The following is a 57,671-nucleotide window of genomic DNA, read 5'->3' as shown; positions in this document are numbered from 1 at the left end:
GGACGCGAACGCCCCAGTCGGTATTCACGGTGCGCATCATCGGGCTAGCATCCATGACCTGCCGCACTTGCTCAGCCATCCCACGCAAGACCATGGGGTCCGGGCCGGAAACGCGGTAGGCGACCGGGAAAGGCGAATACGGACCGAACACCAGGTTGGTGACGCGAACCCGCGCTTCCGAGGCCAAGCCATCAGCCACGGCCTGCCGCAGGCGCAGCTTGAGGGCTTCGCGTTCGTTCTGGTTGTCGGTGCGCACCACGATCTTGGCGAAGGAGGGGTCGGGCAATTCCGGCCCCATGGCGAAGTAGAAGCGCGGCGCGCCCTGGCCAATGTAAGCAGTCACGATCTTTGATTCGGCCTGGCGGGCGAGCCAGGCCTCCACCTTGGCGGTGGCTGCGCTGGTCTGGGTGATGGAGGTGCCATAAGGCATCTGCACTTCAACCAGGACTTCCGGACGATCAGAAATTGGGAAGAACTGCTTCTTGACCATTCCCATCCCCACAACGGCGAGAACGAACAAGCTCACCACCGATACGGCGACGATCCACTTGCGCGCGATCACCCGGGTCAGCAACTGGCGGAAGCGGTTATAGCGCGGCGTATCGTAGATGGCCTCATGGCCGCCCTCCACCTTCTTGAAATCGGGAAGCATCTTCACACCCAGGTAGGGGGTGAAGACCACTGCCACGATCCACGAGGCGGTCAGTGCGATGCCGACGATCCAGAACATGTTGCTGGTGTATTCACCTGCGGTAGAGCGCGCGAAGCCGTTGGGCATGAAGCCCACGGCCGTGACCAGCGTGCCCGACAGCATGGGTGCTGCGGTATGGCTCCAGGCGTATGCCGATGCGGCAATCCGGCTGTAGCCCTCCTCCATCTTCACCACCATCATCTCGATGGCGATGATGGCATCATCCACCAGCAGACCCAGCGCCAGAATCAGCGAGCCCAGCGTGATGCGGTCGAAGTTCTTGCCGGTGGCGAGCATCACTACGAACACCACCGCCAGCGTCAGCGGCACGGCTGCAGCGACCACTAGGCCGACCCGCCAGCCCATGCTCAGGAAACTGACCAGCATCACCACCAGCACGGCCGAGAAGAACTTGATCATGAATTCATCGACGGCCGAGCTGATGTTGACAGCCTGGTCGGTGACCTTGGCCAGGATCATCCCCAACGGCTGCTCCGCATTAATGTGGCTGACCTCGGCATCCAGCGCGCGGCCCAGTTCCAGGCCATTCCAGCCATCGCTCATGACCACGCCAAGCAGCAGCGCTGGCTCACCGCCGTTACGAACCAGGAAAGTCGCGGGATCCTCGTAGCCGCGCTTGACCACGGCGATGTCGGAGAGCTTCAGCGTGCGGCCCAGCGATACGACGGGCGTGTTGCGGATATTGTCGAGCTGATCGAAGGCACCATCGAGGCGGACAAAGACTTCAGGGCCACTGGTCTCAATCGAGCCGGCCGGTGTCAGCGCGTTCTGGGTTCCCAAGGCGGTGAAGATATCCTGTGGGCTGACGCCTAGCGTGGCCAGCCGTTCATGGGAAAATTCGATATAGATACGCTCGGATTGCTCGCCGACGATGTTGACTTTCTTCACGCCCGGTACATGCAGCAGACGCTGGCGCAATTGCTCCGCATCGCGCACCAAAAGCCGCTGTGGCTCGCCCTTCGCCTTGAGCGCATAAAGGGCGAAGGTGACGTCGGAATATTCATCATTGACGAACGGCCCCATCACGCCGGCCGGCAGGTTGCGAATCTCGTCGCCGACCTTCTTGCGCGCCTGGTAGAACTCCTCCTGGACTGCCAAGGGCGGCGTCTTGTCCTTCAGTGTCACGGTGGTAAAGGCAAGACCGGGGCGCGTGTAGGTTTCGGTACGGTCGTACCAGCTCAGCTCCTGCATCCGCTTCTCGATCTTCTCTGCGACCTGGTCCTGCATTTCCTGGGCGGTAGCCCCCGGCCATGCAGTGACAATGGTCATGACCTTGATGGTGAAGGAAGGATCCTCCGCCCGTCCCAGCTTGACGAACGCCATGATGCCGGCGACCGAAATGAGCAGGATCAGAAACAGGGTAATGGCGCGTTCGCGTACCGCCAGCGCCGAAAGGTTGAATCTGCCTTCGTTCACGGACGTGCTCCCTCGGCAGTAGCGGCGGCGACCCGCACCGGTTGACCTTCGCGCAACAGATGCGCACCGAGGGCTACGATGCGGTCGCCCCGCTTGAGCGGACCAGAGACGCTGGCGCTGTCCTCATTGAGACGGAGCACCGAGACCGGCCGCCAGGAGACCTTTCCGGATTCGCCCTGCACCACCCACACACCGGCGCCCTTGCCCTGATCGAACAGGGCGCCGATCGGCACCTGTATGCCAGCCTGCTGTTCTTCCCGCTCAGGAATGCGCACGGTCACCGTCGCCCCAAGCGGCAAGCTGGCCTGCCCGGCATCAAGCAGATAGCGCGCCTCGAACGTGCGCGTCATGCGGTCCGCGGTGTTCGAGAGTTGCCGCAGGTGCGCTCTCATCGTGACCTGATCGGCCCCGAAAAGAGTAGCCGAAGCGGCCGAGTCTATCTTCGGCCGTATCGTCTCGGGCAACTGGATCACTGCTTCCCTGCTGCCATTGCGGGCAAGGCGGACCACCACCTGGCCGGCACCGACGACCTGACCGGGCTCGACCACGGTCTCCATGACGATGCCATCGCTGTCGGCCACGAGCTCGGCATAGCGGCTGGCGTTACGGGCGACATCGGCCTGCGCCTCGGCGGCGGCGAGTTGTGCTCTGACGGCATCGGAGGCGGCTTTTATCTGGTCATAGGAAGACTCGGAAATCGCACCGGTGCCGCGCAGGTCTCGGTAGCGCGCTTCATCGTCGGCCGCTTGCCGGGCCCGGGCGCGCGCAGCCACCACGGCTTCGCGTTGAGCGCTAGCGCTCAGGTTCAGGTCGACCGGATCAATGCGCATGAGAACCTGCCCGCGCCTGACGGCCTGGCCCGCGTCCACCAGTCGCTCGACCACCTTACCAGGAACACGGAAGCCAAGATCGCTCTGCACGCGCGCGGCGACGACTCCCGTGAAGTCCCGCTCCGGCAACGAGGCCTCCCCCACTACGGCGACGCGTACGCGAGGGATTTCCGTGCGTGGATCATTGGTTTTCTTGTCTGCACACGCGGCCAGCGCCAGTGGCAGCGTACACAGGACGAATGAAGTTGCGAGTCGGCGCCGAAGCATGGGAGCCCCTTCCAGTAAATGATCAGGGCTCTCATTCTGGTACTTGTGACCAATTTAGTCAATAGTCACAATTGCTTTGATTAGCTTCTCACGGTGCGAGACTGCGCAACACCAAGCTCGACAAGAGTGCCGGAGCCTCGTCGATGGAATCGAAACTGTATTGCAATAACAACGGATTCATGTATGGACGCATGACCAGATAGGTGGCCATCGCCGCTTCATCGAGGGGGGTCTTGCGTTCGAAGTCGCCGGATTTGCGCCCTTCTTGGAGGACGTCGACAAGCAGTTTCTTGGTGCGCTCTTCGTAGTCGATCACGGCCTGCCAGCGCTCGCTGGCTGCGGAGGCGGCAATTTCATAGAGCTTCCGGTCACGGAAGAATAACCGCAAACTAGCCTCCGTACTGGCTTTGAAGAGGCGACGCAGCTTATCGGCCGGATGCTCGGCCTCAGCAACGGCGCGGCAAACCTCGTCTTCTATTTCACGCAGGCAGTTGGCACAGATCATTTCGCCGATGGCCTGCTTGGACTCGAAGAACTTGTAGATGTACGCCTTTGAGAAGCCAATGGCCCTGGCCAGATCGGACACGGTGGTCTTTTCATAGCCATAGCGGCTAAAGTGCTCGGTGGCTGCGGTAATGATTTGGTCCCGGACTTCATGATCCGCGGGCCCCCGGGAGGAAACCGGGTAAGTGCTGGGCTTGTTCATAAATGATAGCTTACGCCAAGATTCGTGATTGAACAAATCGTGACCAATTGGTATTATAGTCACTAAAATCACTTCCACGGATACTGGATCATGTTGCTCAGACGCTCTCTTTTGGCACTCCTGGTCGCAGGCACGATGTCAGCCTGCTCTGTCGGCCCGGATTATGTCCGCCCCACCACCGCGATACCGGATCAATACCAGGGACAGACACTGTTACAGAGCCGCGTGCGCAACGGGCTGGCCACAGCGGACCTGAGCCAGTGGTGGACTGGCTTCGGCGATTCGCAGTTGACCCGCTTGGTGGCGCTGGCCCTGCAGCAGAATCTCGATCTGGCGCAGGCCAAGGCGCGCCTGCAACAGGCACAAGCCGCCGTGGGCGCAGCTAACGCCGCCCTGCTGCCTTCGGCCAGCGTAAGCGGCCAGGCCGCGCGCGCTTACCAGTCCGTCGAGACGCCGCTGGGACAAGTCCTCAATTCCCGGCCCGGTTTTGACCGTGACGGCCATGCCTATGCCACGGACCTGAACGCCAGTTGGGAACTGGACATCTTCGGAGGACTTCGCCGTGGAAGAGAGGCCGCCCTAGCCGATTACCAGACCTCCGAAGCAGGCGTCGCCGCCGTCCAGTTGGCCGTAGCAGCTCAGGTGGCCGACACCTACATCAGCATCCGCGGACTGCAGGGGCGTCTGCGCAATGCGTGCGAGCAGGTGCAGAACCAGCAGGCCCTGCTGGATCTGAGCAGGCGGCTGCTGGAGCGCGGCCTGCTGGCGCAAATGCAGGTGAAGCAGATGGAAGCCAGCCTGGCCCAGTTCAATGCCGCCATCCCGGCCCTGAGCACCGCGCTGGAGGTCGCGATGAACGCCATGGATGTAATGCTGGCTGCGCCGCCCGGCACCTATGCCGCCGAACTGAAAGGAGCCCAGGCCATTCCTCAGCCGCCGCAGTTCACCGATATCGGCGCCCCCGCGCAACTGCTGCGGCGCAGACCGGACGTCATTGCCGCCGAGCGCCGCCTGGCCTCCGCAAATGCCCGCATCGGCGTTGCCGTCGCCGAGTATTACCCCAAGCTGTCACTGTCGGGCCTGATCGGCAGCGCCACCTCGGTCTCCAGCGCCAATCTCTTCAGCTCCGGGGCCAACCAGGCCAGCGGCGCCCTGGGCTTGCGCTGGCGCCTGTTCGACTTCGGCCGAATCAATGCGCAGATCGAACAGGCAAAAGGACAAGAGGCCGAAATGTTGGCGGCCTATCGGCTGGCCGCGCTGAAGGCGACAGAAGACGTGGAGAACGCCCTCTCGGCCCTGACCCGCAGAGAGCAGCAGGCCGCCTTCCTGTCGCAAGGCGTGCAATCGCTGAGCCAGGCGCGCGCCTCCACGTTTGCCGCCTACCGCAGGGGCACGGCGAGCATGATCGATGTGCTGCAGGCCGACGAGAATGTGCTGCGTTCCACAGATGCGCAAATCCAGGCCCGCGCCGAAGCCGCGCGCGCGGCCGTATTGACTTTCAAGGCGCTGGGCGGCGGCTGGCAGCCCCCCTCCCGCTCCGAGGGAGCCTGAATCCCTCGCCACCGGCTTATTTCGCTGGCACATACCAGTCAGTTACAGTGTCTGCGACTCCCCCCGCGTCTGCGGACATTTTTCCCTCCAATACTTCCACCTTTGGAGGGGATTTTTTTACATAGATGATCGGAGGCATCCTGGTCCCCGAATAGGAAAGCGAAATGCGCTTCAAACGAATGACACGTAGTGAAAAACAGGAGCAGACCCGCGCGCTATTGCTAGAGGCAGGCAATTCGAAGATCGCCCAAAGAGGCTTTGGCGCGATCACAATAGAAGAAATCACCCAGCTATCTGGCCTCACGCGCGGTGCGTTTTATTCCAATTTCTCTAGCAAGAATGAACTGTTTATTCATCTACTTCGCCGCAAGCTGGGAGAAACGTCTCAGCTACTTCAAAGGATGGATGAATCAGAGAAACGCACCCACTGCTTTCCATCCCCATCAAGTCCAGACTCTCTAGATCTGTGGTGCGACGCGGAGTCCGCAATTGTATGGATAGAGGCGATGTTGCATGCGTGGCGGGACCCTACCTTTCTCGATAGCTTTGCCACTCCTTTCTTGTCAAGGGGGGCTGAAAGCGAAGTCCTCCGGGATCGAAACAAAAACCATGCAAGAGTAGAAGTGGTTGCCCTTGCAAGAGAGATTGCAACTGCTGTCAGCTCTTTAAGGGGTAGTGCCCTGCATCTAACTATTGACTTTTCGGCGAACCTCGATTCGAAGCAAGGCGATGGGAAACTCTCGATGTTATTCACTTTGCCTTTATCAAAGGAAGACACTTACCGAAAGTGAACAATGGCGTTTCGACATTAGCCGACATTATTCGAGAAGTCTCCATTCGCAGAGCGATCAACATCGCCTAAGGTTCTAAAGTTGCTGTCCATCTCATGTATCGAGCGCTGGAAGCATAGAAAATGCTTCGGCGATGAAGTCCATGAACACGATTTCCCGGCGGGGAAGCAGCCTATTTGCAGCGTACACTATCTGCACAGGAACCGGCTCAGCGCCCGTCATTAAGCCCATTTTCGTACAGCCATTTCGGCCCTTGCCCTATCCCCAAGCCCTCGATCACGGATTCGCGTGCCGCTTCCGGCGAGTTAACCCTAAGTCTTCCTGAGACTTGAATCTCACGTCCCTTGAAGTTCCATGTCACGCCAGAAGATAGCAGGGTGTAAATCACACACTCGTGATCAAGCAAGTCATCGGGAGTCTTGGGGATTCCGCATTTGGCTAGATATTCTTTGCTGGCAACGAATTTGGTTGGGACACGCTCCGGATTCGCGGAGAATGGACCTTCATCCCGGTCGACGACAGTCACGCCCTTTTTTCTTGTACTGCGACGGGTGTTACCTCCCAATCAAAGCTGCCGTTCAAGCAGGCATTCTTTGCACGCAGCGTCGAGCGGATTGCATAGGCGGCTTGGGCGCCTGAAGGAAGTGATGCCAGCCTACACGCTGCCGTCTGCTAACTTGTATGTCTACTATCTCAGCCGGCGAAATTTACCTGCCAAGGTTTGAAGTTTCGTTGATTTTCTTGTGGCTGAATTCAAAGAGTCTTAAAGCGTCTAAATTTTGATAGTGATGCTCAACGCTTTCGTCCGACATGTCGTGCTGCTAAAAGCAATCACGTCTTCTGGCCGCATCTGAAAACACCCGGGTAGTGGGTGGGATATAGCACGACAAACGGATCATTTTGCTGTTACTACGCCACGCAGCTTACGTCTCATTTCCGCCCATTCGATAAGCGCCTCCATGGACGGTCCGAGTGCGATGCCTAACGCCCCGAGTGTGTACTCAACCCGTGGAGGAACTTCGGCGTACACCTTACGCTCGACGATGCCATCCTTTTCCAATTGTTTGAGTTGCTGGATGAGCATTTTTTGATTGATGCCATCGATCAGCCTCTCTAGTTCGGAGAAACGTAGCTGTGTCTTTGCCGCAAAAAGCTGCGAAATGATGATGATCTTCCACTTCCCCTCAAGAACGCGAAGGGCCTCCGTCGTTGCAGCGGCCCATTCTGACCGCCGCTGAGGGTCCTCACAGTTCCATTCCCGGCCCATACTGAATTCTCCATCTTAGGTATGTTACTTACTTTTTAGTGTGTACTTACTATTTTCGCATAAGCCCCATAAAATGGGATCCGTTTTTACGAATCGGAGCTTGATATCATGAAAGTCGGGATTATCGGGACAGGCAACATCGGCGGCACGCTCGCCCGCAAGCTAAGCGCTGCCGGACACGATGTCCGTGTCGCAAACTCCGGCGGCGTTGAAGGTGTTCGCACATTTGCGGATGAAATCGGTGCCGAGGCGAAGGATGTGTACGGTGCGGTTGCCGGTGCCGACATCATCATCCTGGCGATCCCTTTGCCTGCCATGCGCGAACTTCCTGTCGACTTGTTGGACGGGACACCGTCGGAGGCCACGATCATCGATACAAGCAACTACTACCCTGGACTGCGCGATTCGCGCATTCCTGATATCGACGATGGGATGGCAGAAAGCGTGTGGGTAGCCAGGCAGATTGGGCGGCCTGTAATCAAAGCATTCAATAATGCTTTGGCATACACCCTCGCAGAGCTAGGAAAACCCGAGGGTGCGCCTGACCGCCTCGCTATTGCAGTGGCAGGAAACGATGCGAGATCTAAACAAACAGCGATGGAACTGGTAAATCAGGTCGGGTTCGATCCGATTGACGCAGGTACATTGGAAGACTCCTGGAGACAGCAGCCGTCAACACCCTCGTACTGTTGCGACTACGATGCTGACACCATGCGCAAAGCGCTCGCTGCAGCCATCAAGGGAACAGCTCCCAAGAAGCGCGATCAGCTACCAGAGCTTTTCGGCAAGCTGGGCCCCAATCCCAGCCACGCCGATGTCGTCGCGATGAATCGCAAGACGAATTCCGTTGATGGATAACATATGAAAGGAACAGGCACGGTTACGGCTGACCACATGTTGGACCACCGGCAAGGATCTCGAAAAAGGGATTTTGCGCGCAACAGGAGGAAATTAAGCGTGCCTATTGAACGCGTTTGGTGTTGCGATGAGCCAAAGTCTCGACGCAACAAAAGGGAATCTAAACTAGCGCAACAGCCATTGTTCTATTTATGTAGGATGACTACATATATCTACTAGGGATTCTGGGATTTTTGAATCGCAACAGCGACCTAAAGTACCAAGATTCGTCAGTGGTGGTACAGGTGGAAGGCTGGGTTTTATCATCTTTGGGCGTCCTTTCGGCTTGGGTTTCAAGGCTTCCACGCCACCCTCATGATACAGCCGCTCCCATCGGCTGACCATGCCACAACCCCGAAGATTGAACATCGCTTCAACTTCGCGATACGACAACCGGCCCTTCTTCATCCGCCGCAATACAGACAACTTGAATTCGGCATTGTAATGCTCGTGCTTCTTGCTTAACCCCTTCAGGCCATTATTCATTACGCATGGCCATGTAATTAGGAGGCAAGTGCCGAGCACTCGAAGGAGTTGAAGTGGTTGTTGCGCTGGGCTGCTGCGATGTCACCGGAGCGTCGTGTGGGGCTGCCGGATAAGCTGAAGGTCTGGAAAAACCGGGATCTTCATTGCGCATCTCCATGTAATTGGGAGGCAACCGCCAAGCACTCGAAGGAGTTGAACTGGTTGTTGCGCTGGGCTGCTGCGATGTCACCGGAGCGTCGTGTGGGGCTGCCGGATAAGCTGAAGGTCTGGAAAAACCGGGATCTTCATTGCGCATCTCCATGTAATTGGGAGGCAGCCGCCAAGCACTCGAAGGAGTTGAACTGGTTGTCGCGCTGGGCTGCTGCGATGTCACCGGAGCGTCGTGTGGGGCTGCCGGATAAGCTGAAGGTCTGGAAAAACCTGGGTCTTCATTGCGCATCCCCCAGTAATTAGGAGGCAATCGAGTTTGTGCGCTCGATTCGCTTGAGGCGCCGTTCCGGAAAGGGGGCGCGCCAGAATCATTGTATGGGGACGAGGTAGACGGGGAATTTTGCGAAATGTGATGCATGCGAACAAAACGCCGTGAATCGTTCTGCGAGGAAAAGTGAGATTGAGGCGGAAAACTCTGAGCAGCTTGTTGCCCACCCGACGGATGGGCATTGCGGTCACCAGTAATGTTGGCCACTACGTCCCGCACTGCTTGCTCCGCCCGAGGATCGAACACTCCCGCAATTCCCGCAAACAAATCGGTTTTAAATCCCATCATTCATCCAATGTAAGTTGTTTCAAGCGATCTCTTCCCATGCACGAAACGTGCTTGCAAGGATTCTTGAAAGGTAGGCCTCATATCAATGCAGTAAGAATAGCCTGTCTATGACCTATGCTCGTGAGTAATTGAAAAACTTGGGTAGTTCCGTATGAGAATGTTAAGCTCAAAAAAAAACCGATATGCAATAGTGCAAAAAAATGCCACCGCGAAGTAATTCGGAGTGGCATGTTTCAATGGCTTTACAGCCATATTTATCTTAGCTATTAAAGAATCTATTCACTCTACGCAAATCAGTCTTAGACAAATAACCTGTAGTCAACGTGGTCATGCAATCAGCACCGATGGTTTTCAGGCTTGGCGTACCCTCTTCTTCGCCGCCCTCCCCCCCACACATATTCGTTACGCTCACGATTCTCGGATTCGCCACGCTTCACATGGCCGCATGCTTGATTGCCGGCTACGCAGTGCACGAAGCGCAGGTCTGCCGACCCGGCTGCTACGGCAATCATCGGGCTTCGCCCGACCGCTACATGCGCCGTCGACAAAGCTTCAAGTTGATTGACCTCTCTGGTTCTGCGATGCATTGATGAACATTTGTGAGGATTTGCATGGACAAATTGAAGCGCTATTGCCACTAAAGAACAAGAACAACGTTCTTTCCCTTTGGAGGCCGATATGAATCTGTTTTTTGATTTGTTCAATGACGATCCGCATTTCTTCACTCTGCTATGCATCCTGTTGGGCGCATTTCTGTTCGGCATTTTTTACTTCCATGAGGCAGACAAGGAATACGAACGTCAAGCAGCCAGCGAATGGGAGGAAATTGCGAACACGTTTTCCGATCTGACCAGAATCGCCGATATTCCAACCGTGATGCGCGTCGAACACGCATCAAAGCAAGACAGACTTTAATCATGCATTCCCCCCGAGACATCCTGCATCCGCAGCAATTACCTTTGGCGCAGAATAATCACCAAGCTCAACCACACGACATCCACGTATCGCCCAAAGAAAACCGATACGACGCACAACAACTGTTTGGGATATTTTCCGACCGATACTTTACGAAGAATTCGCCAAAGGGCTCGTAACCGGTTGAGCTGCAGCACTCGCAAGATTTCGCTTCCACTTTTCTGCCCCGTGTCCGATCTCATCCAATCAGGCAAAAATGAGAACCCGACGCGGGCAGAGCTTTCTCTATCCTCGGCAAGTCCGCCAATAATCACAACATCGCCATCAGCGACCGACAAGGACGTATGAACCTTCCGTTTGGTCAACGCGGGCGAGTTGTTGCCCCCGGTTTGCGCCCTATGAAGTGTTTTTCGCGGCAAACAGTCACTTCCATCCGGCTTCTCGTCTTGGCCCACGGAGGAAAAACTGCCGCATGATAACGGCGCCAACAATACCAATACCGATTCTGGACTAGGCCAGTTCTCTGGAACTGATCGATTGTAACCACTCGATGAAGGCTCTCATGTGGGCTGGTTTATCGGCATCCAGCGGCACCAGCGCGTAATAGGTGGAGCCCGGTGCCAGCATGTCGGGAAACGGCTTTTGCAAACGTCCGGCGACGCAGTCGATGTCCAGAGTGGGAAACGGACCGATGCCAAATCCCAGTCCGTCGACGATGGCTTGCAAGGTCACGAAAAAATGATCGCAGCGCAAGCTCCGGCTGGCGCGTAGCTTGCGCTGGGCTGCCGCATCCAGCCAGGCCTCCCAATCGCCGGGTCGGGTTTCGGTCGTCAACCAGGTCTGGTCCGCCAACTCCTCGACAGTCGCTATCCCAGTCTGCATGAGTAAAGCGGGACTCGCGATCACGGTGTTCAATTCTCGAAACAGGGGCCACGCCTGATACTGCCCCCCAGTAGGCACGTCGCGCCGGATGGCGACATCGAAGCTGCCCTTGAACGCAGGTTCCGTGGACAGCACGGTCGAAACGCGCACATCGACGCCCGGGCAAATCTGCGCAAATGAAGGCAGACGAGGAATCAGCCAGCGCATCGCCAGCGTCGCCGACGCGCTGACGCGGATAATTTTCACCAGCCTGTTCTTGCCGTAACGCTCGGCGGCGTCGGCTACGTGATCGAAAGCAAGGCTGATTTCACGCGCCAGCGCTCGCGCATGGGGCGACGCCACCATGCTTTGCCCATCCCGTACAAACAGCGGCTGCCCCAACCAGTCTTCCAGAATCGCAATTTGCCGACTGACCGCACCGTGGGTCAGGTTCAACTCTCGGGCGGCGGCCGAATAACTTCCTGCGCGCGCCGCAACTTCGAAAATACGCAAGGCGTTAAGAGGGGGAAGCTTTTGTCTCATATGTGATTTTTACGCACAGACACAGCTAGTTTTTATCGATTGTGTGAGCAGATTGCAAATCATACACTTCTTGCCAAGCTTGCTCGTCTCCCGGGATCTCTTGACCACGGCATGGTTCGCCCGCGACCCAGCAGCGTTCTTCTCACGTTCCACACTTCAGAAAGGCTCGCCATGACCGAACACATTACTATCAACTCCCGCGCTTACCGACTGCCATCCGTGCCCACTATCATCGTCTGCATCGACGGCTGCGAACAGGAATACATCAACCAGGCGATCCAGGCGGGACAGGCTCCGTTTCTCGCCACCTTGAGTGCAGATGGCGCGGTGCTGGCGGGCGACTGCGTGCTGCCGTCGTTCACCAACCCGAACAACCTGTCCATCGTCACGGGCGTGCCGCCGTCCATCCACGGCATCTGCGGCAACTTCTTCTTCGATCAGGAAGCGAATGAGGAGGTGTTGATGAACGACGCCAAATACTTGCGCGCGCCGACGATCCTGGCCGAACTGGCTCGCGCGGGAAAACACGTCGCGGTGGTGACTGCCAAAGACAAGCTGCGCAGCCTGCTCGGACATCAATTGAGGGGGATCTGCTTCTCGGCCGAGAAAGCCGATCAAGTGACCTTGGCCGAGCATGGCATTGAAAACATCCTGGCCCGGGTCGGCATGCCGGTGCCATCCGTGTATAGTGCGGACCTCTCGGAATTCGTGTTTGCCGCCGGGCTCTCCATCCTCACCACCGAGCGCCCCGACCTGATGTACTTGTCCACCACCGACTACGTCCAGCATAAACACGCACCGGGCACTCCCGAGGCCAATGCCTTCTATGCCATGATGGACGGCTACTTCAAGCGCTACCACGACGCAGGCGCTGTGATCGCGATCACAGCCGACCATGGCATGAACGCTAAGACCGATGCCGCAGGTCGTCCCAACATCGCGTTTCTGCAAGATCGTCTCAACGCCCACTACGGTCCCCAACTGGCGCGCGTAATCCTGCCGATCACTGATCCCTACGTGGTGCATCACGGCGCCCTGGGCTCGTATGCGACGATCTATCTGCGCGATGAAGCACAGATCGGCGAAGTCGCCGATTTCCTCGCCAACATCCAAGGCGTCGAAGCAGTATTGACGCGCGTCCAGGCCGCCCATCGCTTCGAATTGCCGCCCGATCGCATCGGCGACCTGGTGGTGTTGGCGGAAAGACTGACGGTGCTCGGTAGCGCCAGCGACAAACACGACCTATCGGGACTGACCGTACCCCTGCGCTCCCACGGCGGCGCATCCGAGCAACGCGTGCCGCTCATCTTCAACCGCAAGGTAGCCAACATCGCTCCGAGTCGCCACCTGCGCAATTTCGACATTATCGATATCGCCCTCAACCATCTCGTTTAAAAAAAGCGGCAAGCGAGCGGCGACCACGCCGCCAATCAAAGACCGCCCCACCAGGAGACAGACATGCATTCCACTACCCCCGAGGCTGTGCGATCCAACACGCCATCGCACAGCACTGCGTTCGACCGTTACAAGTGGCGCGCCCTCATCGGCGTCACATTTTGTTATTTGTTCTATTACACCGGACGTCAGACGCTAGGCTTTGCAGTGGCCGGCATCGAGCACGACTACGGCTTGTCGAAATACCAGATCGGCTGGATCAGCGCGACGATGTTGTGGTGTTACGCAGGCGGTCAGTTTATCAACGGCAACCTAGGGGACAAGATCGGAGGCAAGACGATGATGATTGCCGGGGCGATCTTGTCGCTGGCGGCGAACTGGGTGTTCAGCTTCGGCCACAGCTTCCTGTTCTTCCTTGTAGTATGGGGCGTCAACGGCTATTTCCAATCGATGGGTTTTGCGCCGGGCAGCCGCCTGCTGTCGAACTGGTGGGATCACAAACACCGCGGCTTCGTGTATGGCGTGTACATCGGCTTTTCCGGTTTCTCTTCGGTACTGGCGTATATTTTTCCGGTACTTATCTTGGGGGCGCTGCACCTGGATTGGATGTGGATTTTTCGATTGGCGCCGCTGTCGATGCTGCTGGGTGCACTGGTCTTGTTGCTGATGGTGTCCGAGCGTCCCGAAGACCGCAAGCTCCATGATGAAGTCCCGGACAATGACGCGGCCGCACCGAGCGAGCAAAGTGATTTCACCAGTGCCCAGCGCTACGCAGTAGTGTTGAAAAACTGGAAGCTTTACGTCACCGGCCTCGCCATCGGATTGCAAAACGCCGCGCGCTACGCGTTAGTGGTCTGGGTGCCTGTGCACTTCCTCGGCATGGACTGGAAAAACTCGTCCGCACTGATCGATCCTAAATGGATCACCGTGGCACTGCCGGTCGGAATGGCGCTGGGCTCGTTATCTAATAGCTGGATTTCGGACATTTTGTTCCAGGGCCGGCGTTACCTGGCGATCATCCTGTACATGACGTTGGCCTCGGCTACAGCGATCATCATGATGTTCGTACCGCATGGCAGTATGCTCGCCATCGGCTTACTCTTCTTGTGCGGCTTCTTCGTCTTTGGTCCGGCGTCGTCGTTCTGGGCACTGTGTCCGGACATCTTCGGCAGACACGTCGCCGGCACTGCGACGGGCGTACTCAACACCATGTCGTACCTGTTTGCGGGCATCGGAGAGCCGGTCATTGGTCACATGATCGACGCCACCGGCAACACCTCCATCATCTTCCCGATTGTCGCGGGGCTATGTGCGGCGAGCGCGGTCATGTCGATGTTGATCAGGCGGTGAACGCTGACTCTGCAGCTCAAAGAAGTCTTAGCGCCGCTTGCCAGGCAAGCTCACGAATCTCGTCGGCCTCTCCTCGGTCAAACTGGTTAGCAGTTCGTTCGCACACATCGGAAGAAGGAAAAATCACCTCTCTCCCTCCGGACAATGCTTTCACTTGCGCCTGACACGCACGTTCGAGAAACAGGATGTTCTGAAAAGCTGCCGGAATGGTCCGTCCGGCAGCCAGCAAGCCGTGATTGCGCAGAATCATTGCGTCATTCTGCCCCAGGTCATTGACCAGACGCTCACGTTCGTCGAGGTCGAGCGCGATACCCTCATAAGTGTGATAACTCAACCGCCCGTAGAATTTCAACGCATGTTGCGTCAGCGGCAATAATCCTTCTTTCTGGCAAGAGACCGCCATGCCATCCGGTGTGTGCGTATGAATCACGCAGGTCAGGTCGTGGCGGGCCATGTGGATCGCCGAATGGATGGTAAAGCCTGCAGCATTCACGCGATTCTTGACTGGATCCGCATCGCCCACGATGCTTCCGTTTGCGTCGATCTTGACCAGGTCTTCAGGGCGCATCTGATCAAACAGCACGCCATAGCGATTGATCAGGAAATGATCCGGAGTACCCGGAATGCGGGCGCTGATATGCGTGTCAATCAGATCCGTCATGCGGAAATGCGCCACGAGCCGGTACAACGCAGCAAGATCGCGTCGCACCTGGGCTTCGGTATTTGTCGTTGTCAAGCTGAACCCCTCAAGAGAATATGGAATAGTGTTCGCCCACGCACCAGCGCGAACCAGCTAACGCAGGATGGGTTCGACACCGCACCAGTTCTGCAAGAACAGCGCCAGTGTGGCGCTGACGCGCTGCATGCTCTCGATGGAGACCGCCTCGTCGATGCCGTGAATATTCCTCGCCTGCGGCCCATAGCAGGTCACCGGCACGTCAAGCATCATTTGAAAATGCCGGGCATCGGTAGTCGCAGTGGTGGCGATGGAAGCGGCCGCATAACCGTTGATCTGTGCATGTGCAACACCAAGCGCCTGCAGTGCCGGAGCGGCAAGGTCGAATTCAACGCCCGGCGCGTGAAAACCTTCATAGCTGATGTCGGCTTTGAGGCCGCCCTTAATGCGCGCGATGGTTGCCTGCACGCGGGCGGCGACGATCGCCTTGGCCTCCGCAATGTCCACGCCGGGAAACACGCCGATGCGCACCCCCAGCTTGCAGGTGCAAGGCACCGAGGACATCCACTCGCCGCCTTCGATGCGACCCAGATTGAAGTTGATGGGGTGAGCATGCTTCTGATAGGCTGGGTGACGATGCTGCGGCAGATTCCACTCGGCTTCCAGCTCGCGCAGATCGGCCATGACAGCGTAGGCTGCGTCAATGGGATTCATGCCCTGCTCCATCATGGCCGCGTGAGCGGGCTTTCCGGCGATATGGACCTGCATCCAGAAAACGCCAACTTGCGCACAGACCATGCCATCCCCCAAGGGTTCGGGAATGATCACGGCGTCGAATTTTTTCAGCCGCTCGGAGCCGATGGCTTTCTGCAGTTCCACCACAGACGCCAGCGCACCGTTGCCGGTGCATTCTTCCTCCAGAACCCAATTGAACCCGACCTGCCCCTTGGGTTGCACCCCCAGCTTGCGCAAGGCCTTCAGCGCAACCAGCGTACAGATGATTCCGGCCTTCATGTCGCCGCTGCCTCGCCCATGCAACCAGCCGTCTTTCAAGACCGGAGAAAACGGCGGATTCGTCCACATCTCCTCGGGCCCGGTCGGCACCACATCCAGATGTCCGTTGAACAGCACCGAGCGCTGCGGCTCGCCCTGCTTGATTGTGCCTTGGTGAAACGCAAGCAGATTGTTGCGGCCCTTGTCCTCGTGGCATTTGGGCGAGTACAGAGGGAGCGCAGAAAGTTTGTCGCTCTGCAATGGCACGTGTTCAACAACCAGTCCGGCTTCACCCATGATCTCTTCCATGAGACTGACCGCCGGGAATTCGTCCCCCGAAGGACTGGCGGCGGCAACGAGATTGCTCAGCGTCTCGATCATGTAGGGTTCGATGGCGCGAACTGATCCAATGATTTCCCCTGGGGTAAACAGGGTTGATGATGATGCTGATGGTGATGAAATTGACGTCATGATGATGAATCCGTGATAGATGTATCAGACAAGCGTTTTCGCGCCGTTCGCACACGAAAAACGCAAAGGAAAAATCGCTTGCTTGCACGCCGATCATTGCGTGCAATGACCGGCGGCAATGAGGCGCACCCGTTTCAGTTCTGCTGTGCGACTGCCATGGAGGTTTTCAATTCAATCTCGACGAACACGAAATCAGTAGCGCCTGGATTGATCACATTGTGTTCTATGCCCACCGGTCTGGAATAAGCGACGCCGCTGGTCAATTGACTGTCGATGACACCCTCTGGAGTCTCCAGTTGCAGCACGCCGGTGGTCTGCGGCACCACCACGTAATACATTCCATGACGGTGCCAACCGGTTTCCCCGCCAGGCGGGAAGCGCCACTCAGTGACCTTCACCTGCTCATTGTCTATCTGGACAGTTCCAATTGCTGCGGGTCGTTTCATGCCACTCTCCTGGTTGAATAGGGATTCCAATGCTGCCCCGGTACGGCAGCGATGAGCTGTTGCGTATAGGCGTGCTGAGGATCATCAAAAATCTGCTGCGGGGTTCCGCGCTCGACAACCTTGCCACGGTGCATGACCAATACCTGATCGCAGACCTGCGCCGCCACGCGCAGATCGTGGGTGATGAAGATCAGTGCGATATTGAGCCGCAGTTGCAGTTCATGCAGCAAGCTGAGCACTTGCGCCTGAACCGACATGTCCAGCGCCGAAACGGATTCGTCGGCAACCAGCACCTGCGGTTCCAACGCAAGCGCGCGGGCGATGCCGACCCGTTGCCGCTGGCCGCCGGAAAACTCATTGGGATAGCGGTCAAAGGCGGATTTTTCCAGGCCTACCAGCTCGAGCAGTTCACGCGCGCGCAGCTCTGCTTCTGCACGCGTCTTTCCATTGGCGACCGGGCCGTCGCTGATGATGCGTCCGACGGTCTGACGCGGATTCAACGACGCGAACGGGTCCTGGAAAATCATCTGGATGTCCTTGCGCAACGGCCGGAACTGCTGCTGCGTCAACGCTACGATGTCCCGGCCGTTAAACAGGATCTTGCCGCTATCGACCTCGATCAGCTTTAACAGACATTTGCCGATGGTGGATTTTCCTGAACCCGATTCGCCGACAATACCAAGGGTTTCGCCCCGACGTACCGCAAAACTGATGCCGTCAACTGCCGGCACCACGCGTTTTTTTCCCAACAAGCCGCCGCCGCTGGAATAGGTCTTGAAAAGATCATGGACTTCCAGGACCGGCCAGCGGTCATCGGGACTGCTACGCACCTCGTCATTGCGCCGTGGTACGGCGGCGATCAGACGTTGGGTGTAGGGATGTTGCGGATGATTGAGCACTTGTTGCGCGGCGCCGACTTCAACCAGCACGCCTTTTTCCATCACGGCGATGCGGTCGGCAATTTCCGCCACCACGCCAAAATCATGGGTAATGAACATCACGCCCATGCCCGACGGATGCACCGGCTGTGCTGCGCCCGAGGCGCCGACGCCCTGACGCTGGCGCTGGATGCGCAGGATCAGCGCCAGTATCTGCGCCTGTGTGGTCACATCCAGCGCGGTGGTCGGTTCGTCTGCGATGAGTATGTCCGGTTCCAACGCCAGCGCCATGGCAATCACCACCCGCTGGCGCTGCCCGCCGGACAACTGGAACGGATAGGCGCGTTGCAACTGCCGGGGCTCGGGCAATCCCACATATTCGATCAGTTCCAGCACGCGATGCTCGACCTTGGCCGCGTCGGTGACGCCATGGACTTGCATCACTTCAGCAATCTGATCGCCAATACGCATGACAGGATTCAATGCAGACAAAGGCTCCTGGAACACCATGCCGATAGACTTTCCACGCAGGCGACGCAACGCTGACTCCGATTCCTGCAGCAAATCCTTCCCATGGAACAGGATGCGTCCTGCCGACGGTTTCATGTAGGACGGCAGCAATCCCATGATGGCGTTGGCGCTCATGGACTTTCCCGACCCTGATTCGCCGACAATGCACAGGATTTCACCGGCATTGAGGGTCAGATTGATATTTTCCACCGCATAGTTGCGGTCGCCACCGGCTGGAATGGGAATCGATAGTCCTTCAATTGCCAGCAGCGGCGCCACGGTTTGTGCATCGACGGGCCTCATGCTTCACCTCGGCTGCGCAGATGCGGATTCAGGGCGTCGTTGAGCCCTTCCCCGATCAGGTTTACCGCCAATACCGTGAGCAAAATGGCGAATCCCGGCATGAAGCTCATCCACCATGCTTCGCGCAGCATGGTTCGGGCCGCGCCGATCATGAAGCCCCAGCTCATGAGATTTCTGTCGCCGAGTCCCAGAAAGGACAGCGCAGATTCAGTCAGAATCGCCGTTGCGATCATGAGCGAACCCGTAACGATGATGGGCGACATGGTGTTGGGTAAGATCTGCGTGAAGATGATGCGGGGAGAACTTTGACCAATCACCACAGCGGCCTGAACGAACTCACGTGAGCGCAACGACAGAAACTCGCCGCGCACCAGCCGGGCAACCGGCGGCCAGGAGACGATCGCAATGGCGCTGATGATGGAGGTGATGCTGGGCTGAAAAATGGCCACCAGAACCACAGCGATGGCCAATGCCGGAATGGTTTGGAAAAATTCCGTCAGCCGCATCAGCAAGTCATCGATGCGCCCGCCATAGTAGCCGGCCACGGCGCCCAGAGAGATGCCAATGAAGGTGGCGACCGCCGTGCTGATGAGCCCCACCAGCAACGATACGCGCGCGCCATAGGCCAGGCAGGCGGCGATGTCGCGGCCGAGCATGTCGGTTCCCAGGGGATGCGCGCTGTCGGTGAACGGATCAAGCAGAGGCTCTGCGATGGAATTCCAGGGATTGTCCGGAAACACCAATCCTGCCAGTGCCGCGACGATGAAAATGCCCAGCACAATCACGGCGCCCACGACAGCTCCCTTGTTGCGCGCATATTGTTTGAGAAAGGAATTCATGATTTCACCTCAATGCGTGGATCGACGAAACGATAAAGAAGATCGGCCAGCAGATTGACCAGCACAACCATGACCGAAGTCACAAAGAACACTCCCAGCAACACCGGGTAGTCGCGCTGCAAGAGCGCATCGAACATCAGCCGGCCGATTCCCGGCCAGGCGAAGACGGTTTCGGTCAGCACCGCCCCGCCAAGAATCTGCCCGGCCTGGATGCTGGCGAAAGTGAATACCGGCAGCAAGGCGTTGCGCAAGATATGGCGGCGTGTGATCTGGCGCTGCGGGACGCCTTTTGCACGGGCCGTCTTGACGAAATCCAGCGATGCCACTTCCAGCATTGCAGCACGGGTCAGACGGGTATAAATCGCCGTGAAGAAAAGTCCCAGCGTGACCACCGGCAGGATCATGTGCTGCACCACATCCCAGACATGCGCGAAGCCCGTCAGGCCGGCGCCGATTGTTTCCATCCCGAATGGCGGCAACCAGTCAAGATAGATCGAAAACACCAGAATCGACATCAACGACACCCAGAACAGCGGCGTCGCGTAGAACAACAGTGCGCCCGACATGATCAGCGAGTCGGCAGCCTTGCCCCGGCGGGCCGATGCCATGACGCCCAGAACGACCCCGAGCACCAGTGAAAAAATGAAAGCTGAAGCAGTCAGCAGCAAGGTCGCCGGCAAGCGATCCCAGATCAGCGCGCTGACTGCAATGTTATTGCGGTAGGAAAAACCGAGATTGAGCGTCAAGACACCTTTCAGATACATCCACAGTTGCACGTACAAGGGTTGATCCAGACCGAACTGCGCCCGCAATTGTGCGAGAAACAAGGCGTCGCCGGCGCCTGACTCTCCTGCCATGACCGACGCCGGATCGCCCGGCGCCAGATGGACCAGCAGGAAATTGAGCACCACAACGCCCAATACGACAAACGCAGCCTTGATCAGGCGTCTGAAGAAAAAATCGAATGTGTTCATGGCGATAGAGGTATTGAGTGTTGTGGTTGCATGGAGCGGACTACTTCGAGATCCAGACGCTGTCCAGCGTTTCGTTCAGGCCGATGCCCGTGGTCACCAGGTTGTGCACCTTCTTGTTATAGAGGGTGGCGTATTGCAGTTCCATCAGATAACCGACCGCCACGTCGTCCACCAGGATGCGTTGCACTTCGGAATACATGCGCTGGCGGGCGTCGGGATTTTTCGCCACAGGCGCAGCCTCGAACAGACGGTCCACTTCAGGATTGCTGTAGCCCTGGTTGTTGCCGAACGGCGTGCCTTTGATGATGTTGCTGCTGACATAGTTGCGCGCCACCCCGATGGCCGGATCACCGTACTGATAAAGGAAGTTGATGGTCACATCAAAGTCCCAGTCGGACAGTTTCTTGGACCAGCCGCCGGCATCGGTGGGATCGATGGCAACCCGGAAACCCAGTTGTTCCAACTGTTGCTTGGTGTATTCCGCCAGCCGGTCCCAGACCGACCCATAGGGAATCGGCAATACCTTGATGCTGTAGTCGCCCGGCTTGATTCCGGCGTCTGCCAGCATCTTCTTGGCCTTGGCCATGTCGTAGGGATATGCCGGGACATTCTTGTCATAGTAGAGCGTGGTCGATGAAATCGGACCGGTCGCCGGCTTGCCGACATTGAAGAAGATGTTCTTGACGATGAAGTTGCGATCCATTGCGTGCATGATGGCTTGACGCACCACCTTGTTGTCGAATGGCGGCTTGCGCAGGTTCATCTGCAGCCATACGTTGGGTGAGAACATTTCCCAGCCGGCGGTCGTCATCACCGTATTGGGAAGTTTCTGCAGACGGCGCACTTCGAAATTTTCCACGTCGCCGCCCCGCAGCACATCCACCGTTCCGCGTTCAAAGGCTACCGCGCGAGAAGCGGCGTCCGGCACTACGCGAAGATAGATATCATCCAGATACGGCAGACCGGGCTTGAAGTACGCTGGATTCTTGACCAGATGGATGTAGGAACCGCGTTTCCATTCCTTGAACATGAAGGGACCGGTCCCGATCGGCGTATTGTTGGCCGGATTGGTCCGATAGTCGGTGCCGTCATAGATGTGTTTTGGGACGATGGGCATCGTCGACACTTCGAACGCATAGATGAACGGGTTGAAAGCCTGCTTCAGTTTAAAGACCACCTTGTTGTCGCCGTCAGCCTTGACAGACTCGACCCGCTGGTTCATCAACGCCCGCATGCGCGGATGCACCTCGCGCAGGAACTTGTCTGCCGAAAACACCACGTCGGCAGCGCTGAAAGGTTTGCCGTCATGCCATTTCACACCTTTTTGGAGCACAAAGGTGTAGGTCAGCCCATCCTTTGACACTTCCCAGGACTGCGCCAATGACGGTAGCGGTTTCAAATCCGGGCCATACGTCAGCAAGGACTGATATATCTTGCTGGCGGCGAATTGCGTGGGCCCCTGCTGGTTGAGCCCCAGCATCAGCGTCGGCGGCTCCGGCTGCATCAACATGTTCAAGGTTCCACCGGATTGCGGCTTTTCAGCGGTCTGCGCAAACGCGGGAACTTGCGCCGCAAGAATACAGGCAGCGATCAACAGCGACTGCATGCCAAACTTTCTTTTTTTGATGTCCATGACCCTTCCTTTCGAGATAAAGACTGCGGAACTGCGATGTAGTACAGATACAGAGATAGGCAAGAAACCTGCCTACTGAATGAATAATCCTCGGCTGGCTTGCGGGTAATCATCGCAGCCTGAAAATTCCACGGCGTGATCGCAGCGCAAACACCGATTGCTTCCTTGGTCGGCACAATCCGGTTCTTCCAGGCCTGCCCGGCGGCGGCAATCGCACGCGGTTGCACGCGCCGTCGTTGGCATCTCACCAGTCGCCGTTGAAATACGCCTGCTGGCGGAACAGAGAGGAGTCCTTGAGTTGCATCATCGTCATGTCTCCGATAGAAAAGCCGACGCCCTGCCAAGGACGTCAGTCGGAGTTTCAGGCAGCGTGCAGCGCAGTGCTCAATATTTGCAATGCCTCGTCCATGACTTGGTCCTGAATCGTCAATGGGAACAGGAAACGAATCACGTTGCCGTAGGTACCGCAGGTAAGCAGCAGCAAGCCGTTCTGCAACGCCAGAGTCTGTACGCGCTTGGTAAAGTCCGCGTCCGGCTCGCTGGTGCCGGGCTTGACGAATTCCACCGCCACCATGGCGCCTGGACCACGCACTTCGCCGATGGCGCCGATGCTGCCGCGCAATCCGTTCAGACAAGCCTTGAGTTTTTCACCCAGATGAGCACCGCGCTCGACCAGTTTTTCATTCTTGATCACATCCAACACTGCCAATGCCGAGGCCACCGCCAGCGGATTGCCGGCATAGGTGCCGCCGAGGCCACCCGGAGCGGGTGCGTCCATGATCTCGGCGCGACCGCAGACAGCCGCCAGCGGCATGCCGCCGGCCAGACTCTTGGCCATGGTGATCAGGTCGGCAGTGATGCTGTAGTGTTCCATCGCGAACATTTTCCCGGTCCGGGCAAAGCCGCTCTGAACTTCATCGGCGATCAGCAAAATGCCATGTTCATCACAGAGGCGGCGCAAGCCGATCATCAACTCTGGCGGGGCCGGATTGAATCCGCCTTCGCCCTGTACCGGTTCGATGATGATGGCGGCCACCCGCTTCGGATCAACGTCGCTCTTGAACAAGGCCTGAATTGCTGCAAGCGAATCCTCGGTGCTCACGCCATGCAGCGGGGCCGGGAACGGTACGTGATAAACCTCGCCGGGGAACGGCCCGAAGCCGATCTTGTAGGGCGCCACTTTTCCGGTCAGGGCCATGCCCATCATGGTGCGGCCATGAAAGCCGCCGGCGAATGCAATCACGGCCGGACGAGCGGTCGCGGCGCGGGCTATCTTGATGGCGTTTTCCACCGCTTCGGCGCCGGTGCTGAACAGCGCCGTCTTCTTGGAAAATGTCCCCGGCGCCAATGCATTGATGCGCTCGGCCAGTTCCACGTAACTGGCGTAGGGAACGATCTGATAGGCGGTATGGGTAAACAGATCCAGTTGTTGTTTGATTGCCGCCACCAGCTTCGGATGACGATGACCGGTGTTGAGCACGGCAATGCCCGCAGCGAAATCGATATAGCGACGGCCTTCGACATCCCATAATTCTGAATTTTCCGCGCGCGCGGCATAAAAGTCGCACATGACGCCAACTCCACGTGGGGTTGCTGCATTCTTGCGTTGCTGTAAATCGGCATTTTTCATTTCTGTTTGCTCCTTGAATTCAATGCTGTTAACTTGGGTCGCTGCCGGGTTGTCACCTGCATGCCATGACAACCGGACAACTCTTGCTGCTGGACTTTGATACAAAATGCAAGACGGCCGCCCTGCTGCTGATTTCTTGCCGCTATGACCCGAGGTTGAACCAGGTGGTCTTCAGATCGCTGTATTTGTCCAATGCATGCAAAGACTTGTCACGACCGAAGCCGGATTGCTTGACGCCGCCGAACGGTACGGTGATGTCTCCGTCCATATAGCAGTTGACCCATACGAGCCCCGCGCGCAGCCGTCGCGAAACGCGATGCGCACGCCCCAGATTGGCCGTCCACAAGCCGGATCCGAGGCCATATTGCGAATCATTGGCCAGCGCAATCGCCTGTTCTTCGGTGGAAAACTTCTGAGCCGCCAGCACCGGTCCGAATATCTCTTCGCGCACAATGCTTAAATCCTGGCTGCTGCAATCAAAGATGGTGGGTTCGATGTAGTAACCGCCGCTGGCGCTGCGCACCTGTTTGCCGCCACTGCGCAAGGCCGCGCCTTCGCGCACGCCGGCATCGATGTAGGCCAGCACCTTGCGCATCTGCGGTTCGTCCACAATGGCGCCCATCGCCACGCGCGGGTCCAGGGGATCGCCGGGCGACATGGCGCCGGCAAAGTGCTGCACGCGCGCCATGAAACTGTCGTAGATGGTGTCCTGCACGTAGAGCCGCGAACCGGCGATGCAGACTTCACCCTGATTGCTGAAAATGCCTGCGGCAGCGGCTTGCGCAGCCTTGTCCAGATCAGGACAGTCATCGAATACGATATGCGGCGATTTGCCGCCGCATTCGAGCCAGACGCGCTTCAGATTGGATTGACTGGAATACTCCATGAAGCGCTTTCCGGTCAGCGTGGAGCCGGTAAACGCAATACAGTCCACGTCCATGTGCAAGCCCAGTGCTTTGCCGGCAGCCGCACCCAATCCTGGCGTCACGTTGAACACGCCAGCCGGAATGCCGGCCTGCTGCGCCAGCTCCGCCAGCTTCAGCGCGCTCAGCGACGATTGCTCCGCCGGTTTGAGAACGACGCTGTTGCCGACCGCCAGCGCCGGGGCGATTTTCCAGGCGGCCATCATCAACGGATAATTCCATGGCACCACGGCGGCGACCACGCCTACCGGTTCGCGCGTAATGGTGGCCAGCGCGTCTTCGCCGGTGGGTGCAATTTCGTCGTATTGCTTGTCGATGGCCTCGGCATACCAGGCAAAGCACTTCACTGTTTCCGGAACATCGTAGAGCACTGCGTCGGCAATCGGCTTGCCCATGTCCAGCGTTTCCAGCAAGGCCAGCTCTTCGCCATGCTGTGCAATCAGTTGCGACAGGCGCAGCAGGCATTGCTTACGTTCGCGCGGATGCAGACGCGACCACACGCCAGCTTCAAATGCCCGGCGTGCGGCAGCCACGGCAAGATCAACATCCTCGCTCTGGCATGCCGCCACATCGGCCAGCTTGCGGCCGTCAATCGGGCTGAAGGCGGCGAAAGTGGCGCCGCTGACAGCGTCGACGAAACGGCCATCAATATAGGCCAGGCGTTGAATCGACAGAGATGCGGCGCGTTCTTGCCAATAAGCCAGATCATTCAGTTTCATGGTGTGCTCCATTGCAGATGGACAGGGATGATGCGCACTTGCAAGCGCTCACGCGAGGCGGCCGGAGCGCGCGAGCATTGCAGCCAGCAAGACATTGCAGCCGGCTTCCAGATCTTCCGGTTTTGCATCTTCAATCTCGTTGTGGCTGACGCCGTCTTTGCACGGAACGAAGATCATGGCGGTCGGCGCAAGCGACGCGATATAGACCGCATCGTGACCGGCGCCGGTGACGATATCCATGTGCGACAGCCCCGCTGCTGCCGCACCTTCGCGGATCATGCCGACCAGTGCTGGATCAAACGGCGTCGGCTTGAAATACTGCACATCGGTCAACTGCACCTTGAGGCCGAATTCTTCTTGCGCATTGACGCAAGCCTGACGCCAGTGCTGATCCATGCGGTCCAGTGTGGCTTCGTCCTGGTGGCGGATATCGACAGTAAAGGTCACCTGACCGGGAATGACATTGCGCGAGCCGGGATGAATCTGCACCGCGCCAACGGTGCCACGTCCATGCGGCTGGTTGTCATTGGCCAGATGTATCACTTCCTGCATCAGATGAGTGGCGGCGAACAAGGCATCCTTGCGAATCGGCATTGGCGTCGGTCCGGCATGCATCTCCATTCCTGTGACGGTGACGTCGTACCAGCGCACGCCCAGCGATCCGGTAACCACGCCGATCACTTTGCCTTCATGTTCGAGTATCGGACCTTGTTCGATATGCGCCTCGAAATAGGCTCCAATCGGACGGCCGCCGACCGGATCGGTACCGGCATAACCGATCCTGCGCAATTCATCGCGCACCGACAGACCAGCCAGATCCCTGGCCTCCAGCGCCGCATCGAGCGTGAATTTGCCGGCAAACACGCCGGAGCCCATCATCACCGGTACGAACCGGGAACCTTCTTCATTGGTCCAGATGGCCAGTTCCAGCGGCGCTTCGGTCTGCACATTGTTTTCTTGCAGACAGCGCATTACTTCCAGTCCGGCCAATACGCCATAGCAACCGTCAAACTTGCCGCCGGTCGGTTGCGTATCGATATGACTGCCGGTCATCACCGGCGCCAGCGCTTCATCGCGCCCGGCGCGGCGGCCGAAGATATTGCCGATCTGATCGACCCGGATGGTGAGGCCGGCCTGTTTCATCCAGCCCACCACCAGATCGCGCCCGGCGCCATCGAGTGCGGTCAACGCCAAACGGCAATTGCCGCCCTTCTCGGTGGCGCCGATTTGCGCCAGTTCCATCAGCGAGTGCCACAGGCGGTCGCCGTTTATCGCCAGTTCGTTGCTTGCCATGCCAATGCTCTCCTAACTGTCTTGCTGCGCAGTACGTCCGCGCAGACCGGTAATGAAGTGTTATGCCTGTTGCTTTTGCAGCGCGGCCCGGCGAATGCCGGACAAGGTATCCCCGGGCGCAATGCCATCCGGGTCGTAACGGATCTCCAGCAACGCCGGCAACTGCTCGCGGTCGGCGAAGGCGCGCGCCCGCTCAAAGGCAGCGGCGAAATCTTCCGTCTTATTGACGATCTCGCCGTAGCCGCGATATGCACGCGCGATGTCGGTAAATTCCGGGTTATCGAAATTGAGCGCGATCGCCCGGGCCGGGAAATCACGTTCCTGGTGTGCCCGTATGGTTCCCCACATGCCGTTGTTGAACACCAGCACGATGATGCCGAGCCGGTATTGCATGGCTACGCCCAACTCTTGCAGATTCATCTGGAAACAGCCGTCGCCGGCGTAGCACACCACGGTGCGGTCGCGCTTTTCCAGCTTGGCTGAAATCGCCGCAGGCAAGCCGTAACCCATCGCCCCCAGCGCCGGCGCCAGACTGCTGCCAACGCCGCAGAATTGCCGGTAGCGATGCGGATACAGCGCGTAATTACCCGCGCCGACAGTGATGCATGCATCCTTGGGCAGCACTGCATTGAGATGCGCTGCCGCTGCATTCAGATTCATCGCCCCCGGCGCATCCAATGGCTGCAGCGTGCGCAGATATTCAGTGTTGGCGGCGCGGGTTGCGGCGGACCATGCGGGCGGCCGGGTCGGCTGCAAACCCGCGATCTGTTCAGAAAAACCGGCCGGATCCGCCACGATGCCCTGGGTCGGCATGAATACCCGGCCCAGCTCTTGCGGGTCCGGATAGACGTGAATCAGCTTTTGTCTTGGCAATGGACTGGTCACCACGGAATAGCCTTCCGTAGTGGCTTCGCCGAGTCGGCTGCAGACCGAAAGGAGCAGATCGGCGTCGGCAATGCGGGTGCGCAACTCGGCACTCATGCCCCAGCCGACATGACCGGCAAAATTCGGATGGCGATGATCGAAGCACTCCAACCGTCGCCATGCCACTCCGACGGGCAAATCGAAACGTTCGGCAAAGCCCTGCAACCGCGCGCTGGCCTGTTGCGTCCAACCGTGGCCGCCGACAATCATGAATGGCCGCTCGGCTGCCTCGATCAGTTCGCGCATATGCGCAATATCAGCCACGCCGGGATTGCTCTGGGCGCGCCGGTAACGCGGCATGTCCGCCACTTGCGCCATGCCCCACAGCGTGTCTTCAGGCAATGCCAGCACTACCGGCCCGGGGCGGCCGCTGGTGGCGACCGCAAACGCGCGTGCGATGAATTCCGGAATGCGTTCGGTGCGATCGATTTGCGCGACCCATTTGGTCATTTGACCAAACATGCGGCGATAGTCGATTTCCTGGAATGCCTCGCGCTCGTAAAAATCGTTGCCGACCTGACCGACGAACAGAATCATCGGCGTCGAATCCTGAAACGCAGTGTGCACGCCAATGCTGGCGTTGGTGGCGCCCGGACCGCGCGTGACGAAGCAGATGCCTGGTTCGCCGGTCAGCTTGCCGTAGGCTTCAGCCATATAGGCGGCACCGCCTTCTTGCCTGCAAACGATGCTTTCCATCACGTCCTGATGCTCATTGAGGGCGTCAATGCACGGCAGATAGCTTTCGCCGGGCACCAGAAATACCCGCTTGACGCCGTGCTCGCGCAATTGCTGCATCAAGATTTGACCGCCGTTGCGCGGAGCGACTGATAATGCTGTCATATTGTTATCACCTGAATAATGAATACAGAGAGTTTTGCCACTCTTACCTCGCATTGCCGTAAAAACAAAACAGCTTGATAGTAAGGTGGTAAGGCCACCTGCGTTAAAAAGATATCAGCAAATTACATGCCAGACCAAAGCAAAAAGATTTGACTAAATCGAGCTAAAAAAAGCCCCGGATGCACAGATCAGGGGCGTGACATACTTGGCCGTCACCGTTTCAGTGCCGACGCACCAGTGCGATCAGAGCGCCTTTCCTGCTACCAGCCGCATCCCTGACAACACCGCATCATCGTTGCTGAAGTCTTTGCGCAGCCGATCCAGAATGCTATTCAAATGCAGGTACATCGCTTGTCGCGCGCCAGCAGCGTCGCCTGCCCGGATCGCTTGCAGCACGCGATCATGTTCAACCTCGGCGAGCTGCCAAACCTGGTGTGTGACGAAGTGCTCTTCCAGCCGGTTCAGCATGGCGCTGCTGTCACGCAGATTCAATAAATGCAATACGGTGCTGGATAAGGCCACATTGCCGCTGGCTTCCGCAATAGCCAGATGAAACGCCCGGTCATGCAAACGCGGATTGGCTGAACCAGGCATGCTGGCGGCCGCGGCAGTCATTGCCGCCAGTTGCTGTTGCGAGGCATTGGCGGCGGCCAGTGCGGCGCATTCCGGCTCGATCAGCAAACGGGTCGCCATCAGATCGAAGGGACCGACATCTTCGTAAGGCACCTGCGCCTCGGAACTGACCGCAGTTTCGTCGCGCTGTTTGGGCAGGGTCACAAATACGCCGGTGCCGACCCGTACTTCCACATAGCCCTCGATTTCCAGAGCGATCAGCGCTTCACGAATGGACGGACGGCTGACCTGCAACTGCTCGACCAGTTCGCGCTCGGACGGCAGCCGCTCGCCGACGCGAAAATCGCCGGCACGGATACGACCGGCGATCTGATCGGCGATCATACGGTAAAGACGGGTAACGCTGACAGGATGAAATGAACTCATGGCTAATCTATAAAAAAGTGGTGCTGATGATCTGGCTATGCGAATACACATGAACTCCAGTTATCAGGTGGTCAGGCCAGCAATATACCTCGAAGCAAAACCGTGTCAAGCTGCGTCGCAGCACTGCCGCCATTGCCGTCAGTTGGAGCGCCACCCATCCATTTCAGCGTGACGCGCCAGCAATCGACGCGCGTTATTGTATAGCGGCGCATCAATCCACAATGCCAGATCGGCGGGCGGCGCGCTCTTTTGCCGCTCAAACGCGCCGCACAATTGTTCTGCCGCACGGACTTGCTCTACTGATGGCGTGAATGCCGCATTGAGCAACGCGACATGCTCCGGAAAGACCACGCACTTGCTCTTGAAGCCAAGTCGGCGCGCCACTTCAAGATCACCAGTCAACGTCGTCGTGTTGCGAAAGGTGCATGGACAATCGATGGCGACAACGCCGGCGGCCACGCATTCGAGCAGGAAACGCGAGCGCGCATAACGCAATTCGATGCCATCGGCGCCGCGCTCGGCACCAAGGCTCGCGGCAAAATCTTCGGCGGCAAGCAGACATGAAGTGACGCGCGGACTGGCGTTGAATATGGCGCTCAACGCCAGCATACCGGCCGCCGACTCGATAGTCGGCGCAATCTCCGTGCTGCCGGGCGCAATACCGTAATCGGCTTCCAGCAAGGAAATTTCCGCAGCCAGCGCGACAATCTGCTCAGCCCGGTCCACATGCGGCAGAAACACGACATCGGGATGGCCAGCCATGACGCCGCGCAAATCGGCATGACCATCGTGCTCCAGCTTATTGACGCGCACTGCGCCGACTACGCCCTGCGCACGACAATCCGCCATCATGGCGGCAATCCGCAAGCGCGCTTCGGGACGGTCGGCGGCAGCGGTAAATTCTTCAAGGTCGGCCACCACCACATCGGCGCCGCCGGCAATAGCGCGTGCGTGCGCCGCCTGATCCATGCCGGCAACAAACATCCAACTGCGCCGCAGCGTCGGTGGACGCCGTGTCGTCGGGGCGGCTGCCTGGCCGGACTGGATTGGCGGCGTTACCATAGGTGAAGTCATTTCAACTCTCTTGCCATTCTTAATTAATGGGTTAACTAAAGGGGGAAACTACCGGCCGGGCATTTGCCCGGCAATGGCTACAGCACCGAGGCTGCGTTCCATTTGCATCGGGTCGCTGCCGAAGTCACGATGCAAGCGGTCCTGAATATCTGTCAGGTGCAACCGGGCCACATGGCGCGCGGCTTGCTCGTCGCCGGTACGGATTGCGCGCGATATCAACTCGTGTTCATCAGCAGCCTGCTGCCATACCTGATTGGTCACGAAATGTTGCTCAAGCCGTTTCAGTACATTACTGCTGTCGCGCAACTGCATCAGATGCATGACCGTACTGACCAGCGCCGGATTGCCGCAACCTTCCGCAATCGCCAGATGAAATGCGCGATCGTGCGCACGCGGCGTGACGGATCCATGCAAATTGCGTGCCGCCAGGTCAATCGCCGCCAACTGCGTCTGGGTTGCATGGCGCGCCGCCAGCGCCGCGCATTCGGGCTCAACCAGCAAACGCGCAGCCAGCAGATCGAAGGGGCCGACTTCGCTGACCGCACATTCCAGTCCCGCAGTTCGGTCCATGCGACGCTGCGTAACGAACACGCCGGTCCCCACCCGCACCTCCACATAGCCCTCGATTTCCAGCGCAATCAAGGCTTCGCGGATGGACGGCCGGCTCACTTGCAGTTGCTCGGCCAGTTCGCGCTCCGAAGGGAGGCGCTCCCCGGGACGAAAATCTTCAGCGCGAATGCGGCAGGCAATCTGATCAGCAATCATGCGATAGAGACGAGTGACGCTGACAGGATGAAATGAACTCATTGAGCAAAGGCAGAGACAGATCAAGCGGCCCTTGAAGCGGCGGGAAGGATCTGATGATTCAAGCAACTGGTAAGGCCATTAATATACCTTAGCAATAGAAGCTGTCAAGCATCTTCCCGAAAATCACATCTTATAGCGTAAAACGGCTGAAAAGACGTGTCGTGCTGCAACGCAGCTTGACTGATGGGCCAGCCAGCGTATATTTCTGGCCTGACCACCTGATCAGTGGTGCTGAATTAAATAAATAGTCAGAAAAAAACGGAGACACGAACTAACAAACCGGCAAATATTCTTTAGCCAGCAGAATCGAAATCCGCACAAAAACAATGCACAAACCGGTCTCTTTTGCCTATACATGGGCATTTTTGGTGCTGCATTACCCGATTTACCTGTAAAAACGGCAGTAAGTTAAAGAAAATACGCTGGCATGGAGATTGCTCATCAACATAGGTAGCAAGGTGGCCTTACCACATGACAATCTACTTGGAAGCACCAAGCTATTGTTTCAGACTCAAGAAAAGAATGCACATGCTCTCACTACAAAATGTTTCCAAATGGTACGGCGCCTTTCAGGTCCTTGACGCTTGTTCGCTCGACATCAACAAGGGCGAAGTGGTGGTCGTCTGCGGCCCGTCCGGGTCCGGGAAATCAACGCTGATCAAGACCATCAATGGTCTGGAGCCGCATCAGCAAGGTCGCATCACGGTCGATGGCGCGCCGGTAGTACAGGATGCGAAGACCCTGTGCAGTCTGCGTGCGCGCGTCGGGATGGTATTCCAGCATTTCGAGCTGTTTCCACACCTGACTGTGCTCGAAAATCTGACACTGGCGCAAATCAAGGTTTTGGGCCGCAATCGCATCGACGCCGCCAGCAATGCGCTGGCTTTGCTGGACCGGGTAAGACTGCGGACTCAGGCAGACAAATATCCGGTGCAGCTTTCCGGCGGTCAGCAACAACGGGTGGCGATCGCGCGGGCCTTGTGCATGAATCCGGTCGTCATGCTGTTTGATGAACCAACCTCCGCGCTCGATCCTGAAATGGTCAACGAAGTGCTGGAAGTCATGACCGAACTGGCCAACGAGCATATGACAATGGTCTGCGTGACGCATGAAATGGGCTTCGCGCGGCGGGTTTCAGACCGTGTCGTATTCATGGATCGCGGCTCCATTGTCGAAGACCGCTCTACTCAGGATTTTTTCAGTGCGCCACAAACCAACCGCGCCCGAAATTTCCTGCAACAGATCCTGCACTGAATTTTGCATCAAGCATCGTCTTAACCGTCGTTCTTATTTCACCTCTCTTATTTGAACAGGACCTCTTATGAAAACCGTATCCAATTCCGCTCGCCGCCGTCTGTTTCTCGCTCGTAGCGCCGCCAGTCTGGCCATGGTCGCTGCCGGAGCCGGTTATTCCTGGACCGCGCAGGCCGACACCTTGCAAGATGTGACTAACAAAGGCGTATTGAAAATCGGCGTGTTCCAGGATTACCCGCCGTTTGGTTCGGTTGGCCCTGACATGAAGCCACGCGGCTTTGACGTCGACTTCGCTGAAGTTCTGGGCAAGGGTCTGGGCGTGAAGGTCGAACTGATTCCGGTTACCGGCGCCAATCGCATCGCTTACCTGACAGATCGCAAGCTCGACATGCTGATGTCGGTTGGGCAGACTCCCGCCCGCGAAAAAATTCTGGACTTCAGCGCTGCCTATGCGCCCTATTACATCGCCGTCTATGGTCCTCCGACATTGGCAGTCAAGGATCCGGCCGGACTGGCCGGCAAACGAATCGCCACCGCAGGAGGCACCAATGAAGACATGAGCCTGGCAAAGGTAGCCCCTCCAGAAGCCGTCATCAAACGCTTTGATGATCAGAGCGGCGCCATTTCCGCCTATTTCGCCGGTCAGGTGGACATGATCTCGCTTGGCGGCGACGTTGCCCGCAAACTGCGCGCGCCAAATCCCAAGGTCGCTCTCGACGAAAAATTCAAACTCATGAACTCACCTATGCACATGGCTTACAACAAAGGCGAAACCCGGTTGAAGGAAAAACTGGATGCGATCGTCGGACAGGCGCTCAAAGACGGCACGCTCAACGGCATTTCTTTGAAATGGCTTGGCGGTCCGCTCCCTGGCTCCCTGTGAGACTGACATGTATGTGATGGATTTTTCCGCGCTGGAAGAGTATGCCAGCCTGTTCTTGCGCGGCGCCGGCATGACTCTCTGGCTCACGGCCGTCTCCAGCGCCTGCGGTATCGCACTGGGGCTGGCCGGCGCCCGTCTGGCAACCAGCGGCGGCAAATGGATACGGGCATTCGTCGCTAGCTATGTCGAGGTGATCCGCAATACGCCGTTTCTGATCCAGATGTTCGTGATTTTTTTCGGTTTCCCGTTGCTGGGAATCCAGATCAGTGAATGGTGGGCGGCATTCTTGGCGATGGCCATCAATATCGCCGCGTATGCCAGCGAGATTCTGCGGGCCGGGGTGATCGCGGTCTCTGCCAATCAAATGCGGGCCGGGCTGGCGCTTGGGTTATCGGGGCGCCAGACCTTTTTGCACGTGGTCCTGCCACAAGCAATCGCCAAGGTCTATCCAGCGCTCAAGAGCCAGATTCTGCTCATGATGCTGGCCTCTGCAGTGATCTCGCAGATTTCGGTGCGAGACCTGACTTATGAAGCGAATTTTATCCAGGGCCGCACTTTTCGGGCTTTTGAAGTTTATATGCTGACTGCAGCAATTTATCTGGCGCTGTCATTCTTGGTTACGCAGATGCTTGATCGCATTGCCAGAAAGTCGTTAAAAGGAAGCAAGGCATGAGTGAGTTTTCATTCTGGGATATCTTCAGCAATCTGCTGCTGGCGGCGCGCTGGACCGTGGTCCTGTCGCTGGTGGCCTTCATCGGCGGCGGTATCGTGGCGGTCGCCTTGCTGCTGGCGCGCCTCAGTTCGCAGCGCTGGCTAAGACTGCTGGTCGATACCTGGATCAAGCTGCTGCAAGGCTCGCCCTTGCTGATCCTGCTATTCATGGGATTTTTTGGCCTGCCGCTATTGGGGATACACGTCACCGCCTGGATCGCCGCAGTAGTGATCCTGATTGCATACACCAGCGCGTTCCTGGCCGATATCTGGTCTGGCAGCATCCAGGCCGTCTCACGCGGCCAATGGGCTGCAGCCGCCAGTCTCGGACTGACCGCACGCCAGCAGTTTCAGCATGTGATCATGCCGCAGGCAGCGCGTATCGCCACGCCGCCGACCGTAGGTTTTCTGGTGCAGGTGGTGAAAAACACGTCGCTCACATCGATCATCGGATTTGTCGAGCTAAGCCGCACTGGCGCCATGCTCAACAACGTCACATTCGAACCGTTTCCGATTTATATGAGCGTGGCGGTAATTTACTTCGCCATTTGTTTTCCGATGACTTACTCCTCGCGGATACTAGAACGTTATCTTGCAAAAGGTATTTAATAGTCAACGCTCTTCTCCTACCAAACAAGACAAGCGGCAGCCAGGGTTTCTGGAATTTTGGCAGGGAACCGGAAAAAATGGTGAGCGAGGCGCCATCCTCTGGCGATGGCCGCCTTGCTTGCATCCGGCTGGCGCGTCAGCTTAACTGCTTCTTGTTTGAATTCTTCCGAAAAAATCCGACGTTGCTTTGACATCAAATACCTCCGATAGGGACATCACACCTATCGAATGTGTCCACGCTGCCGGAGGATACCCAAGATGCCCCCGCGCTTGGCACGTTTATTACCCGTGCATGCCGGACCGATGAAGTGTTCTTCGCGGCAAACGACTACCGCCATCTGGCCGTCAGGAAAAACCACCTTGCGAGCCATATAACGGCCATTCCAAGCGCAGGAATAAAAATCCCAAGTCTCGATAAATCGTTACCGCCCTACGGAGCGAAATCGGGAGATTGTCGAATTCCGCCATTCCTGTCCAAAAGCGCTATCCATTGTTATCGGATTTGGACAGGGTTTTGTCGCAATCGTGATCGCCTGTCCACCTATCATTTACCCATCCAGCGAACCTCGGAATTACCGCGTAGTTAAGCCCCACGATCCTGGAATGCGGTCCATTGGCGATGGCGCAATCACTGCGCCGTCAAGTTATAGGCCACTCCTTTCCACGAAAATCGGACACCGGCATGTACGTGAAGATTTTTCGTCCACGTAAATCGCGGAGATTCTAAATGAGCAATAAACATGCATCCTACATTTCATTGTCGGTTGCATCGTTGATCGTATCGGTCACACTTGCCGCGTGTGGCGGAGGTGGCATGCAAAATCCCGGCGGCACAAGTCCCTCCCCCGTAGGTTTCCTCAATCCAAGCGATCCTGCCAATGCCGCCAACGCACATGCCCGTGGTATCACCGGGGCCGGCGTAACCGTCGGCGTGGTCGACACCGACTTCGATGTATCAGCCCCAGAACTTGCGGGACGCATCACCAAAAGCGTATATACCACGTCCACCACCAGCGGCTTCCTTGGAGGGAACGGCACCGGCGATCCGCACGGCACCGAGGTTGCCGAAGCGCTGGGCGGGACCAATACGGGCGTAGCTCCGGCAGTCCAGATCCAGGGCATTGCCGCAGACACAAACACTGGCTTGATCGCGCTGAATACAAGCATTTACAACCGTCTGTTCAACAACGGAATAAGAATCTTCAACCAATCCCTTCAAACCGGTTCAATTGCAGCCCCTGTCAATGCCGTCACTTATTACAATATTTATCAATCATTCGTCGCAGGCGGCGGCTTATTTATCTGGGCCACCGGCAATCAATCCAGTACACAGCCCTCATTGACAGCCGGCTTGCCGGCGCTTTATCCCGATCTGCAAAAGGGCTGGATCGCCGTGACGGCGGTCAACGCGGCCGGCGGTGCGGAAGGTTATTCCAGTGCGGATACGACACCCGGAGTGATTTCCAGTTACGCCAATCGTTGCGGCGTCGCAGCCAACTGGTGCCTCGCGGCGCCGGGCGACTTTGTCTCGCCGACCGCCGGCCGGCGCGTGTATGGCACATCGTTCGCGGCCCCCGCCGTGACCGGCGCGGTCGCGCTCGTACAGCAAGTCTATCCCTGGATGAATGCCGACCTGCTTCGGCAGACCATACTGTCCACTGCAACCAGCATGAACGATACAGCAACCTACGGTTGGGGTCTGCTCAACGCCAGCAAAGCGGTCAACGGCCCCGCGTTATTTTCGCAAAGCCTGGCGCTCGGCAGTAACGTAAACGTCAACTTCGACACGGTATCGTCCACCTTCAGCAATGCCATCGCCGGCGATGCCGGATTGATCAAGAGCGGAACCGGCACCTTGACCTTGTCCGGTACCAATACTTATACCGGCAGCAGCGAAATCTCCAACGGCACGCTCAATATCACCGGCAGCGTCGCCTCCTCAGTTCAAATCGATTCTGGCGGCAACCTTGCCGGCGGCGGCGGTCGCGTCGGCAGCAACGTCACCAATAACGGACGTCTGAGCAATACCGGCGCGGGCATGACGATCTCTGGCAATTACACGGCATCCTCAAGCGCCGTATTGGCGAACGATATCAACTCGACGCTGACAGTGGGCGGCACGGCAAGCCTGGGCGGCTCGCATCTGGTCGCGACGGTTCCCGCCGGCAATCCCGATGCCACTGCCTATGTCACGGCGCAGTCCAGCAATGTGCCCAAAAAACTGTTAACTGCTGGCGCTGCTGTCGTCAACACCTTCGGCGACCTCAGTTTCCAGACCGTCGGCACAGCGTTCCCTCCCTTGCTCACCGCAAACCTTACTTACTTTGCGAGAGAAGTCGATCTGACGATCGGACGCGTCTCCACCTCGGTGGCGGCGCAAGCATTTTCTTCCGACGCCAGCAGAACCAACAGCGCCGCCAACGTAGAACAGGCCATGATGGCGGCCGATGCGATGGTCGCGACTGGACAAACGGGCAGCGCCAATACAGCGTTCCTGACCAGCGTTGCCGCGCTTCAGCGGGTCCCGACCGTCGCCGCGCTGGGCGATGCACTGGATAGTCTGTCCGGCCAGATTCACGCATCGGCACAAGCAATGAGCTTTCAACAATCGCAGGCGGTCAATCGCGATCTTTCGAATCGCTTGTGGCAGTTTGGGCAACAGAATCAACAAATCAGAACCGGTCTGTGGGCAAGTGCGCTCGGCGCCTCCGGAAAGCTTGCCGAGTCCGGCTACGCCGGCGCCAACACTGCGACGGAGGGAGGACAGTTCGGTGTCGATACCCGGCTCAACGACAAGGCCATCATTGGCGTGGCGCTGTCATATTCGCATGGACAAGCCGACTTCGATCGTTTTGGCGGCACCTTCAAGAGCCGCAATACCGGAATATCGGTCTACGGTCGCTATGATTTTTCGGACGCAGGCACCGATGATTGGCTGAAGCCCGGCGCCTACCTCTCCGGCCGCGCCGGCATTGCAACGGTTTCGTCCACGGTCAGGCGCACTGCGATGGCAGGCGCGGAGATCGAAAATCTTCAGGCAGACCATACGGACAGGATGTTCTCGGCCTACACCGAAGCCGGCTACACGTTGGCATTGCCTGGCCGTGCGGTGGTATTGACGCCATTCGTCCAGATCAGCTACGACGGGCTCAAACGAGGCGGTTTTTCCGAAACGGGCGGCAGCTTCGGCCTGAGGGCCGACAGCCAGTCCTATCACCAAACCGCCGGCTTGCTCGGCGTGCGCGGCAATACCAGTTTCAACTGGTCGGCAGGCAAAAGCATAGTCTCCGCATACGCTTCATGGCAACATGCGGCCAGTCGCGGAAACCTCGATTTTCGAGCTGCTTTTTCCGGCGTGCCGGGTAGCAGTTTTACGGTGCAAGGAGTGGGATTGCCGCGCAATTCCGGCTGGACCGGTATCGGCATTTCCACTGAGATCAATCGCAAGTGGAGCTGGTACGCCAATTACGACGGGCAATTTGCCAATGGCAACCAGGTGAACCATGTGGTGGTGGTGGGCTTGCGCATTTCACTTGATTAGCGCTGCCGCTTCTCCATGTTTTTCTGGACCTGCGCCGTCAGGAAGTTCTCCGTGCAGGTTTTATCCATTCTTGCTCTACCGCTGGGTTTATTCGAGTTATAGTACAAAAACAGTACGGCACGAATACCAGAACTCATTTCATAAATAGGCGTGAGTGCGGGCGAGTCCTGTTTGGGCTGGAGTGCAAGGCGCCCTTTCTGAAGAGAACGCATCTCACGCCTATTTATGAAATGAGTTCCATATAAGATCCGTAGGGAGACCGCGTATGCCAATCTTGACCCGATGTGTCTTGTTCCTTGCACTAGCCCCTTTGATAGCTTTTTCGCAAGAGAAAGAATGCCGAAAAATCGTTATTTCCGCGGACTCAGACTATATGCCATTGCAATGGTACGACGGCAAGCACTTGACCGGCGCCAGTATCGAAATTGCGACGACTGCCTTGAGCGCCCTCGGCGCTCCCTACGAAGTTCGCTATGTCGGCCCTTTCCATCGTGTATTGAGAAGTGCGCAGCAAGGCGAGATAGACATGATCTCATCTCTTAAAGACACACCTGAAAGGCGCGAGTATCTGACCTTCACAAGCATCGCGCTTTTTTCCAATCCTATTGCCGTATTTGTTGCGAAGGATAGAAACTTCAGTTACTCCGGATGGAACGATCTGATCGGAAAAAAGGGCGGCGTCACGCTCGGAAACCAGTTTGGAAACGGATTTGATGAATTCTTGCGAAAGAATTTACAGGTCGAGTCCGAGCAGAAAGCCTATATGAATTTCAAGAAACTTGAATTGCGCCGCATCGATTACCTGATTACGGGGTATTACAGCGGCCTGGCTTATTTAACCGCGTCGGGACAAAATGACAAGTTCATTGCCTTAAAACCTTATGTCTCTGAATCCGACAATTTCATCGCAATGACGAAGTCCAGTCCTTGCACCAAATATCTGAAGAGTTTGAACCTTGAATTGGACAACATGCGTCGGGAGGGAAAGCTGAAGTTGATATTGGAAAAATATATAGCGTCAATGCCAAAGGGAGGAAATTAATTAACAAGAAAACCCATGCCTATGATGCAAGTTCCTGCTGTCTGACAAAAATCAACAAAAGACCGCCATCGTCGGCCTTCAAAGATGCCGTGCCACCGGTAACTCTGCACTCATCGGCGTACCGGCCCGTGGTCAACACCAAATTCCTGCCTTACTCCGCTGTTCCTGCACCACCATTCAAATAGCATCTCACCGCTTGTCGCCTGAAGATCGCGTTGCATTGCGCCATGTAAAACCAAAAAAGTCGGATTTGATGCCCGACTCTTTGAGGTCAGTTCATCTCGCAGCTTTTTTGTTGCCTAACAACAAACCACTGGAACCCCTCAGCGAATCACTGTCACTCAAGATCAAATCATGCATGCGCATGCCTGTATTTTCAAAGAAACGCAGAGCGAAAAATGATCAAGACGACATATTTAAAAATAGAAAAAGATAAATTCTTCGCGCCTGTTAGATTTCCTGAACAAACAAAGCTCCTGACTACGGTGCCCGCTGTCAATCCAGGGGCATGTGCTTCTCTCTATAAAGAAGTTGGCAGGAAACATTATTGGGATATTTATCGGATGGCATGGACATCCAAAGACTGGGATATTTATCTGAAAGACTCCAGAATCGACATTACATTCCTGTGCAACGACAACCGAGCAGTCGGTTACTTAGAGTTAAAAAAACATGACACGAATATCGAAATAGTTAATTTCGGACTGAAGCCTGATTGCATAGGAAAAGGACTTGGAAAGATTGCACTTGAAAAGGCCCTGTCTCACGGATTCTCATTCGGCGCAAATGAAATCTGGCTGCATACCTGCACACTTGATCATCCTGCCGCCCTGAAAGTGTATTACGCGAGAGGCTTCGAATTCACAAAAGAGACCGTGGATAATTTCATTCCGCTTGATCCAAGCCCTGCTTCCGCAATGCTCTTAACATGATATTGACCTTGACCTGACTGAATTTTCGGGCCACGGCATTTTAGAAATCAACGCCTGCGCAAATCAAAAAATAGTCCTTCTGCAACAAAGCTATTTCTAGCAAGAAATTCTGGAATTATTCATCTTTTCGATGACGCGAATGGCAAGCCCGCCAAGTTCATGCGATCGTTTAACTTGCAGCTCTAGCCGATGCACAGTTGCGATGCGCCGCACGATCGACCAGCCGAGTCCACTACCGCTTTCAATGCTGCCGGGCACCCTGAAAAATCGCTCGCCGAGCCGAGCGATGTCGGCATCGGATAGGCCCGGACCGCTATCATCCACGCTCAATACAACACGACCATCCTCTCGCGTCATTCTCACTTTCACCCGGCCCGACGGAGGACTGTATCTCAAGGCATTGTCCACCAGATTGCGAACCAAGACTGCCAATAATGTCTCTTCACCTTGAATCGAATACGCCCCTATTGCTTCAAATTCCAGTGTTTGTTTTTTTTCGATAGCCTTCGGCGCGAGCTCAGCCAACACCCTTTTGGTCAAGACGCCAAAATCGACGTCCGGCATAACAGGCGCTGCGACGGTCTCCAGTCTGGATAGGGTCAATAATTGTTCCACTAGGCGTGTAGCGCGGTCACAGCCGGCCAGCGTGTTTTCCAACGCGCGTCTTCGTAATGCGTCGTCGGCTTCGCCAAGCGCCACTTGCGCCTGGGCGCGGATTGCGGCAATCGGGGTCCGTAATTCGTGGGCCGCATCTGCGGTAAAGCGACGTTCGGCCTCCAATAGCGTGCCTATGCGTTCGAATAGCCCATTCAAGGCATTGATCATCGGCTCCATTTCTGAGCTTGTATCGCGCATTTCCACTGGATGCAATGCTTGCGGTTGGCGCGAAGCCAGTGCCCATCCGAGTTTGCGCATAGGGGCAACACCCCAGTACACTGCCCACCAGATCATCAATGCCAACAGAGGCAATGCGGCAACCGTAGGCCATAATGTGGTGCGTAGCATCGCCAACATGATCGAAGCTCTTGAATCTGTCTGTTCGCCTACATAGACCTGCACGTCTTTCTCCGCGCCATTGGCGGTGAAGACACGCCACATGATGCCGTTGATCTGCGCGGTCTCAAAACCATTTTTATGACGTCGACCGGGTTCGGCCATCGGTTGAAGTGGCGCATTGGCAGAACGCTGAGTCAAGCGACCATCGTGGAAGACTTGGAATGCAACTTTGGGGGCATAGCGATGCAGTATGGGCGCGTCGATGCTGCGGTCGTCGGCGTCGGCCTCTTGCCCTTGTTGCACCACTAATAACGCTGCTGCTTGCGCCAGATGGCTATCCAGGAGCTCATCCAGCTCGCGGCGTGCGTCGAACCAGATTAGCGTCGCGGAGACCAACCATACGCCCGTTACCACCGCCAATACCAAGAGGAGCAGCCGTCCCTGCAATGAACGGGGTGATTTGATCATGGTTTCTGTGATTCCCGCAACAAAATATACCCGACGCCGCGTACCGTATGGATCAGTCCGTTTCCAAGCTTGCGACGTAGATTGTGGATATGCACTTCGACGGCGTTGCTTTCAACCTCTTGCCCCCAACTGTAGAGATGCTGCTCAAGCTGCTCGCGCGATAACACGCGATCGGCGTTAAGCATGAACGCGTAGAGCAGATCGAATTCTCGGGTCGACAGAGCGACGGCTTCCCCATTTTTTGACACCGAATGTGCGGCAGGATCAAGTACGACGTCTTGCGCAGTGAGACTTTCCTGTGACTGACCGTACGCGCGTCGCACGAGCGAGCGCAACCGTGCGGCCAATTCATGCAGGTCGATCGGCTTGATTACATAATCGTCAGCACCTATGTCGAGCGCCTTGATGCGGTCTGGCACGGCGTCACGCGCAGTCATTACCAGCACAGGCACTGACACGCCTGCACGACGAATAGCAGTCAGAACATCGATGCCATCTTTAAGCGGCAGGCCGAGATCGAGTACCGCGGCAGCATAAGACTGCGTGCGCAACTCACTTTCCGCAGCCTGACCATCACGCACCCAGTCAACCCGAAAACCAAGCTGCCGCAAACCGGCTCTCAAGCCGTCGCCCAGTAGGGGATCATCTTCAACAAGCAGGATGTGCATAGGATGGATTGTCGCACGAAGGCGTCATCAATCGTCATCACGATCATGATCTCCGGCCTTGGTTGAAATGGGCCGGTCGGCAAGATCACCTGATTTTGGCGCACTTTGCCACTGAATCCACCAAATCGCCAGGACCGCCGCCAGCAACAGCACCGCTACGCTGCGCCATGCGCTCCGAATACCGTCTTCCGGTTTGCCCCACTTACGCCCAGTGAACATTGCACCGATCAGGTTCTCGCGGTGTAGCCAACTGGCTAGCAGTACGCCTACAATGTGAATGCCGACGATGGCCAGCATTACGTTGGCGATCGCTTCGTGAATATCCTGAACCCAATCACCCGCTATGTCGTTATATGTGGCCCAACCTGACGCGCTGACAGCTAAGGCCAGTGTCAGCAAAGCAACGATAGCTATCGCGCCTGCCGGGTTATGCCCGGTATAGTGTTCAGGATGTCCGCGCAACAACGCGCCGAGATAACGTGCGACGGCCTTGGGGCCACGTACAAAAGCCGAGAAGCGCGCATATCGCGAGCCAATCAATCCCCACATGATGCGAAAACCTATAAGGCACGCCATCGTGTAGCCGAGCGTCACATGTACCAATCGCCAGCTTTCGCTTTCGGCAGTGAGATAAGCCCCGCCGAAACTCAAAACCAACAACCAGTGAAAAACCCGGGTGGGGACATCCCAGACGAGGATTTTCCGCATGTCCGTATTTGATGCCGGGGACTTAACGGGGGATTCGGATATGGCGTTCATTGAAATCTCCTTTGTCGGATTGGGTGTGGCAGGCAATACAGTTAGCTGCGCTTTTAACGGCAGGCAATTTCCAGGTAGCCGCAGATACTTCGTCGTGCTCGCGTATGAACCATGCCGAGCGAGTGATACGATCTTCGGCTGGAGCCTCTTTAACTCGCGTATAGGTGCCGGCGTAATTCGTGAGCCAGGTCGCGAGTTGCTTCACTGTTGCCGGATCAAGCGAGGCATCCGTGCCGTAATGGCGCGGCAGATTGTTCAGAAGCCGCTCCCAGGATGCGGCAGGAAGCATTCCGGGGGGATAGGCGATGTGACAGGCGGCACATTCATGTTGATACTTAGGCAACATTGGAACCTGTTGAGCGCGTCTGTCATTGTCAGCCATGGCCGGGGCCACTATTCCGATGGCGACGAGCAAACTGAATATGAATCGAGAGACGTTAGAAAAGAGAAGACGTGTCATATTTTGTTCTCACCGAGCGTTAAGGGAGGGGCGATCAGGGCTTAAGTGTCAGCAACCAGCTCAATACATCGGCCTTCTCGGCGGCCGTACATTCGCGTCCTATGACGTCGTTGCAGTTGCGACGAAACCATTTCTCGCTCTTGGCCGCGTCGGTAAACCGTTCGGGATTAAAGGCTGGCGCCATTGCATTGATGAGCTTGCCTGTAGACGCATGCTTACCGGTTTGAGTCGGTACGGCGCCGTGACACGATGCGCAACTCCATTCGCGACCGTGGCGGGTGACAAAGAGTTGCTGCCCGGGGGCAGGTACGGCAGGTGATCCTGCTTGTGCGGAATAATTCGAGAGGAGTTCTGCCGGAGTAGCTGCGTAGACGGTAATGGACGCAAGCACAATGGTTGCTGTTATGAGCGAGAACACAATGGGCTGAGTCAAGGACTTTGCGAACGGCGATAGTTTCATGGCAATACCCTCATGAATTGATGATTATTTCTTGGAATTCATGATGCGGCTGTTTTCTTAACGTTTTCTTAGGATTTCTCGTCTTAAGCATTCCTTAATCTGCAGCGGTTAGCATGCAGCATCAGTCATCTCAATAAAGGAAATCTGTCATGCATCCCGCCCTTCAGCTATTCGCCCGCCAGTATCTTGGCGTCATATTCGCCACGCTGTTGCCCGTTCTCGTGGTGACGTTTCTTTCCATACCGCTAAATTTAAATGGTCATCCTGGAGAGGCCAGAATCATCAATGCAACAACATATTTCCATTTGACCTGAATTTGGGTGCGCCAATACGTCGTGTTCTTTGTGCTCTCTGAGGGGCACGGATAGATCCGCGCCTGGTTATAAACTGTCGAGCGACATCTTCGTTGGCTGTTGGTTTACCGCAGAAGCCGATCATGACATTGGAGAAGAAATCGGCATCGCATGCCAAATCCAATGAGGTCACGTGGATACTTGGCGACATCCTGATCTGGGCCATGAAATTATCGAAACATTAGGAATGTCGTACGTGAAGTTCGCCGAAGACCCTAGGCGACTTTTCCAGTCCTCAAGTACGAGTCGCAAGCGGCGGACTGACTCGCAAAGATGACAACGCCAACAATATCGCCAGGATCCTTCAGGATGTCGCCAGCATCGCACCCACTGCAATCGCCATCATCAAGGCCGCCAGCCAGCCCAGAATCCGCAGCCGGCGCTTGATCACGAACCGTCCCATGATGTCCGCACGCGAGGCTATCAGCATCATGACCGTCATGATCGGCACGGAGATCACACCGTTGATGACTGCGCTCCAGTACAGAGCTTTAATCGGATCGATAGCGCTGAACCCCAGGCCTGTACCGACTACTGTTGAAACGATAATGACCGAGTAAAAAGCCTTGGCTGCATTCAGTTTGCTGTCGAGGCTGTTCTTCCAGCCGAAGGTACCTGCCATGGCATAAGCAGATGCCCCGGCCAACACCGGAATGGCAAGCAGGCCCGTGCCGATGATGCCGGCACTGAAGAGAAAGAAGGCAAATTCGCCTGCGATCGGGCGCAACGCCATCGCCGCCTGTGCCGAGGTCTGTATGTTGTCCAGTCCATGCAGATTGAGTGTGACAGCCGCTGTGAGAATGATAAAAAAGGCGACCAGATTCGAAAAACCCATGCCGATATAAGTATCGAGCTTGATGCGTCTCAGGTTGGTTCTTGCCTGCCGCGGCGCCTGGATCAGCGGCAATGCCCCCGGGGTCGCAAGTTGTTCCTCCACTTCCTGAGAAGCCTGCCAAAAAAACAGATAGGGACTGATGGTGGTGCCGAAGACGGCAACGACCGTCGTGATGTATTCCGTCTTCCACGATAAATGCGGTATGAAAGTACGCATGACGACTTCCGTCCACGGCACATGGACCACCAATGCCGTCGCGATATAGGCAAGCAAGCCAAGCGTCAGCCATTTGAGAATGCGGACATAACGTTTATAGGCGACGAACACCTGCAACAACAGAGACAATAGTCCAAATCCGACGGCGTAAAGTTGGCTCGGGCCGCCGACAATCAGATGCAAAGCATCACCCATGGCCGAGACATCGGCCGCGATATTGATCGTATTGGCCAGTAATAACAGAGCGATTACGGTATATAAAAGCCACCCGGGGTAATGCAAACGGATATTGGTGGCGAGACCGTGGCCTGTCACACGGCCGATGCGGGCACTGACGATCTGAATGCCGACCATCAGAGGATAGGTAAACAACACTGTCCACAACATGCTGAAACCGAATTGCGCTCCAGCCTGTGAGTAAGTCGCAATGCCGCTGGGATCATCATCTGCTGCGCCGGTAATCAGACCTGGTCCCAACTTGTTGAGCCAAGAACCATCTTTTTCCTGTTTTTCGTCTGCTGTATTCATGTACCAATCTGTTTGTTTGCCGACTGCGCCGCGCCCGATTAGGGAGGCTCCGGCAAATCGGTATAGGTATGCCGCGGCCTCAAGGCCTGCACGGCCCAACACGAAGTTGGCCGCTCAGTATAAGGGCTCAATAAGCGATATGTCCGGTGTCGCCGATATTATTGTCCGCGGGCAGCCGCTATGACGCCCCTGAATTGGAAGTCGCTGCCAGATAGTCGGATTGAGGGGCGGCTATTGATTTTTTCGCAGAATGGATGATCATCTAGCCTCCCTCCCCTCGGCAGGCGCCGGGCGATAAAGTAACGGTGCGAACCTCACTTTAGCAAGAAAAATGGCAATGTTATTTTGCCGGGATATAGGCCTCTATTCGAACAATTGCTTAATTGCTCAATATCTTGCGGTTGCACCCATTCAAATCAGGAGGATATTCGCAGCTGCAAAACCACGATGGTCAGTTTGTCCTGCCAAATGACTCCACATTTAAATCCGCTGCCGCTGGAGCTGACTGGGACAAGTCGCCAGGCTTTGCGGTGGTTTCAACCGATCAGCCTGGAAAGAATAGCTGGCCTATCACTGGCGCCACCTTCGCGTTGATGCACACAACCCAGGCCGATGCAGCTAAAGCGAAAGAAGTTCTGAAGGTCATTGAAACTGCCTGGAAAAATCAACTGAAGGATGGTTCTGGCAACGCCATTTGGTGATTGAGTTTTATATTTGATTTAAGAAGCCATGTGGACTAATTTCCACATGGCTTTTTTATTTTCCATGCAGAGGTGCTCGCTACGGTAGGAGTGATTGGACGGCCGTACAAACGGCGGCGTCAACTCCATTTTCGGCTATCGTGGCGCATTTTCGTCCGTGCTCCGGGTTTCAGTTGTCGGCGCCGAGAAATCTCCGTCACTCCAACTCATTTCTCCCCTTGCGCCTGTGCCGAGTCAGCCTCCGGCTTCAAAGCCATGACGTTCAAAACACGCCACTTGATCATCGCGACCTTCAGGGCGTCGTTCAAAACCAGGCACGAGACCATGGCATAGACGAAGACCGCGAGAGTCTCCCAGCAGGGCAATGGCATGAGTCCGTTGATCCCCACAAACGTCAGTAAAGTTCCCACGACAGCATCCACAGCGAGGGCCAACATAAACGTCCTGCTGGGGAGGCTAGACCAGAACCAGTTGCGCTCACGCGCGGACACGACAGAGAATACAGCGAAATAGAGCAGCATGAGAAAGCTGAACGTGTAGAGCGCATTGTTGTTAGTCGACAAACCGAATCGTGTCCAGCCGATCCACAATAGGAAAAGCGTCTCTGCAACCATCGCGATCCCAAGCACGACGGACACGGTGATGAAGCCGCCGATGTTCCATGTTTCCGGCTTCCTGGATGACCGAACATTGTCAGTGGCAAGGGAGATTTTCGCGAAGTCCGTCAAGAAGACCAGCAGCAGCATCGCGAAAGCCGAGACAACGAACTTGCCGGTCACCACGAAGGCGATCGACACGAACGCTGCTTTGAGGATCGTCCGGCTGATCTTGTTGATGATCCACGTCAAAATGCGCTGGTAAATCGTCCTCCCCTGTTCGACCAGCGTGACAATGTTAGTTAATCCTGGCGCCGTCAAAACGACGCTCGCGGCGCCCTTGGCCACGTCGGTTGCGGTGCTGACGGCGATTCCCACTTCGGCCTGACGAAGAGCGGGCGCATCGTTGACGCCATCGCCTGTCATACCGGTTACATGTCCTGCGGCTTGCAAATGCTGCACGACAATGTACTTGTCCTCCGGATAAACCTCGGCAAAACCATCTGCGCCCGCCAAGAGGTCAACGGCCTCGCTGCCGGCCACGGAGACTGCCGCTTTTAAATCGCCCACGCGTCGGATGTTGGGTAGCCCAACTCCTTTACCAGTCTCAAGCGCCACCGGCAGTGCATCGCCGGTAAGCATCTTTACCGGAACGCCGAGGTCGAGAAGTGTGGCGATGAGTTGTTTGGCGTCGGGTCGCGGCGGGTCATAGAGCGACACCAGTCCTACCAGGGCGGGAACGCCTTTCTCGGTACCGCGGGCTACCGCCAATGTCCGATAGCCCTTCGCCGCAGCAGCACTGACGCGTTGCTCCAGTGCTTCGACTTCCGGCGGCTTAAGTCCACAAGCTTCGGCGATAGTGCGCACGGCGCCTTTCATCATGCGCAATCGCTGCCCGTTTTGTTCCACCACGGCTTCCGTCCGCCGGCTTTTCGCATCAAAAGGTGCGAAAGATGCCTGTTTCATAACGGGCAGACCGTCGAAGACGTGACGCTCTTTTGCGGCAGCGAGGAAGGCCAGATCGATGGGGTCCTGATTGGCCTCCTGCGACGCAAGAGCGCCTGCCAACAACACATCAGCTTCCGTAGCTTGTTCCAGCGGAATTACGTCGGTCACGACGAGTTGGTTCATCGTGATGGTGCCCGTCTTGTCCACGCAGAGCACGTCCATCGTCGCAGCATCCTCGGCGGCGCTGAGGCGCGTGACCAGCACGCCACGCCGCGCCAGCTCCTTCGATCCAAGGGCCATACTGACCGTGAACATCACAGGGAGAGCGACCGGCACCGCGCTCATGAGCAGAACGAGCATGAGCGGGATCATTTCGATCAATGGCACGCGACGGATCACCGACAGCGCGATGACCACGCCGAGCAGCACGCCGACAATGACAAAGAGCCAGCGAACGATCTTGGTCACGACCGCTTCGATGTGAAGTTTCGGGCGCGCCACCTGCACAAGTTCGGTTGTCCGGCCAAAGTAAGTCTTCGCCCCGGTCAGAATCACCACGCCGTTACCTTCCCCCCGACGGGCGACAGCGCCCGACGACAACACGTCGCCGGGCGCCTTGTCCGCGTCTTGGGATTCGCCTGTGAGTGCAGACTGATCCACGCTCAACGCCCCGGTGAGGAGCTTCACGTCCGCCGGAATAACGTCGCCGGATCGAACGCGGACGATATCGCCGGGGACCAGTTCGCGGGCCGGGATAACTTGCCAGCTTGAATCGCGACGCACGCGTGCGCTGACCTGCAATTGCTTCCGCAGTGCCTCTACAACTCCTTCAGCTCGGTGCTCCTGCATAAAGCCCAGCACGGCGTTGACAACCAGTAACGCCCCGACCACGGCAAGATCGGAATAATTGCCGAGCGCTGCGGACAGCAACATAATCAGTTCAAGCATCCATGCCGAGATGCCCCAGAACTTGCCGAGAAATTTGAGGACCGGGTGCTTCGCTTTTTCCGCGACCTCGTTGTAGCCGTCCTCATTGCGGCGAGTATCCACTTCAGTGCGCGCGAGTCCGGTGTCAGGATTCACCCGGAGCGCGGCCAGCGTGTCGGCAATCGACGCGACGGCGACGTCAGGGATATTGGCTGTTGCCGGCTTCAAGGGAACAGGCTTCGCTTCGGTTTTTTCTGGATTTCTTTGCATATTGAATATTCTCCCTGCAGGTTGTCCAGTCTACGGCGGTTTGGCAGTATCAGTCGCACTAACCGACCGACAGCATCGTGCGCTCGGCGTCGTTCAGTCCATCTACGGGTGCATGGATTTTCATACCAACAATATAAGCGACCGACAGCATTTTGTTGCCCAAAGTTTGGCAACATGGAACTCCGCCTCAGCACTCAACACATAAATGGCATTGGTGTGTGCGACATCATCGCGGACCCGAAGGCAAAAATCGTTTTGGACGGGGGTTCGATTCCCCCCACCTCCACCACATGCCGGCACGTTCATATGCTCGGGATGCGCCGGTATCTGATGGGGGTGATCAGGTTTCGACAGGGCGACCAGTAACCGGAGATACACCACGTCAGGCGCCTGACGTAAATAGCGCAAATCGATAATTGCAAATGAATCGCAATATCTTGCTTTCGGCACCTAAAAACCGATAAGCCGAGGAACCGGCCCCTTCGAAAGAAGGCTTGGGAACAGAACGGCCGGACCAACTCTATCGTTAGCAGCGAGAGGAAAACACCGAGCGCAAGCGAGGATTTCGGACGTTCTCATAGTCGGTAACCGTAGAGGGCGCACCCTGTAGAGTGGGTGCACTTACACAAATGCATTCATCAATTCATATTCATACCCCGTCTTTCCGGGGTACTCATTTTCAATCATGCAACACCCTCGCGACATCCTGCATCCGCAGCAGCTTCTGGAGCCTCAGTTCAATAAACCAGAGCGATCCGGATACGCACAAGAAACGGCAAGCGCATTGTCAAAAGCCCCGAAATACGATGCGCAACAGCTATTCGGGACTTTTCCCGATCAATACTTCAAGAAATCCTCAGGGAAATCAAGCGACTAGCCGTAATACAGCCCCCTATTGACCTGGATCACTCCCGTCCCAGGCCGGACTGTTTTCCCATGCTCCCTGAAGGCGAATTGTCTTGGCGCCCTTGTCTTTTATCAAGGTGCTTTAGGGTTCCAGCACCCGCAATGAAGCATGAACTCCTCCAGCGGTACCGGCTTGCTATACAGATATCCCTGATAAGCATGGCATCCCACCCCGGACAAAAACGCTTCTTGCTCAGACGTTTCGACTCCCTCGGCGATGACATCCAATTGCAAGCCCTCGGCTAATGCCATGATGGTCCGTACGATCGTATTGTCATTGGGGTCGGTCAACACATCGTGCATGAACGAGCGGTCTATCTTGAGCTGGTCCAGCGGCAGCCGTTTCAGATACGCCAGAGACGAATATCCCGTGCCGAAATCGTCCAGGGAAAAACTCACGCCCAAGGCTTTGAGCGTGGACATCTTTGCGACGATATGCGCGATATCGATCATCAATGCGCTTTCCGTCAGTTCCAGCTTCAGGCGCTTCGGATTGACGCCGGTAGCTTCGATGATGGCAATGACGCGGTCGACAAAATCGGGTTGGCGGAATTGATGTGCACTGACGTTCACGGCAAGGCTCAAATGAGCCATATGAGGGATCTCTCCCCATCTGGACAATTGCGCGCACGCCGTTTCCAGCACCCACAAGCCGAGCGGCAGAATCATGCCGGTCTCTTCGGCGACGGGGATGAACTCGGCCGGCGAAACGATTCCCCTGGTTGGATGCATCCATCTCAGCAGCACCTCGGCGCCGGTCAGCTTGCCGTTCTTCATCTGCCCTTGATAGAAGAGAACGAATTGGCTCTCTTTCAAGGCCATGTTGAGATCCGCTTCCAGAGCGGCGCGGCGCTCCATGAGATTTGCCATGGCCGGATCGAAGAATCGGACGGCATTGCGCCCTTCCCCCTTTGCGCAGTACATGGCCAGATCGATCTGCTTCATGATCTCTTCCAGTCCGATCTTGCCATGAGAGAACAGCGTGCAGCCGATGCTCGCGGTGCATTGGTGGATATCGACGCCCAATTCCACGCCGCGATCCAACGACGAACGAACCGCTTCCGCGACGGACAGGATGCGCTCTTCGGCCTCTTTCTTGTCGCTACTGAGCCGTGTCAGAACGATGACGAATTCATCGCCGCCCAGCCGGGCGATGATGTCGTTGCCGCTGATTTCATGCCGGAGGATATCGGCGACCTTGATCAGCAGCATGTCGCCCATGCTGTGTCCGCGCGTATCGTTGATCGTCTTGAAATTGTCGAGATCGATCAGCAGGACGCCGACATGTTCTTCCGCCGGCGCATCCTGGGCAAGAATCTCCAGCAGGCGCTCGCGCAATGACACGCGATTGGGTAAGCCGGTAAGCGGATCGAAAAACGCCAGCTCCCTGATTTTGTCGGTTGCGATCTTGCTGGCGGTGATATCTTCGAGCACCGTCCATACGTATTTTTCTCCTTGCGGACCGCCGATCATGACGCTGTTCAAACGTACACGCACGGGATGTCCTCCCTTATGAAAATATTCCTTTTCATAGGGAGCGTAGCGATGCGTTTTGGTCTCGCTTGTCGAACCAGATGGAGCATCGCTGTCGGGCGCCGCCGGGGTCAGTCTCCAGCACGCCATATCCTTCAGTTCTTGCTCGGAATAGCCGCAAATCACCTGGAACGCGTGATTGCATTCGAGAAAATTTCCTGCCGCATCCGTCAACGCAATTCCCAAAGGCGAGAGTTCATACAGGCTGCGCAGTTTTTCGGAGCTTTGCCGCAATAGTTCTTCGGTGGCCTTGCGTTCCCGGATATCGTGCAACGAGCATGCCACGAATATCCCCGCAGACGTCCTTATCTGGCTCAGTCCAATTTCCACGGCGCATTCCATGCCATTTTTCCTGAGCGCCATGATTTCGCGCCGATGCCCCATGCGCCGGGTGCTTGGCTCGGCGATATAGCGGTTTCTCAACTCCGGATGGCCGGCGCAAAAGCGTTGCGGGATCAGCATTTCCACACTCTGACCGACCAGCTCATCAGGCAAATAACCCAGCAGCGATTCGGTCTGCCGGCTGGCCATGACGATGATTCCGTCGGTATCGCAAATCAACATCGCATCCGGGCTGGCATCGAAGATGGCATTCAAGCTCTCTTCGCTTTCTTGCAGTACTTTCTTTTTCCCCATGTAAACTGATCGTTCGGCAGATGTGACTATCTTCATGACGAAGAACGCTCCTCGAATTCTTGATATATCTAGAACTCATTTCATCAATAGGCGTGAGATGCGTTCTTCCCGGAGGGAGCGGCCTGTTTGAGAGAATTGCTGCGTTACGAAGAGGGGCAAGACGTCCAGTCTTGCCTCCCCTTCGCGCCTTGCACTTCATCCCAAACAGGGCAAGCTCGCACTCACGCCTATTGATGAAATGAGTTCTAATGATCTGAACGAGGACGTCGCTATCGTTTTCTCGTTCCCCCTTTATCCGATGAAACAATAGCAACAGCCGCAAGCGTTTTATTTGATCCTTATCAACGCCGACCGATTCATTTTGTGAAAACAACAAAGAACGCCGCACTCGGCACCACGCCGTGGCAGGCAGCGAATTTGCAGGTCAAGTTGTGGCGCGTGAAGTATCGGTGGCTGGTCCGTTGGACGGAGAGAAGATATTAACCGCTGTCGCAGCCGGCCTCAGCCTGGCCGCCTGAAGGCCTTGCGTTCGACCTCCACCTGCTTGCGGCAGGCGCAGCCGGTCAGGTGGTCGTTGACCAGCCCCATCGCTTGCATGAAGGCATAGATCGTGGTCGGGCCGACGAAGGTCCAGCCGCGTTTCTTGAGCGCTTTGGACAAGGCGGCCGAGGCTTCCGAGGTCGGATTGGCGCGCCAGTAATCAAGCGTAAGCGCCTTGGGCCGATCCTTTGGCGCCGGCTCGAACCGCCAGAACCACGCTGCCAGCGAGCCTGCTTCCTCAGCCAGTTCGATGGCGCGCTGCGCATTGTTGATGACGGAAACGATCTTGGCGCGATTGCGGATAATGCCGGCGTCGCCGAGCAGTCGTTCGACGTCGCGCTCGGTATAGCGCGCCACGCGCTTAAAGTCGAAGCCGTCGAAGGCGGCGCGGAAATTCTCGCGTTTGCGCAGGATCGTGATCCACGCCAGTCCAGCCTGGAAACCTTCCAGGCAAATCTTCTCGAACAGGCGGATATCGTCCGCCACCGGCCTGCCCCATTCGTTGCCGTGATAGTCGGGCATGGCGGCGTGCCAGGCGCAATAGGTATTGCCATCGTCGGCGGCGATCAGGCCGGAGTTTTCGCTTGGGTCGTCTTTTGTCATCGTGGAAATGGATTGTACCTGCTCGCCGGCAAGCCGATATGATGCGTAAAAGCAAGCCGTTCCGCACCTTGGTTCTTGCGGTCGAAAATAATTACACCGGAAGGGAATAAGACTGCCGGCCGTTCGTCTTACTGTGCACAAACGACATTAACCCGCCCTTGCCATGCGTTCCAAAGACTTCACCGACGACGATTTGCGCGAACTGCTGCCGCGGCTGCGGCGTTTCGCCCTGTCGCTGACGCGGCACGACAACAGCGCCGACGACCTGGTGCAGTCCTGCCTTGAGCGCGCCCTCTCACGCGGCGACCGGCGGCGCGACGACGGCGACCTGCGTGCCTGGCTGTTCCAGATCATGTATCGCCAGTTCCTCGACGGCCAGCGACGCGCCAAACGCTATGCAGGCCTGCTGTCGCTGTTTGCCAAAACCGAAGAAGAACTGGCGCCCTCCGCCGAAGAGGTCGCCATGTCGCGCGCCGCCCTGCAGGATTTCGACAAGCTGTCCGCCGAACAACGCGCATTGCTGGTGCTGGTGTCGGTGGAAGGCCTCAGCTACCAGCAGGCCGCCGATGCGCTGGATGTCCCGCTCGGTACCGTGATGTCGCGCCTGTCGCGCGCCCGCAAAGCCTTGCGCGCCCTCAACGAAGGCTTGCCCGCCACTCCTTCCCTACGGATTCTGAAATGAATGCTTTTTCTCCCTCCGAACACGACTTGCATGCCTATGTCGACGGTCAGCTCGACGAGGCGCTGCGTCGGCAGATCGATATCTATCTTGCCGGCCATCCCGACGTCGCACGCGCAGTCGAATTGCTGCGCCAGGAAAACCAGCGCCTGCGCGCCGCGCTGGAAAACATCCCGACCGGACCGGTTCCGCCGCGCCTCGATCCTTTCCGCATCCGCCGCGAGTTGCGCGCGCGATCGCAACGCCGCATGGCAATCGCCGCCTCGCTGGTGCTGACGCTGAGCCTGGGCACCCTGGGCGGCTGGCAACTGCGCGACATGTCCATACGCAAGACCTATTTGCCGATGGCCGACGCCACTCAGGCTTACCGGATGTTCGCCACTAGCGACATGGCTCAGCAGGTCGACATGAAGACGAGCGAACCGGCGCAATTGCAGAACTGGCTCAACCGGCATTTCGTCCAGGCTGCGCCGATGCCCGATTTCAGCGCCTACGGTTTCCGTCCCGTCGGCGGCCGCCTGATGGCCAGCGACAAGGGCGCGGCGGCGATGGTGCTGTACCAGAACAACCAGGGCCAGGCCATCGTGTACTACGTGCGGCCGCCCGGCGAGGTGCTCAGCTTCGGTGCCGGCAACCGCAAGGACGGCAATCTGCTGACGCAGTACTGGCGCCAGGGGCGCTACTTCTATGCCGTGGTCAGCCCGACCGACTCGCCGGCGATGTTGCCGGTTCAACGTGCGGTAGAACCGAGCCGCCCGCAATCCTGACCTGATTTCTTGCTGAAGGAAAACCGCTGATCGGAGCGGATGGAGCCGTGCGCCCTGCGTTTTACGGGGGCCGCGACACGGTTGCATGAATTCGCCGATCTCCCCTGTATTCGCCCTATTCAACCGCTCATCCACCACTGAGGAAACACATCATGCTGAACAAACGCGCATTCCTGAAAACTGCCCTGACCGGCATCGCCGCCCTGCTGCTGACCCACGGCGCCATGGCGCAGGATGCCGCCAAACCGGCTGCGGTCAAGAACGTCGTGCTGGTGCACGGCGCCTACGCCGACGGCTCATGCTGGTCGGAAGTCATCGAGCGCCTGCAAAAGGCCGGCCTGCACGTCACATCCGTGCAGAACCCGCTATCGTCGCTGGCCGACGACGTCGACGCCACGCGTCGCATCCTGGCCCTGCAGGACGGCCCGACCATTCTGGTCGGCCATTCCTGGGCCGGCACCGTGATCAGCGAAGCCGGCGTCGATGCGAAAGTTGCCGGATTGGTTTACGTGGCGGCGCGCGCGCCGGATGCAGGTGAAGATTACGGCGCGTTGGCCGGCAAATTTCCCACGCCGCCGGCCAGCGCCGGACTGGTTAAGGCCGGGGGCTATGCCCAGTTGAGCGAAGAAGCCTTCTTGCGCGATTTCGCCGGCGATATCGATCCGGTCAAGGCCAAGGTGATGTATGCGGAGCAAGGGCGCATTTCCGACTCCCTGTTCGCCTCGCGCACCACGCAGGCCGCATGGCGCAGCAAGCCGACCTGGTACGCCGTATCGACCAACGACCGCACTACCTCGCCGCAGTTGGAGCGTTTCCTTGCTCAACGCATGAAGGCCAAGACCATCGAAATCACCTCCAGCCATCTGTCGATGCTGTCGCATCCCGACGAGATCGCCAGTCTGATCCTGGAAGCGGCGGGACAGGCGCGCTGATCCCTCGTTACTTTGCAAGAACTGCTCGGCAAAGATGCGCCGCTTTACGAGCAGGAGCGCTATCCCCCGGGCCCCAAAAAACCATGCGGGTAATCTAGCCGGCTCGGTTTCTTGGCGACAGCCTGCTCTCTTTTCTTGGCGGCCTCCGCCGTGAGCCTCTTGATGGGGACTATCCTGAGATCGTCGTTGTCGCCATGTTTTTTAGACCAATCCGGGTCGACTATAGCCAGGGCGAACTGAGGGACAATATTATCCGTTTGCATTTCGTGACCTTGCTCTGGCGTATCGGCATTGACGGAGCCTGCCTCAGATGAACAGTAACCCATGAGACATTTCGCAATGTCAATCACCCCCGATGAAGCGGTGAGACCGCCACCCGCTAATCCCCCCTTGCGTACAATGTTGGCGAGAAACCCCTGGAATGAAAGGTGGCGATGAACATATCCGAATTCACTTGCCGACGTCATACCCGCTGTTCCGGCTGCGCATGCCGCCAAGATCCCAGCTTCAGCCAGCCCCTTTGCGAGAGCATCCAGCGCCGTTTTCATTTCCGGTTTGTCAAATGCCTCTTTTGCCGCGTCCCATGCCGAATCTCCAACGAATATAACGAGCGTAGCGCAGCCGCCCACTTCGACAAATAAAGCGGTCCGAAACATCTCTTTCGTCACCTTGAAGTCAAAAGCTTTTCCCACGTTGAGTAACCCTGAGGCAGCAACTACACCGCTCCCTGCCGCGGCGCCCGCCGTTGTCACCGATGGTATAACCATGTAGCCACTCGCCATCCCCAAAACTCTCAATAATCGAGATATCTCGTTCAGTGCCGCTCGCACCTTCTGGGAAGCATAAAGCAAGGCCCCCACGACCAGTCCACCTCCGACGACCTTTGTCACACCGCCCAACCATTTGAAAGTCTCGTAGTCAGAGCTATCCTCACTCTCGTCGTCAGCCTCGTCCAAAGGCTTCCCTTTAGGTTTCTCTACGGGTGTTTCAGCAGGCGTTTTATCAGGTGTTTCAACAGGTTTGGGGGCAAGCGTCGCCACAGAACTTGAAGAAGGCTTCGGTGCAAGCGTCGGTACAGGTTTCTCCTCAGGCGTACCGACAGGTTTCTCCTCAGGCGCACCGACAGGTTTCTCCTCAGGCGCACCGACAGGTTTCTCCTCAGGCGCACCGACAGGTTTCTCCTCAGGCGCACCGACAGGTTTCTCCTCAGGCGCACCGACAGGTTTCTCCTCA

50 protein-coding genes, 1 other RNA gene and 3 pseudogenes (1 of these 54 running past the window's edge) are annotated in these 57,671 nt (G+C 57.0%); 20 read left to right on the top strand and 34 right to left on the bottom strand.

Annotated elements, in window-relative coordinates; all coding sequences use genetic code 11:
- The 3 genes from RV1423_RS23025 to RV1423_RS23015 all read right to left on the bottom strand — a co-directional run.
- Positions 1–2,128, bottom strand: partial view of an efflux RND transporter permease subunit gene (locus RV1423_RS23025; RefSeq protein ID WP_051516875.1) — the 5' portion only. Its footprint begins 935 nt before the window's first position; only the first 2,128 of its 3,063 coding nucleotides appear in the window; the start codon lies at positions 2,126–2,128; its stop codon lies off the left edge, out of view.
- Positions 2,125–3,225, bottom strand: a complete 1,101-nt coding sequence (locus tag RV1423_RS23020; RefSeq protein WP_034301924.1) for an efflux RND transporter periplasmic adaptor subunit — start codon at positions 3,223–3,225, stop codon at positions 2,125–2,127. The genes RV1423_RS23025 and RV1423_RS23020 overlap by 4 nt, the downstream gene beginning before the upstream one ends.
- An 88-nt stretch (positions 3,226–3,313) precedes the next feature.
- Positions 3,314–3,931 (bottom strand): TetR/AcrR family transcriptional regulator, encoded by a 618-nt coding sequence (locus tag RV1423_RS23015; protein WP_034301923.1) that lies wholly within the window; start codon positions 3,929–3,931, stop codon positions 3,314–3,316.
- 90 nt (positions 3,932–4,021) lie between these two features.
- Here RV1423_RS23015 and RV1423_RS23010 point away from each other — a divergent pair, with 90 nt between their 5' ends.
- Both RV1423_RS23010 and RV1423_RS28690 read left to right on the top strand, forming a co-directional pair.
- Positions 4,022–5,482, top strand: a complete 1,461-nt coding sequence (locus tag RV1423_RS23010) for an efflux transporter outer membrane subunit (RefSeq protein ID WP_034301922.1) — start codon at positions 4,022–4,024, stop codon at positions 5,480–5,482.
- Between the two features lie 164 nt (positions 5,483–5,646).
- On the top strand, positions 5,647–6,273 hold the full coding sequence (locus RV1423_RS28690; protein WP_051516874.1) for a TetR/AcrR family transcriptional regulator: 627 nt from the start codon (positions 5,647–5,649) through the stop codon (positions 6,271–6,273).
- A gap of 208 nt (positions 6,274–6,481) precedes the next feature.
- On the opposite strand, the gene RV1423_RS29325 is transcribed toward RV1423_RS28690, so the two are convergent.
- Together RV1423_RS29325 and RV1423_RS22995 are read right to left on the bottom strand one after the other, a co-directional pair.
- A complete protein-coding gene (locus tag RV1423_RS29325; RefSeq protein WP_231502487.1) occupies positions 6,482–6,799 on the bottom strand; it encodes a LysR substrate-binding domain-containing protein in 318 nt (105 codons plus the stop codon).
- A gap of 369 nt (positions 6,800–7,168) precedes the next feature.
- On the bottom strand, positions 7,169–7,540 hold the full coding sequence (locus RV1423_RS22995; protein ID WP_034301921.1) for a helix-turn-helix domain-containing protein: 372 nt from the start codon (positions 7,538–7,540) through the stop codon (positions 7,169–7,171).
- Positions 7,541–7,618: 78 nt separating this feature from the next.
- Between RV1423_RS22995 and RV1423_RS22990 the strand changes: the two genes are divergently transcribed.
- Positions 7,619–8,398, top strand: a complete 780-nt coding sequence (locus RV1423_RS22990) for an NADPH-dependent F420 reductase (RefSeq protein WP_255344232.1) — start codon at positions 7,619–7,621, stop codon at positions 8,396–8,398.
- 189 nt (positions 8,399–8,587) lie between these two features.
- Here RV1423_RS22990 and RV1423_RS30975 read toward each other — a convergent pair whose 3' ends face one another.
- A complete protein-coding gene (locus tag RV1423_RS30975; RefSeq protein ID WP_081768963.1) occupies positions 8,588–8,923 on the bottom strand; it encodes a helix-turn-helix domain-containing protein in 336 nt (111 codons plus the stop codon).
- A gap of 48 nt (positions 8,924–8,971) precedes the next feature.
- Here RV1423_RS30975 and RV1423_RS30050 point away from each other — a divergent pair, with 48 nt between their 5' ends.
- Both RV1423_RS30050 and RV1423_RS22985 read left to right on the top strand, forming a co-directional pair.
- Positions 8,972–9,376 (top strand): hypothetical protein, encoded by a 405-nt coding sequence (locus RV1423_RS30050; protein WP_155835225.1) that lies wholly within the window; start codon positions 8,972–8,974, stop codon positions 9,374–9,376.
- A gap of 991 nt (positions 9,377–10,367) precedes the next feature.
- Complete coding sequence (locus tag RV1423_RS22985) at positions 10,368–10,604, top strand: hypothetical protein (protein ID WP_034301918.1); 237 nt, start codon at positions 10,368–10,370, stop codon at positions 10,602–10,604.
- Between the two features lie 38 nt (positions 10,605–10,642).
- Here the strand turns inward: RV1423_RS22985 and RV1423_RS30045 are convergent, their stop codons facing one another.
- Positions 10,643–11,059 carry a hypothetical protein gene (locus tag RV1423_RS30045; RefSeq protein ID WP_231502486.1) on the bottom strand — a complete coding sequence of 139 codons (417 nt, stop codon included), beginning with the start codon at positions 11,057–11,059 and terminating at the stop codon, positions 10,643–10,645.
- A gap of 55 nt (positions 11,060–11,114) precedes the next feature.
- Positions 11,115–12,008, bottom strand: a complete 894-nt coding sequence (locus RV1423_RS22975) for a LysR substrate-binding domain-containing protein (protein WP_034301913.1) — start codon at positions 12,006–12,008, stop codon at positions 11,115–11,117.
- Positions 12,009–12,179: 171 nt separating this feature from the next.
- Between RV1423_RS22975 and phnA the strand changes: the two genes are divergently transcribed.
- Positions 12,180–13,403: a phosphonoacetate hydrolase gene (gene phnA, locus RV1423_RS22970; RefSeq protein ID WP_034301911.1), complete on the top strand. Its 1,224-nt coding sequence runs from the start codon at positions 12,180–12,182 to the stop codon at positions 13,401–13,403.
- Between the two features lie 63 nt (positions 13,404–13,466).
- Positions 13,467–14,753, top strand: coding sequence for an MFS transporter (locus RV1423_RS22965; protein ID WP_081768962.1), 1,287 nt, complete (start codon positions 13,467–13,469; stop codon positions 14,751–14,753).
- A gap of 16 nt (positions 14,754–14,769) precedes the next feature.
- Here RV1423_RS22965 and RV1423_RS22960 read toward each other — a convergent pair whose 3' ends face one another.
- The 15 genes and pseudogenes from RV1423_RS22960 to RV1423_RS22895 form a co-directional block, all read right to left on the bottom strand.
- Positions 14,770–15,489, bottom strand: coding sequence for a class II aldolase/adducin family protein (locus RV1423_RS22960; protein WP_034301909.1), 720 nt, complete (start codon positions 15,487–15,489; stop codon positions 14,770–14,772).
- Positions 15,490–15,546: 57 nt separating this feature from the next.
- Positions 15,547–16,893 (bottom strand): ArgE/DapE family deacylase, encoded by a 1,347-nt coding sequence (locus RV1423_RS22955; RefSeq protein ID WP_034301907.1) that lies wholly within the window; start codon positions 16,891–16,893, stop codon positions 15,547–15,549.
- Positions 16,894–17,027: 134 nt separating this feature from the next.
- Positions 17,028–17,339 carry a cupin domain-containing protein gene (locus tag RV1423_RS22950; protein WP_034301905.1) on the bottom strand — a complete coding sequence of 104 codons (312 nt, stop codon included), beginning with the start codon at positions 17,337–17,339 and terminating at the stop codon, positions 17,028–17,030.
- Positions 17,336–19,030 (bottom strand): ABC transporter ATP-binding protein, encoded by a 1,695-nt coding sequence (locus RV1423_RS22945; RefSeq protein WP_034301903.1) that lies wholly within the window; start codon positions 19,028–19,030, stop codon positions 17,336–17,338. Before RV1423_RS22945 ends, RV1423_RS22950 begins: the two co-directional genes overlap by 4 nt.
- The gene (locus tag RV1423_RS22940; RefSeq protein ID WP_034301901.1) at positions 19,027–19,869 is read right to left on the bottom strand and encodes an ABC transporter permease; all 843 of its coding nucleotides are present in this window, start codon (positions 19,867–19,869) and stop codon (positions 19,027–19,029) included. Before RV1423_RS22940 ends, RV1423_RS22945 begins: the two co-directional genes overlap by 4 nt.
- Positions 19,866–20,843, bottom strand: a complete 978-nt coding sequence (locus RV1423_RS22935) for an ABC transporter permease (protein WP_034301899.1) — start codon at positions 20,841–20,843, stop codon at positions 19,866–19,868. The genes RV1423_RS22940 and RV1423_RS22935 overlap by 4 nt, the downstream gene beginning before the upstream one ends.
- Positions 20,844–20,883: 40 nt before the next feature.
- Positions 20,884–22,476 carry an ABC transporter substrate-binding protein gene (locus RV1423_RS22930; RefSeq protein WP_197034990.1) on the bottom strand — a complete coding sequence of 531 codons (1,593 nt, stop codon included), beginning with the start codon at positions 22,474–22,476 and terminating at the stop codon, positions 20,884–20,886.
- 98 nt (positions 22,477–22,574) lie between these two features.
- Positions 22,575–22,676 (bottom strand): annotated as a pseudogene (locus tag RV1423_RS30970) (aldehyde dehydrogenase family protein); the annotation flags it as partial.
- Positions 22,677–22,837: 161 nt separating this feature from the next.
- On the bottom strand, positions 22,838–24,106 hold the full coding sequence (gene gabT / locus RV1423_RS22925) for a 4-aminobutyrate--2-oxoglutarate transaminase (RefSeq protein ID WP_034301897.1): 1,269 nt from the start codon (positions 24,104–24,106) through the stop codon (positions 22,838–22,840).
- A gap of 142 nt (positions 24,107–24,248) precedes the next feature.
- Complete coding sequence (locus tag RV1423_RS22920; protein ID WP_034301895.1) at positions 24,249–25,748, bottom strand: aldehyde dehydrogenase; 1,500 nt, start codon at positions 25,746–25,748, stop codon at positions 24,249–24,251.
- 48 nt (positions 25,749–25,796) lie between these two features.
- A complete protein-coding gene (locus RV1423_RS22915; protein WP_034301893.1) occupies positions 25,797–27,041 on the bottom strand; it encodes a Zn-dependent hydrolase in 1,245 nt (414 codons plus the stop codon).
- A 60-nt stretch (positions 27,042–27,101) separates the two neighbouring features.
- Positions 27,102–28,805, bottom strand: a complete 1,704-nt coding sequence (locus RV1423_RS22910; protein WP_034301891.1) for a thiamine pyrophosphate-binding protein — start codon at positions 28,803–28,805, stop codon at positions 27,102–27,104.
- A 243-nt stretch (positions 28,806–29,048) separates the two neighbouring features.
- Positions 29,049–29,804 (bottom strand): FadR/GntR family transcriptional regulator, encoded by a 756-nt coding sequence (locus tag RV1423_RS22905; RefSeq protein WP_051516873.1) that lies wholly within the window; start codon positions 29,802–29,804, stop codon positions 29,049–29,051.
- A gap of 138 nt (positions 29,805–29,942) precedes the next feature.
- On the bottom strand, positions 29,943–30,878 hold the full coding sequence (locus tag RV1423_RS22900; protein ID WP_231502484.1) for a CoA ester lyase: 936 nt from the start codon (positions 30,876–30,878) through the stop codon (positions 29,943–29,945).
- Between the two features lie 48 nt (positions 30,879–30,926).
- Complete coding sequence (locus RV1423_RS22895; protein WP_051516871.1) at positions 30,927–31,685, bottom strand: FadR/GntR family transcriptional regulator; 759 nt, start codon at positions 31,683–31,685, stop codon at positions 30,927–30,929.
- Positions 31,686–32,213: 528 nt separating this feature from the next.
- On the opposite strand from RV1423_RS22895, the gene RV1423_RS22890 reads away from it, so the two are divergent.
- From RV1423_RS22890 to RV1423_RS22875, 4 genes are all read left to right on the top strand, one after another.
- A complete protein-coding gene (locus tag RV1423_RS22890) occupies positions 32,214–32,939 on the top strand; it encodes an amino acid ABC transporter ATP-binding protein (RefSeq protein WP_034302018.1) in 726 nt (241 codons plus the stop codon).
- 67 nt (positions 32,940–33,006) lie between these two features.
- Positions 33,007–33,822, top strand: coding sequence for a transporter substrate-binding domain-containing protein (locus tag RV1423_RS22885; RefSeq protein ID WP_034301890.1), 816 nt, complete (start codon positions 33,007–33,009; stop codon positions 33,820–33,822).
- A 7-nt stretch (positions 33,823–33,829) separates the two neighbouring features.
- On the top strand, positions 33,830–34,495 hold the full coding sequence (locus RV1423_RS22880; RefSeq protein ID WP_051516870.1) for an amino acid ABC transporter permease: 666 nt from the start codon (positions 33,830–33,832) through the stop codon (positions 34,493–34,495).
- Positions 34,492–35,142, top strand: a complete 651-nt coding sequence (locus RV1423_RS22875; RefSeq protein ID WP_034301888.1) for an amino acid ABC transporter permease — start codon at positions 34,492–34,494, stop codon at positions 35,140–35,142. The genes RV1423_RS22880 and RV1423_RS22875 overlap by 4 nt, the downstream gene beginning before the upstream one ends.
- Positions 35,143–35,159: 17 nt before the next feature.
- Here the strand turns inward: RV1423_RS22875 and RV1423_RS30035 are convergent, their stop codons facing one another.
- Positions 35,160–35,336 carry a hypothetical protein gene (locus tag RV1423_RS30035; RefSeq protein WP_155835224.1) on the bottom strand — a complete coding sequence of 59 codons (177 nt, stop codon included), beginning with the start codon at positions 35,334–35,336 and terminating at the stop codon, positions 35,160–35,162.
- Positions 35,337–35,956: 620 nt separating this feature from the next.
- Between RV1423_RS30035 and RV1423_RS22870 the strand changes: the two genes are divergently transcribed.
- The 3 genes from RV1423_RS22870 to RV1423_RS28685 all read left to right on the top strand — a co-directional run bounded on the left by RV1423_RS22870 (position 35,957) and on the right by RV1423_RS28685 (position 40,657).
- A complete protein-coding gene (locus RV1423_RS22870) occupies positions 35,957–38,683 on the top strand; it encodes an autotransporter serine protease (RefSeq protein ID WP_231502483.1) in 2,727 nt (908 codons plus the stop codon).
- Between the two features lie 265 nt (positions 38,684–38,948).
- Positions 38,949–39,725 carry an ABC transporter substrate-binding protein gene (locus RV1423_RS22860; RefSeq protein ID WP_034301884.1) on the top strand — a complete coding sequence of 259 codons (777 nt, stop codon included), beginning with the start codon at positions 38,949–38,951 and terminating at the stop codon, positions 39,723–39,725.
- Positions 39,726–40,123: 398 nt separating this feature from the next.
- Positions 40,124–40,657 carry a GNAT family N-acetyltransferase gene (locus RV1423_RS28685; RefSeq protein ID WP_051516868.1) on the top strand — a complete coding sequence of 178 codons (534 nt, stop codon included), beginning with the start codon at positions 40,124–40,126 and terminating at the stop codon, positions 40,655–40,657.
- Positions 40,658–40,753: 96 nt separating this feature from the next.
- Here the strand turns inward: RV1423_RS28685 and RV1423_RS22850 are convergent, their stop codons facing one another.
- From RV1423_RS22850 to RV1423_RS22830, 5 genes are read right to left on the bottom strand one after another with little or no spacing between them, the layout of a single operon-like run.
- Positions 40,754–42,121, bottom strand: a complete 1,368-nt coding sequence (locus tag RV1423_RS22850; RefSeq protein ID WP_034301882.1) for an ATP-binding protein — start codon at positions 42,119–42,121, stop codon at positions 40,754–40,756.
- Positions 42,118–42,789, bottom strand: a complete 672-nt coding sequence (locus RV1423_RS22845; protein ID WP_034301880.1) for a response regulator transcription factor — start codon at positions 42,787–42,789, stop codon at positions 42,118–42,120. Before RV1423_RS22845 ends, RV1423_RS22850 begins: the two co-directional genes overlap by 4 nt.
- Before the next feature lie 27 nt (positions 42,790–42,816).
- Positions 42,817–43,548 carry a cytochrome b/b6 domain-containing protein gene (locus RV1423_RS22840; RefSeq protein ID WP_034301878.1) on the bottom strand — a complete coding sequence of 244 codons (732 nt, stop codon included), beginning with the start codon at positions 43,546–43,548 and terminating at the stop codon, positions 42,817–42,819.
- Positions 43,520–44,008, bottom strand: a complete 489-nt coding sequence (locus tag RV1423_RS29305; protein WP_081768959.1) for a diheme cytochrome c — start codon at positions 44,006–44,008, stop codon at positions 43,520–43,522. The genes RV1423_RS22840 and RV1423_RS29305 overlap by 29 nt, the downstream gene beginning before the upstream one ends.
- A gap of 34 nt (positions 44,009–44,042) precedes the next feature.
- Positions 44,043–44,468 (bottom strand): DUF1924 domain-containing protein, encoded by a 426-nt coding sequence (locus RV1423_RS22830; RefSeq protein ID WP_034301874.1) that lies wholly within the window; start codon positions 44,466–44,468, stop codon positions 44,043–44,045.
- Between the two features lie 149 nt (positions 44,469–44,617).
- On the opposite strand from RV1423_RS22830, the gene RV1423_RS30030 reads away from it, so the two are divergent.
- Complete coding sequence (locus tag RV1423_RS30030; protein ID WP_155835223.1) at positions 44,618–44,782, top strand: hypothetical protein; 165 nt, start codon at positions 44,618–44,620, stop codon at positions 44,780–44,782.
- 343 nt (positions 44,783–45,125) lie between these two features.
- On the opposite strand, the gene RV1423_RS22825 is transcribed toward RV1423_RS30030, so the two are convergent.
- Positions 45,126–46,400: an NRAMP family divalent metal transporter gene (locus RV1423_RS22825; protein WP_034301872.1), complete on the bottom strand. Its 1,275-nt coding sequence runs from the start codon at positions 46,398–46,400 to the stop codon at positions 45,126–45,128.
- Between the two features lie 425 nt (positions 46,401–46,825).
- Between RV1423_RS22825 and RV1423_RS22820 the strand changes: the two are divergent.
- A pseudogene (locus RV1423_RS22820) lies at positions 46,826–47,101 on the top strand (phosphate ABC transporter substrate-binding protein PstS); the annotation flags it as partial.
- A 206-nt stretch (positions 47,102–47,307) separates the two neighbouring features.
- Here the strand turns inward: RV1423_RS22820 and RV1423_RS22815 are convergent.
- Positions 47,308–49,842 carry a plasma-membrane proton-efflux P-type ATPase gene (locus tag RV1423_RS22815; protein WP_051516867.1) on the bottom strand — a complete coding sequence of 845 codons (2,535 nt, stop codon included), beginning with the start codon at positions 49,840–49,842 and terminating at the stop codon, positions 47,308–47,310.
- Between the two features lie 197 nt (positions 49,843–50,039).
- Here RV1423_RS22815 and ssrA point away from each other — a divergent pair.
- Positions 50,040–50,368, top strand: a transfer-messenger RNA (tmRNA) gene (gene ssrA / locus RV1423_RS29300).
- 452 nt (positions 50,369–50,820) lie between these two features.
- Here the strand turns inward: ssrA and RV1423_RS22805 are convergent.
- Entirely contained in the window at positions 50,821–52,953 is a 2,133-nt protein-coding gene (locus RV1423_RS22805; RefSeq protein ID WP_081768958.1) for a bifunctional diguanylate cyclase/phosphodiesterase, read from the bottom strand.
- Positions 52,954–53,418: 465 nt separating this feature from the next.
- Entirely contained in the window at positions 53,419–54,060 is a 642-nt protein-coding gene (locus RV1423_RS22800; RefSeq protein WP_034301866.1) for a DNA-3-methyladenine glycosylase I, read from the bottom strand.
- A gap of 163 nt (positions 54,061–54,223) precedes the next feature.
- Here RV1423_RS22800 and RV1423_RS22795 point away from each other — a divergent pair, with 163 nt between their 5' ends.
- The 3 genes from RV1423_RS22795 to RV1423_RS22785 all read left to right on the top strand — a co-directional run bounded on the left by RV1423_RS22795 (position 54,224) and on the right by RV1423_RS22785 (position 56,438).
- Positions 54,224–54,742, top strand: coding sequence for a sigma-70 family RNA polymerase sigma factor (locus RV1423_RS22795; protein WP_034301864.1), 519 nt, complete (start codon positions 54,224–54,226; stop codon positions 54,740–54,742).
- A complete protein-coding gene (locus RV1423_RS22790; RefSeq protein WP_034301862.1) occupies positions 54,739–55,506 on the top strand; it encodes an anti-sigma factor in 768 nt (255 codons plus the stop codon). Before RV1423_RS22795 ends, RV1423_RS22790 begins: the two co-directional genes overlap by 4 nt.
- Positions 55,507–55,658: 152 nt before the next feature.
- Positions 55,659–56,438, top strand: coding sequence for an alpha/beta fold hydrolase (locus RV1423_RS22785; protein WP_197034989.1), 780 nt, complete (start codon positions 55,659–55,661; stop codon positions 56,436–56,438).
- A 59-nt stretch (positions 56,439–56,497) separates the two neighbouring features.
- On the opposite strand, the pseudogene RV1423_RS30420 reads toward RV1423_RS22785, so the two are convergent.
- A pseudogene (locus RV1423_RS30420) lies at positions 56,498–57,671 on the bottom strand (hypothetical protein); the annotation flags it as partial.

The organism is Herbaspirillum sp. RV1423 (genome assembly GCF_000577615.1).
Taxonomy (GTDB): Bacteria; Pseudomonadota; Gammaproteobacteria; order Burkholderiales; family Burkholderiaceae_D; genus Herbaspirillum.
Note: the sequence above shows the minus strand (reverse complement) of the source record. Positions and strands in the feature narration are given on the sequence as shown.

Excerpts from the sequence above, each read along its gene's own strand:
- RV1423_RS22945 (WP_034301903.1), bottom strand. The coding sequence starts at position 19,030 with ATGAGGCCCGTCGATGCACAAACCGTGGCGCCGCTGCTGGCAATTGAA.
- RV1423_RS23020 (WP_034301924.1), bottom strand. The coding sequence starts at position 3,225 with ATGCTTCGGCGCCGACTCGCAACTTCATTCGTCCTGTGTACGCTGCCA.
- RV1423_RS22935 (WP_034301899.1), bottom strand. The coding sequence starts at position 20,843 with ATGAACACATTCGATTTTTTCTTCAGACGCCTGATCAAGGCTGCGTTT.
- RV1423_RS22825 (WP_034301872.1), bottom strand. The coding sequence starts at position 46,400 with ATGAATACAGCAGACGAAAAACAGGAAAAAGATGGTTCTTGGCTCAAC.
- RV1423_RS30035 (WP_155835224.1), bottom strand. The coding sequence starts at position 35,336 with ATGTCAAAGCAACGTCGGATTTTTTCGGAAGAATTCAAACAAGAAGCA.
- RV1423_RS22910 (WP_034301891.1), bottom strand. The coding sequence starts at position 28,805 with ATGACAGCATTATCAGTCGCTCCGCGCAACGGCGGTCAAATCTTGATG.
- RV1423_RS22800 (WP_034301866.1), bottom strand. The coding sequence starts at position 54,060 with ATGACAAAAGACGACCCAAGCGAAAACTCCGGCCTGATCGCCGCCGAC.
- RV1423_RS22975 (WP_034301913.1), bottom strand. The coding sequence starts at position 12,008 with ATGAGACAAAAGCTTCCCCCTCTTAACGCCTTGCGTATTTTCGAAGTT.
- gabT (WP_034301897.1), bottom strand. The coding sequence starts at position 24,106 with ATGAAAAATGCCGATTTACAGCAACGCAAGAATGCAGCAACCCCACGT.
- RV1423_RS22900 (WP_231502484.1), bottom strand. The coding sequence starts at position 30,878 with ATGACTTCACCTATGGTAACGCCGCCAATCCAGTCCGGCCAGGCAGCC.
- RV1423_RS22920 (WP_034301895.1), bottom strand. The coding sequence starts at position 25,748 with ATGAAACTGAATGATCTGGCTTATTGGCAAGAACGCGCCGCATCTCTG.
- RV1423_RS28690 (WP_051516874.1), top strand. The coding sequence starts at position 5,647 with ATGCGCTTCAAACGAATGACACGTAGTGAAAAACAGGAGCAGACCCGC.
- RV1423_RS22955 (WP_034301907.1), bottom strand. The coding sequence starts at position 16,893 with ATGACGTCAATTTCATCACCATCAGCATCATCATCAACCCTGTTTACC.
- RV1423_RS22880 (WP_051516870.1), top strand. The coding sequence starts at position 33,830 with ATGTATGTGATGGATTTTTCCGCGCTGGAAGAGTATGCCAGCCTGTTC.
- RV1423_RS22840 (WP_034301878.1), bottom strand. The coding sequence starts at position 43,548 with ATGAACGCCATATCCGAATCCCCCGTTAAGTCCCCGGCATCAAATACG.
- RV1423_RS30030 (WP_155835223.1), top strand. The coding sequence starts at position 44,618 with ATGCATCCCGCCCTTCAGCTATTCGCCCGCCAGTATCTTGGCGTCATA.
- RV1423_RS22915 (WP_034301893.1), bottom strand. The coding sequence starts at position 27,041 with ATGGCAAGCAACGAACTGGCGATAAACGGCGACCGCCTGTGGCACTCG.
- RV1423_RS22870 (WP_231502483.1), top strand. The coding sequence starts at position 35,957 with ATGCAAAATCCCGGCGGCACAAGTCCCTCCCCCGTAGGTTTCCTCAAT.
- RV1423_RS22890 (WP_034302018.1), top strand. The coding sequence starts at position 32,214 with ATGCTCTCACTACAAAATGTTTCCAAATGGTACGGCGCCTTTCAGGTC.
- RV1423_RS22790 (WP_034301862.1), top strand. The coding sequence starts at position 54,739 with ATGAATGCTTTTTCTCCCTCCGAACACGACTTGCATGCCTATGTCGAC.
- RV1423_RS22930 (WP_197034990.1), bottom strand. The coding sequence starts at position 22,476 with ATGGACATCAAAAAAAGAAAGTTTGGCATGCAGTCGCTGTTGATCGCT.
- RV1423_RS22995 (WP_034301921.1), bottom strand. The coding sequence starts at position 7,540 with ATGGGCCGGGAATGGAACTGTGAGGACCCTCAGCGGCGGTCAGAATGG.
- RV1423_RS22845 (WP_034301880.1), bottom strand. The coding sequence starts at position 42,789 with ATGCACATCCTGCTTGTTGAAGATGATCCCCTACTGGGCGACGGCTTG.
- RV1423_RS22805 (WP_081768958.1), bottom strand. The coding sequence starts at position 52,953 with ATGAAGATAGTCACATCTGCCGAACGATCAGTTTACATGGGGAAAAAG.
- RV1423_RS22785 (WP_197034989.1), top strand. The coding sequence starts at position 55,659 with ATGCTGAACAAACGCGCATTCCTGAAAACTGCCCTGACCGGCATCGCC.
- RV1423_RS28685 (WP_051516868.1), top strand. The coding sequence starts at position 40,124 with ATGATCAAGACGACATATTTAAAAATAGAAAAAGATAAATTCTTCGCG.
- RV1423_RS22830 (WP_034301874.1), bottom strand. The coding sequence starts at position 44,468 with ATGAAACTATCGCCGTTCGCAAAGTCCTTGACTCAGCCCATTGTGTTC.
- RV1423_RS22850 (WP_034301882.1), bottom strand. The coding sequence starts at position 42,121 with ATGATCAAATCACCCCGTTCATTGCAGGGACGGCTGCTCCTCTTGGTA.
- RV1423_RS22860 (WP_034301884.1), top strand. The coding sequence starts at position 38,949 with ATGCCAATCTTGACCCGATGTGTCTTGTTCCTTGCACTAGCCCCTTTG.
- RV1423_RS30975 (WP_081768963.1), bottom strand. The coding sequence starts at position 8,923 with ATGAATAATGGCCTGAAGGGGTTAAGCAAGAAGCACGAGCATTACAAT.
- RV1423_RS22885 (WP_034301890.1), top strand. The coding sequence starts at position 33,007 with ATGAAAACCGTATCCAATTCCGCTCGCCGCCGTCTGTTTCTCGCTCGT.
- RV1423_RS22905 (WP_051516873.1), bottom strand. The coding sequence starts at position 29,804 with ATGAGTTCATTTCATCCTGTCAGCGTTACCCGTCTTTACCGTATGATC.
- RV1423_RS22795 (WP_034301864.1), top strand. The coding sequence starts at position 54,224 with ATGCGTTCCAAAGACTTCACCGACGACGATTTGCGCGAACTGCTGCCG.
- RV1423_RS23015 (WP_034301923.1), bottom strand. The coding sequence starts at position 3,931 with ATGAACAAGCCCAGCACTTACCCGGTTTCCTCCCGGGGGCCCGCGGAT.
- RV1423_RS22950 (WP_034301905.1), bottom strand. The coding sequence starts at position 17,339 with ATGAAACGACCCGCAGCAATTGGAACTGTCCAGATAGACAATGAGCAG.
- RV1423_RS22815 (WP_051516867.1), bottom strand. The coding sequence starts at position 49,842 with ATGCAAAGAAATCCAGAAAAAACCGAAGCGAAGCCTGTTCCCTTGAAG.
- RV1423_RS22895 (WP_051516871.1), bottom strand. The coding sequence starts at position 31,685 with ATGAGTTCATTTCATCCTGTCAGCGTCACTCGTCTCTATCGCATGATT.
- RV1423_RS23010 (WP_034301922.1), top strand. The coding sequence starts at position 4,022 with ATGTTGCTCAGACGCTCTCTTTTGGCACTCCTGGTCGCAGGCACGATG.
- RV1423_RS22940 (WP_034301901.1), bottom strand. The coding sequence starts at position 19,869 with ATGAATTCCTTTCTCAAACAATATGCGCGCAACAAGGGAGCTGTCGTG.
- phnA (WP_034301911.1), top strand. The coding sequence starts at position 12,180 with ATGACCGAACACATTACTATCAACTCCCGCGCTTACCGACTGCCATCC.
- RV1423_RS22875 (WP_034301888.1), top strand. The coding sequence starts at position 34,492 with ATGAGTGAGTTTTCATTCTGGGATATCTTCAGCAATCTGCTGCTGGCG.
- RV1423_RS22985 (WP_034301918.1), top strand. The coding sequence starts at position 10,368 with ATGAATCTGTTTTTTGATTTGTTCAATGACGATCCGCATTTCTTCACT.
- RV1423_RS22965 (WP_081768962.1), top strand. The coding sequence starts at position 13,467 with ATGCATTCCACTACCCCCGAGGCTGTGCGATCCAACACGCCATCGCAC.
- RV1423_RS29305 (WP_081768959.1), bottom strand. The coding sequence starts at position 44,008 with ATGACACGTCTTCTCTTTTCTAACGTCTCTCGATTCATATTCAGTTTG.